The organism is Paenibacillus sp. Soil750, assembly GCF_001428045.1.
Lineage (GTDB): Bacteria > Bacillota > Bacilli > Paenibacillales > NBRC-103111 > Paenibacillus_E > Paenibacillus_E allorhizoplanae.
The window spans coordinates 518,561-576,231 of the sequence record NZ_LMSD01000001.1 but is presented as its reverse complement, the minus strand read 5'-3'; the positions used below and the strand labels follow the sequence as shown (position 1 = coordinate 576,231).

General features: G+C 47.3%; 44 protein-coding genes (2 of these 44 running past the window's edge). 10 read left to right on the top strand and 34 right to left on the bottom strand.

Translation table 11 applies throughout. The features are described 5' to 3' along the window. Positions 1 to 2,041, bottom strand: partial view of a molybdopterin oxidoreductase family protein gene (locus ASL11_RS02525; protein WP_235550346.1) — the 5' portion only. 17 nt of this gene lie to the left of the window's left edge; 2,041 of the gene's 2,058 nt are visible here — the first part of the coding sequence; it begins with the start codon at positions 2,039 to 2,041; its stop codon lies off the left edge, out of view. Between the two features lie 80 nt (positions 2,042 to 2,121). Beyond that, positions 2,122 to 3,372, bottom strand: a complete 1,251-nt coding sequence (locus ASL11_RS02520; protein WP_056609286.1) for a helix-turn-helix domain-containing protein — start codon at positions 3,370 to 3,372, stop codon at positions 2,122 to 2,124. Between the two features lie 145 nt (positions 3,373 to 3,517). Here ASL11_RS02520 and ASL11_RS02515 point away from each other — a divergent pair, with 145 nt between their 5' ends. The 5 genes from ASL11_RS02515 to ASL11_RS02495 are packed head-to-tail and all read left to right on the top strand — an operon-like array spanning position 3,518 to position 8,609. Beyond that, positions 3,518 to 4,558 carry an ABC transporter substrate-binding protein gene (locus ASL11_RS02515; protein ID WP_056609284.1) on the top strand — a complete coding sequence of 347 codons (1,041 nt, stop codon included), beginning with the start codon at positions 3,518 to 3,520 and terminating at the stop codon, positions 4,556 to 4,558. A 35-nt stretch (positions 4,559 to 4,593) separates the two neighbouring features. Beyond that, a complete protein-coding gene (locus ASL11_RS02510; RefSeq protein WP_056609282.1) occupies positions 4,594 to 5,472 on the top strand; it encodes an ABC transporter ATP-binding protein in 879 nt (292 codons plus the stop codon). Then, on the top strand, positions 5,465 to 6,301 hold the full coding sequence (locus ASL11_RS02505; RefSeq protein WP_056609281.1) for an ABC transporter permease: 837 nt from the start codon (positions 5,465 to 5,467) through the stop codon (positions 6,299 to 6,301). Before ASL11_RS02510 ends, ASL11_RS02505 begins: the two co-directional genes overlap by 8 nt. A 24-nt stretch (positions 6,302 to 6,325) precedes the next feature. Then, positions 6,326 to 7,669, top strand: coding sequence for an LLM class flavin-dependent oxidoreductase (locus ASL11_RS02500; protein ID WP_056609279.1), 1,344 nt, complete (start codon positions 6,326 to 6,328; stop codon positions 7,667 to 7,669). Between the two features lie 25 nt (positions 7,670 to 7,694). Continuing rightward, positions 7,695 to 8,609 (top strand): TauD/TfdA dioxygenase family protein, encoded by a 915-nt coding sequence (locus tag ASL11_RS02495; RefSeq protein WP_056609277.1) that lies wholly within the window; start codon positions 7,695 to 7,697, stop codon positions 8,607 to 8,609. Positions 8,610 to 8,663: 54 nt separating this feature from the next. Here ASL11_RS02495 and sdaAA read toward each other — a convergent pair whose 3' ends face one another. The 6 genes from sdaAA to ASL11_RS02465 all read right to left on the bottom strand — a co-directional run bounded on the left by sdaAA (position 8,664) and on the right by ASL11_RS02465 (position 13,874). Continuing rightward, positions 8,664 to 9,548 carry an L-serine ammonia-lyase, iron-sulfur-dependent, subunit alpha gene (sdaAA, locus tag ASL11_RS02490; RefSeq protein ID WP_056609275.1) on the bottom strand — a complete coding sequence of 295 codons (885 nt, stop codon included), beginning with the start codon at positions 9,546 to 9,548 and terminating at the stop codon, positions 8,664 to 8,666. Continuing rightward, entirely contained in the window at positions 9,545 to 10,225 is a 681-nt protein-coding gene (gene sdaAB / locus ASL11_RS02485; RefSeq protein ID WP_056609274.1) for an L-serine ammonia-lyase, iron-sulfur-dependent subunit beta, read from the bottom strand. Before sdaAB ends, sdaAA begins: the two co-directional genes overlap by 4 nt. A 352-nt stretch (positions 10,226 to 10,577) precedes the next feature. Then, on the bottom strand, positions 10,578 to 10,835 hold the full coding sequence (locus ASL11_RS36260) for a hypothetical protein (protein WP_157256782.1): 258 nt from the start codon (positions 10,833 to 10,835) through the stop codon (positions 10,578 to 10,580). A gap of 586 nt (positions 10,836 to 11,421) precedes the next feature. Beyond that, positions 11,422 to 12,060 (bottom strand): ThuA domain-containing protein, encoded by a 639-nt coding sequence (locus tag ASL11_RS02475; RefSeq protein ID WP_056609271.1) that lies wholly within the window; start codon positions 12,058 to 12,060, stop codon positions 11,422 to 11,424. Between the two features lie 37 nt (positions 12,061 to 12,097). Next, the gene (locus ASL11_RS02470; RefSeq protein WP_056609269.1) at positions 12,098 to 12,829 is read right to left on the bottom strand and encodes an SDR family NAD(P)-dependent oxidoreductase; all 732 of its coding nucleotides are present in this window, start codon (positions 12,827 to 12,829) and stop codon (positions 12,098 to 12,100) included. Positions 12,830 to 12,890: 61 nt separating this feature from the next. Further along, positions 12,891 to 13,874: an aldo/keto reductase gene (locus ASL11_RS02465; RefSeq protein WP_056609266.1), complete on the bottom strand. Its 984-nt coding sequence runs from the start codon at positions 13,872 to 13,874 to the stop codon at positions 12,891 to 12,893. A 308-nt stretch (positions 13,875 to 14,182) separates the two neighbouring features. Between ASL11_RS02465 and ASL11_RS02460 the strand changes: the two genes are divergently transcribed. Continuing rightward, entirely contained in the window at positions 14,183 to 15,040 is an 858-nt protein-coding gene (locus tag ASL11_RS02460; protein WP_056609264.1) for an AraC family transcriptional regulator, read from the top strand. A gap of 47 nt (positions 15,041 to 15,087) precedes the next feature. Here the strand turns inward: ASL11_RS02460 and ASL11_RS36940 are convergent, their stop codons facing one another. The 8 genes from ASL11_RS36940 to ASL11_RS02420 form a co-directional block, all read right to left on the bottom strand. Beyond that, a complete protein-coding gene (locus ASL11_RS36940) occupies positions 15,088 to 16,233 on the bottom strand; it encodes a discoidin domain-containing protein (RefSeq protein ID WP_056609262.1) in 1,146 nt (381 codons plus the stop codon). A gap of 136 nt (positions 16,234 to 16,369) precedes the next feature. Then, positions 16,370 to 18,775: a hypothetical protein gene (locus ASL11_RS02450; RefSeq protein ID WP_056609260.1), complete on the bottom strand. Its 2,406-nt coding sequence runs from the start codon at positions 18,773 to 18,775 to the stop codon at positions 16,370 to 16,372. A gap of 16 nt (positions 18,776 to 18,791) precedes the next feature. Continuing rightward, positions 18,792 to 20,894: a heparinase II/III domain-containing protein gene (locus ASL11_RS02445; RefSeq protein ID WP_056609258.1), complete on the bottom strand. Its 2,103-nt coding sequence runs from the start codon at positions 20,892 to 20,894 to the stop codon at positions 18,792 to 18,794. A gap of 14 nt (positions 20,895 to 20,908) precedes the next feature. Beyond that, positions 20,909 to 21,766 (bottom strand): carbohydrate ABC transporter permease, encoded by an 858-nt coding sequence (locus ASL11_RS02440; RefSeq protein ID WP_056609624.1) that lies wholly within the window; start codon positions 21,764 to 21,766, stop codon positions 20,909 to 20,911. Positions 21,767 to 21,817: 51 nt separating this feature from the next. Next, positions 21,818 to 22,714: a carbohydrate ABC transporter permease gene (locus ASL11_RS02435; RefSeq protein WP_056609257.1), complete on the bottom strand. Its 897-nt coding sequence runs from the start codon at positions 22,712 to 22,714 to the stop codon at positions 21,818 to 21,820. Between the two features lie 97 nt (positions 22,715 to 22,811). After that, positions 22,812 to 24,206 (bottom strand): ABC transporter substrate-binding protein, encoded by a 1,395-nt coding sequence (locus tag ASL11_RS02430; protein WP_056609255.1) that lies wholly within the window; start codon positions 24,204 to 24,206, stop codon positions 22,812 to 22,814. 138 nt (positions 24,207 to 24,344) lie between these two features. Beyond that, positions 24,345 to 25,967, bottom strand: a complete 1,623-nt coding sequence (locus ASL11_RS02425) for a response regulator (protein WP_056609253.1) — start codon at positions 25,965 to 25,967, stop codon at positions 24,345 to 24,347. Further along, positions 25,951 to 27,774: a cache domain-containing sensor histidine kinase gene (locus tag ASL11_RS02420; protein ID WP_056609252.1), complete on the bottom strand. Its 1,824-nt coding sequence runs from the start codon at positions 27,772 to 27,774 to the stop codon at positions 25,951 to 25,953. Before ASL11_RS02420 ends, ASL11_RS02425 begins: the two co-directional genes overlap by 17 nt. 228 nt (positions 27,775 to 28,002) lie before the next feature. Here ASL11_RS02420 and ASL11_RS02415 point away from each other — a divergent pair, with 228 nt between their 5' ends. Next, entirely contained in the window at positions 28,003 to 28,434 is a 432-nt protein-coding gene (locus ASL11_RS02415; protein ID WP_056609250.1) for a VOC family protein, read from the top strand. Positions 28,435 to 28,854: 420 nt separating this feature from the next. Here ASL11_RS02415 and ASL11_RS02410 read toward each other — a convergent pair whose 3' ends face one another. From ASL11_RS02410 to ASL11_RS02340, 15 genes are all read right to left on the bottom strand, one after another. Next, on the bottom strand, positions 28,855 to 29,373 hold the full coding sequence (locus ASL11_RS02410) for a DinB family protein (protein ID WP_056609248.1): 519 nt from the start codon (positions 29,371 to 29,373) through the stop codon (positions 28,855 to 28,857). 101 nt (positions 29,374 to 29,474) lie between these two features. Beyond that, the gene (locus ASL11_RS02405) at positions 29,475 to 31,070 is read right to left on the bottom strand and encodes an extracellular solute-binding protein (protein ID WP_056609246.1); all 1,596 of its coding nucleotides are present in this window, start codon (positions 31,068 to 31,070) and stop codon (positions 29,475 to 29,477) included. A gap of 91 nt (positions 31,071 to 31,161) precedes the next feature. Then, positions 31,162 to 32,034 (bottom strand): carbohydrate ABC transporter permease, encoded by an 873-nt coding sequence (locus tag ASL11_RS02400; protein WP_063795444.1) that lies wholly within the window; start codon positions 32,032 to 32,034, stop codon positions 31,162 to 31,164. Between the two features lie 15 nt (positions 32,035 to 32,049). Further along, the gene (locus ASL11_RS02395) at positions 32,050 to 32,982 is read right to left on the bottom strand and encodes an ABC transporter permease (RefSeq protein WP_056609244.1); all 933 of its coding nucleotides are present in this window, start codon (positions 32,980 to 32,982) and stop codon (positions 32,050 to 32,052) included. A gap of 40 nt (positions 32,983 to 33,022) precedes the next feature. After that, positions 33,023 to 34,717 (bottom strand): extracellular solute-binding protein, encoded by a 1,695-nt coding sequence (locus tag ASL11_RS02390; RefSeq protein WP_063795443.1) that lies wholly within the window; start codon positions 34,715 to 34,717, stop codon positions 33,023 to 33,025. Between the two features lie 159 nt (positions 34,718 to 34,876). Then, a complete protein-coding gene (locus ASL11_RS02385) occupies positions 34,877 to 36,445 on the bottom strand; it encodes a response regulator transcription factor (RefSeq protein ID WP_056609240.1) in 1,569 nt (522 codons plus the stop codon). Beyond that, positions 36,423 to 38,261 carry a cache domain-containing sensor histidine kinase gene (locus ASL11_RS02380; RefSeq protein ID WP_056609238.1) on the bottom strand — a complete coding sequence of 613 codons (1,839 nt, stop codon included), beginning with the start codon at positions 38,259 to 38,261 and terminating at the stop codon, positions 36,423 to 36,425. The genes ASL11_RS02385 and ASL11_RS02380 overlap by 23 nt, the downstream gene beginning before the upstream one ends. 177 nt (positions 38,262 to 38,438) lie before the next feature. Continuing rightward, positions 38,439 to 38,684, bottom strand: a complete 246-nt coding sequence (locus ASL11_RS02375) for a hypothetical protein (RefSeq protein ID WP_056609237.1) — start codon at positions 38,682 to 38,684, stop codon at positions 38,439 to 38,441. 119 nt (positions 38,685 to 38,803) lie between these two features. After that, positions 38,804 to 39,031, bottom strand: coding sequence for a spore germination protein (locus tag ASL11_RS02370; protein ID WP_056609235.1), 228 nt, complete (start codon positions 39,029 to 39,031; stop codon positions 38,804 to 38,806). Positions 39,032 to 39,137: 106 nt separating this feature from the next. Then, a complete protein-coding gene (locus ASL11_RS02365) occupies positions 39,138 to 41,132 on the bottom strand; it encodes a beta-galactosidase trimerization domain-containing protein (protein WP_056609233.1) in 1,995 nt (664 codons plus the stop codon). 58 nt (positions 41,133 to 41,190) lie between these two features. Continuing rightward, positions 41,191 to 43,041 (bottom strand): heparinase II/III family protein, encoded by a 1,851-nt coding sequence (locus tag ASL11_RS02360; RefSeq protein ID WP_056609231.1) that lies wholly within the window; start codon positions 43,039 to 43,041, stop codon positions 41,191 to 41,193. A 25-nt stretch (positions 43,042 to 43,066) separates the two neighbouring features. After that, positions 43,067 to 47,836, bottom strand: a complete 4,770-nt coding sequence (locus ASL11_RS02355; protein ID WP_063795442.1) for an OmpL47-type beta-barrel domain-containing protein — start codon at positions 47,834 to 47,836, stop codon at positions 43,067 to 43,069. A 63-nt stretch (positions 47,837 to 47,899) separates the two neighbouring features. Continuing rightward, complete coding sequence (locus ASL11_RS02350; protein ID WP_056609229.1) at positions 47,900 to 48,769, bottom strand: carbohydrate ABC transporter permease; 870 nt, start codon at positions 48,767 to 48,769, stop codon at positions 47,900 to 47,902. 13 nt (positions 48,770 to 48,782) lie between these two features. Beyond that, positions 48,783 to 49,682 carry an ABC transporter permease gene (locus ASL11_RS02345; RefSeq protein WP_056609227.1) on the bottom strand — a complete coding sequence of 300 codons (900 nt, stop codon included), beginning with the start codon at positions 49,680 to 49,682 and terminating at the stop codon, positions 48,783 to 48,785. Between the two features lie 93 nt (positions 49,683 to 49,775). Then, on the bottom strand, positions 49,776 to 51,335 hold the full coding sequence (locus ASL11_RS02340; protein WP_056609225.1) for an extracellular solute-binding protein: 1,560 nt from the start codon (positions 51,333 to 51,335) through the stop codon (positions 49,776 to 49,778). Between the two features lie 303 nt (positions 51,336 to 51,638). Here ASL11_RS02340 and ASL11_RS02335 point away from each other — a divergent pair, with 303 nt between their 5' ends. Beyond that, positions 51,639 to 53,972 (top strand): helix-turn-helix domain-containing protein, encoded by a 2,334-nt coding sequence (locus ASL11_RS02335; protein WP_056609222.1) that lies wholly within the window; start codon positions 51,639 to 51,641, stop codon positions 53,970 to 53,972. A gap of 312 nt (positions 53,973 to 54,284) precedes the next feature. Here the strand turns inward: ASL11_RS02335 and ASL11_RS02330 are convergent, their stop codons facing one another. Both ASL11_RS02330 and ASL11_RS02325 read right to left on the bottom strand, forming a co-directional pair. After that, on the bottom strand, positions 54,285 to 54,755 hold the full coding sequence (locus ASL11_RS02330; RefSeq protein WP_056609220.1) for an NUDIX hydrolase: 471 nt from the start codon (positions 54,753 to 54,755) through the stop codon (positions 54,285 to 54,287). Positions 54,756 to 55,066: 311 nt separating this feature from the next. After that, positions 55,067 to 55,408 carry a winged helix-turn-helix transcriptional regulator gene (locus ASL11_RS02325; RefSeq protein WP_056609218.1) on the bottom strand — a complete coding sequence of 114 codons (342 nt, stop codon included), beginning with the start codon at positions 55,406 to 55,408 and terminating at the stop codon, positions 55,067 to 55,069. Positions 55,409 to 55,674: 266 nt separating this feature from the next. Here ASL11_RS02325 and ASL11_RS02320 point away from each other — a divergent pair, with 266 nt between their 5' ends. Further along, a complete protein-coding gene (locus tag ASL11_RS02320; RefSeq protein WP_056609216.1) occupies positions 55,675 to 56,571 on the top strand; it encodes an alpha/beta fold hydrolase in 897 nt (298 codons plus the stop codon). 45 nt (positions 56,572 to 56,616) lie between these two features. After that, a complete protein-coding gene (locus ASL11_RS02315; RefSeq protein WP_056609213.1) occupies positions 56,617 to 57,126 on the top strand; it encodes a dihydrofolate reductase family protein in 510 nt (169 codons plus the stop codon). 339 nt (positions 57,127 to 57,465) lie between these two features. On the opposite strand, the gene ASL11_RS02310 is transcribed toward ASL11_RS02315, so the two are convergent. Beyond that, positions 57,466 to 57,671 carry the 3' portion of a Type 1 glutamine amidotransferase-like domain-containing protein gene (locus ASL11_RS02310; protein WP_056609211.1) on the bottom strand. Its footprint extends 478 nt past the window's final position, so the window shows 206 of its 684 coding nt (coding positions 479-684); its start codon lies beyond the right edge, outside the window; it ends in the stop codon at positions 57,466 to 57,468.

The window sequence follows — 57,671 nt, the reverse complement described above, 5'->3', positions numbered from 1 at the left end:
CGCCTACCCGTCCCGAGAAAAAGGTAGCCCCTCCGCCCATATCCGCCACGCGATCTGGCGTCAGGACATTCACGCGTGTCTTGCTGCCTGGCGTATCCGCCCAAAGCCCTTGACTGACAGCTACCCCGCGCCGCACATCGCGACCAGCCATAACGACAAGCTCGCACTCGCCGCGCTCGTTCCACACCCGTGCGAGATCACCGCTGGCCAAGCCCAAAGCCGATGCATCGTCTTCATGCATATGCAGCTTCGGCACTTTCTCCATGCGAACATGCTTTTCGTTATGAGCAAAGGTTGAATTCAAGAAGTTATGATTCGGCGCCGGAATGAACATAAATGGCAAATCACTGACCTCAGCAAGTGGGACATACGTTGGAAGCGCTGGAAACCCCTTACTCGCCATCTCGGCCGAATAGAGTTCGATTTTGCCGCTAGGCGTCCGAAGTTTCCCAGGAAATAATGGAGTAATCTCCGCCTTCATGAATCCTGTGTCCAGCAACGCATCATAGGTTATTTCAGCTAATGCTGGATTTCCAGGATGATTCAAAGCCTGACGAACCATCTCCTCATCGCTGGCCCGCAGCGCTTCATCCTCGTAGCCCATCATCGAAGCAAGCAGTCGGAACACATCCACATTCGCTTTGCTTTCACCATAAGGCGCAATTACAGGGAGCTGAAGATGCACATAGTGATGCCAATAGGAGCGATAAAAGTCTGTATTTTCAAAAGAGGACGTCGCTGGCAGCACAATATCCGCATATTTGGCTGTTTCCGTTAGGAACAGATCATGCACGACGGTGAATAAATCCTCTCGTTCCAGCCCCTCTTTCACTTTATTCGCATGTGGCGCGACCAACGCTGGGTTGGAATTATATACGTATAACGCATGGATTGGCGGATCTAGCTCGAGCAAAGCGCTGCCAAGCAAGTTCATATTGATTTGTCGAGCTTCCTTCTTACGCAAATCCGGTCGCTGCAAGGCCGGCAAATTATGCTCCAAATAGGCGCCATTCCCTTTGATTGCACCGCCGCCTTGATGCAGCCACTGTCCTGTTAGAGCTGGCAAGCAAGCGATAGTCCGCACGCACATGCCGCCGTTATCATGATGCTGAATCCCGTTCCCTATACGAATAAAGGAAGGGGATGTCTCACCGTATAAACGAGCAAGGCGATAAATGTCCTCTACCGGCACACCAGTTATCTCAGATACGCTAGCAGGATCGTATTGCTTAACATGCTCTCTTAGCTCCTCGTGCCCAACAGTGTATTGGTGTAAGAATGCCTCATCCGTCATCCCCTCAGCAAACAGAATATGCATCATGCCAAGTGCTAGAGCCGCGTCAGTTCCCGGCAAAATGGGAATAAACCAGTCCGCCCAGCGACCTGTTTGGTTCTTATGCGCATCAATTACGATGATTTGTGCGCCGTTTTTGCGGGCTTTCTCGGCCAGCATCACCTGATGCATATTCGTGCTGACCGCATTGATCCCCCACATGATGATCAACTTCGCATGCACCGTATCCTCGGGATCGGTTCCATAGCTGCCGCCCATCGTATATTTATAGCCCTCGGTGCCGGCAGATTCACAAATGGCATACAGCAGACGACTGGCTCCCATTCGATGAAAGAAGCGACGATCCATACCTTCCGTCCCAATCCGTCCCATATTGCCATAGAAACTATACGGCAAGATGGCTTCTGGGCCTTCCGAGGCAATCAATTCTTTCCAGCGACTCGTGATCGTGTCCAATGCCTCATCCCAGGAAATCCGCCTAAAAGAGGCCTCCTCCCCCTTGGGGCCGATTCGTTTCATGGGATACTGCAGCCTTTTATCATCATAAATACGTGCCGTCATGTTGCGAACTTTGTTGCATATGGCTCCCTGTGTCACGGGGTGATCAGGGTCTCCTTCTATTTTAACAATCTTCCCGTCTTCTTTATGAAGCAGTAAACCGCACTGATCTGGACAGTCCAGTGGGCAAACGGCTGGAAAGATACCTTGTTGTTCTTCCGTCATCGTGGTCGTCATTGTTGTGCGCATGATCTTCTTCGTAGCTCCCTTCCACATACATCATTTCTTTACTATATACCGAAATGGAATGGAAGTGAAACCGTGCACTTTTAGTACAATTGTTCATCTGACCAATCTCCCTCTAAGGGATGACCACTCAAATGAGGTAGCTTTAAAGCCTTAATCGCTTGCTGTAAATAGTCACCATTCCAACGAGTGTCCTGTAATTTGGATAATGTGGGCGTGTGAACTGCGCCATTCTCTTGATACAACTGTGCGAGCGAATTCATATCTTTTGTATAAAATGAAGCGTCCCATCTGACTTTGGTCATAATGGCAACGGCAATCTCCACGGGGATCCCTTTAATTCGGGAAATCAGCTCTGCCGCTGCATCGGGATCATTGCGAATAAAGGCGTGTACTCGGAGATGTGCTTTCAAATAAGCGATGGTATCTCCTTCATGATGATGAACCCACTTCTCGTCTGCGACGACACCCGTAAGGTAATCTTCCCCAATTCCTTCTTGAAAAAGCACGTTGCCGACTCCGTGATAGTTAACCAAAGAGATATAAGGCTCCCACATGGCACATCCTGCAATTTTCCTTTTTACAATCCCCGCCATACTCTCATCCATTTCTTTGTGAATGACCTGATCTCCGCCCCCTCCCAGTGATTGGAGCAGCTTCGATAACCGTCTACCTGCACTCGATTGTGCGGCCGACGTGAGTGACCAACCACAAATCTCCGAAATATCACTGGGCTCCAGCCCTTTGCGTAAAATGAGCGAAATCCCTTGTCCACCGGAGGTTTTACCATCAAAAGCAATTAGAACAGGTTTAAAAGCCGGGAACGTCTGACACAGCGAAGCACCTAGGACAATCGGATAGTCTCCCAACGACGCAATCTGAATGCTGCCGCCTACCATCCCTTGCAGAAGCACCGCACCGTTAGCACCATCGAACCATTTCACCTGAACCACACGACTTGGATTGGCTGCGGCAAGCTCTTCTTCCAACCAACCCAGCTCTTTCATGATGAGAGATGTCCACATATGAGCTGTTCCACTCTGATAACCAACCGTTAATGTTGGATTTTCTTGAGCAGATACGGTAGACGATGCTCCTGCTGTAAAGACAGGATTCTGAAGACTAACCGCATGGAGACGTACCCATTGCTCTAATTCTTTCTTATCAATTAAGATCTCTTTGCCAATTTTCACAAAAGGAAGTTGCTTTAATTTACGCCACCGATCAAAGGTCGAACGGCTAACACCGAGTAAATCAATCGCTTCCTGCAAGGGTATCAGATTGAATCGCTGCATGGACATCAAAGTCACCTCGATTGGGTTCATAATGGTCATTCATCGTCATTCCTGTTCATGTGTCGCCAATTTATTGACAGAAAATGGGTGTAATCGTATATTTCATTATATAAACCAATACACAGTAAGTCTATAGGAATTATAAGTTTAAGGATTGGAAATTATCGTAAGGGGGAATTGGATTATGACCATACCATTGAAAAGAAGTTATGTGACAGCCTTATCTTTCGTTCTTGCCTCATCCTTCGTCGTATCCGCTTGTGGCAACAAAGATCAAACCGTTTCAGCAAAAGGCCAGACGCCAGAAGTTTCAGAGCTTCGCTATCAAGGTAGCGTCGGTTCCGTTACATATCCCGAATTAGCTGAAGATTTGGGCTACCTCGCCCCCTTGAAGTTAAAGTTTATCGGCAATACCATTAGCGGTCCGCAAGATATTCAAGCAGTCGTAACCGGTGATACGGATTTTGGCGGAGCCTTCAATGGTGCCATTGTGAAGCTGATCGCTGCGAAGGCACCAATTAAGCCCGTTATTTCTTACTATGGTGTCGATGATAATACGTGGACTGGATATTACGTGCTAGATGGCAGTCCGATTAAAACAGCAAAGGATCTTATCGGCAAAAAAATTGCGGTAAATACGTTAGGTGCACATCATGAATTTGTCATTAAGGAGTATTTGCACAGAGCCGGACTTACAGCTGAGGAAATTAAGCAAGTCACCTTGGTTGTCGTTCCACCGGTGACATCAGAGCAAACACTGCGTGCTGCACAAATTGATGTAGCCGCACTTGGAGGCACCCTTCGTGATAAAGCGTTGGAACGCGGCGGCATTCAGCCTTTATTCAAAGATAAAGATTTATTTGGCAATTTTAGTGCTGGTAGCTATGTGCTGACTGACAAATTCATCAAGAACAATCCCAATGCCTCTCATAAATTTGTTGAAGCGACAGCCAAAGCCATTGAATGGGCTCGCACAACACCTCAGACCGAAGTCGTGGCTCGTTATGAAAAAATCATCAACGCACGCGATCGCAAAGAAGATACCTCTACCGTTAAGTTCTGGAAAAGTACGGGCATTGCAGGTAAAGGAGGGCTCATTTCTGACAAAGAATTCGACACCTGGATCCATTGGCTTGTCAACGAAGGTGTGATTAAAGAGGGACAGTTGAGTGTCAAAGGCCTATATACGAATGAATTTAACCCTTTTGTCAATGAGAAAAAGTAAACATCATCTGAAGAAAACGTGAAGGAGGCAAGTCAATGACAGCTAAAATTAGCATTCAGCATGTGCAGAAATCGTTTCGTATTCAGCGAAACTTGGGGCACCTGAAAGAAGATTCACAGCCCATCTCCGCCTTACAGGATATTAACTTGGACGTCAAACAGGGAGAATTCATGGTCATTGTTGGGCCGAGCGGCTGCGGTAAATCCACACTTCTGGACCTCCTTGCAGGGTTAACGAAGCCTAGCAGCGGACAAATTCTACTAGATGGGAAGCCCATCACAGGGCCTAATCTTGATCGAGGGATTGTGTTCCAGCAGTATGCCTTGTTCCCTTGGAAAACAACACTTGCCAATGTGGAATTTGGCTTGGAGGCTAAGGGCGTGCCTCGTAAGGAACGACGCAAAATTGCCTTAGAGTTTATTCAGTTAGTGGGCCTATCCGGTTTTGAAAATAGATATCCCCACGAAATTTCCGGCGGCATGAAGCAGCGTGTTGCTATCGCAAGAAGCTTAGCTTATGACCCTGAAGTGCTGCTGATGGATGAGCCTTTTGCAGCACTTGATGCACAAACACGAGAAACACTGCAAAGCGAATTATTGCGCATCTGGGAAGCCACGAAGAAAACGATTATTTTTATCACGCACGGTATCGAAGAAGCGGTTTATTTGGGGCAAAGAGTGGCTGTCATGACCTCGCGTCCTGGGCGAATCAAGACGGTGCTTGATATTCCTTTTGAATCGAGGAGAAGTGAAGAAGATTTGAGATCCAACCCAGATTTCGTCAAGCTGCGGCATGAAGTATGGGATTTACTCAAAGATGAAGTAAGCAGAGCGCAAGAACAAGAGAAAAGTAAGACCTTGGATAGCTTTGAGCCTAGTAAATCAGTGATAAAAGGAGGCGTTATCAATGGCTAGTGTAAATGCAGGTAAAGCCCTGATCTTGGGTAGAAAGGAAAGCTTTGATGCCATCGGTTGGATCGTAACAAAGCTGCGAAAAGCATTTAAAAACAGCATTGTGATTATCGCCTTGCTGCTCTTATGGGAATTTGCCCCGCGCCTCGGGCTCGTCGATGCCACATTCTTCCCTCCGATCTCCGAAATCGCTACGGCCTGGTGGCAACTTCTGCTCTCCGGTGATCTAGCTGAGCATACGACTGCAAGCTTATCGCGCTCTCTCGGCGGATTCTTGTTAGCCATATTGCTCAGTATTCCCCTCGGACTTGCGATAGGCTGGTGGAAGCCCGTCTCCGAATATCTCAATCCTCTGCTTGAGTTGCTTCGGAATACCGCAGCGCTGGCCATTCTACCCGTATTCATCCTCTTATTAGGGCTAGGTGAGACCTCTAAAGTTGCCATCGTGCTCTATGCGTGCGCTTTCCCGCTCCTACTGAACACCATTAGTGGTGTGAAAAATGTGGAACCCCTTTTAATTAAATCGGCTCGTTCCATGGGCTTGTCTTCTATTCAACTCTTTCGCAAGGTTATCATCCCTGCTGCAATTCCCACGATTTTCGTAGGCATTCGTCAGGCCGGTGCAAGCTCTATTCTCGTACTTGTCGCCGCTGAAATGGTCGGGGCCAAATCTGGTCTGGGTTATTTAATTCAATATACACAATTCAGCTTTCAGATTACGAACATGTACGCAGGGATTATTTCGATTTCCGTGATTGGTGTCATTATCAATTTTCTTTTAGTTACGCTTGAGAAAAGATTGACCGGCTGGAAGCAAACTTACAGCGAATAAACGAAAAAGGTGGCGTGAATGACCATGAGTCAATCCAAAAGACAACTGCATTTAAATGTTTTTCTCATGAACACTGGACATCACGAAGCTTCATGGAGGCATCAGAACACAGAGCCTGAGAACATAACCGATATTCGATATTTTCAACGGATCGCTCAAATTGCGGAAAAGGCGAAGTTCGACTCTCTCTTTCTCGCAGATGGGTTAGCCGTAGGTCAAAATATTAAGCATGGCGCGTTTGTCGGCCTCGAGCCTTTTACTCTACTATCGGCGTTGGCCGCTGTAACGGAGCATATTGGACTGATTGGTACCGTATCGACGACGTATAACGAACCGTTTCATGTTGCGCGTAAATTCGCTTCGCTGGATCATATCAGCAAAGGTCGCGCTGGTTGGAATATTGTTACGTCTGGCAGTTCCTTTGAAGCCAGTAATTTCAGCAAAGATACCCATTTAGAGCACAGCAAGCGCTATGAACGGGCAAAAGAATTCTTAGATGTCACAACTAGCTTATGGGACAGCTGGGAAGATGAAGCTCTCATCATCGATCGGGAGTCTGGCACTTTCGCGGATCGGAGTAAAGTCCGAGAGATCAATCATGTCGGCGACACATTCAAAGTCCGCGGTCCCTTGAATATTCCTAGATCTCCGCAGGGGTATCCTGTGCTCGTTCAAGCTGGTTCTTCCGAGGATGGCAAAGAATTCGCTGCCCAGTACGCCGAGGCGATATTTACCGCACAGCAAACTCTAGTCGAAGCCCAGCAATTTTACTCCGATGTCAAAGCTAGATTAGTGAAGTATGGCCGATCTCCTGAACAGTTGAAAATACTGCCTGGCATCTGCCCCATCATCGGTAGGACCGAATCTGAGGCCAAAGAGAAAGAGCAACAACTAAACGAATTAACTGTTCCTGAATATGGTCTCAATCAGCTGTCAAATATGCTTGGCGTCAATTTACACTCGTACCCTTTGGATGGTCCGTTACCGGAGCTTCCTAGCTTGTCCGACATCAACGGCAATAAAAGCCGCTTTCAGCTTGTCGTTGACCTCGCTGGGCGCGAGAATTTAACCATCCGCGCGCTGCTTCACCGCCTAGCTGGCGGTCGCGGGCATCGCACATTCGCTGGCACCCCTATCCAGATCGCCGATCAACTCGAAGAATGGTTCCTTTATGGGGGCAGTGATGGCTTTAATGTGATGCCGCCGTATTTACCTGCAGGAATCGAAGAATTCGCAGAGTTTGTCATTCCAGAACTGCAGCGCAGAGGCTTGTTCCGAACTGAGTATTCCGGCTCCACACTTCGGGGGCATTTGGGACTTGCAAGACCTGTTAACCAGTATGCGACTGTTGCCGTAGAAGGCGCATAAAACTATAATATTGGAGGCCAAGACGATGAGTACAAATGAGCAAATTAAGCAAACAGCTGGGGACATTGAGGTATTGCCGATTGCAGGAAGAATTGGCGCAGAAATTAAAGGAGTAAGCCTTCATGCTGAATTGGACACTCACTCGGTTTCAGCGATCCGAGAAGCCTTATTGCAGCATAAAGTGCTTTTCTTTCGTGGACAGCACCAGCTGGATGATGCTGGTCAAGAAGCATTCGCCCGCGTGTTAGGTGCTCCTGTCGCTCATCCCACGGTTCCTATTAAACAGGGTACCGACTATGTGTTAGAGCTAGACTCCAATCATGGGGGAAGAGCTGATTCCTGGCACACAGACGTAACCTTCGTGGATGCTTATCCACAAGCATCCGTCCTCCGTGCCGTCGTTGTGCCACTCTCTGGCGGAGATACCGTTTGGGCGAATACAGCTGCTGCGTATGAGCACCTACCAGCCGAACTTCGCAACCTGGTTGATCAACTCTGGGCACTACATAGTAATGATTACGACTATGCTGCGCATCGTCCCCAAGTATCAGACTCCGCGAAGCAGCATCATCGGGAAGTTTTTGCCTCAACCGTTTATGAAACGGAACATCCTCTCGTCCGTGTGCATCCAGAAACGGGTGAGCGCACCTTGGTGCTTGGGCATTTTGCCAAGAAAATACTCGGCCTTTCTTCTGCCGATTCTGCGCAATTAATTGCGCTTCTTCAATCCCATATCACCAAGCTGGAAAATACCGTTCGTTGGCGCTGGTCGGCTGGCGATGTCGTGATTTGGGATAATCGAGCAACTCAGCATTATGCGATTAATGATTATGGCGATCAACATCGCATTGTGCGCCGAGTTACTGTAGATGGGGATATCCCCGTTAGCATTGATGGTCGACAAAGCGTTACACGCAAAAAGCAGCCTAATGCATCTTAGTAAGTGAGAATAACCGCCCCCTCATGATTGAGGTGGCGGTTATTTGCATAGCTGCTATTGCTTCCTATTCAGGTTCAGTTCCTTCATAATTTTGCGTCCGGTCGGTGTCTGCGCTAAGCCACCTTTGGCTGTTTCCCGATGTTTCTCTGGCATGGCGGTGCCCACTTCGTACATGACTTGGACGACCTCGTCCGAAGGAATGACCGATCTGACACCGGCCAATGCCATATCGGCTGCCGCCATGGCGTTAACCGCGCCGAAGCCGTTGCGCACGATGCAAGGGATTTCCACCAGTCCGCCTACAGGATCACAGATTAGTCCGAGTGTATTCTTAAGTGCAAGCCCTACCGCATGCATCGCTTGTTCTGGCGTACCGCCGCGCAGTTCAACGAGTGCGCCAGCCGCCATCCCGATCGCAGAGCCAACTTCGGCCTGACATCCGCCTTCCGCACCCGAAACGAAAGAATTGTTGGCGATCACATACCCAATCGCTCCCGCACATAGCAGCCCCTTCACCAGATGATCATCCTCCCAGCCAAAACGCTGCTGTGAACTGATAAAAACACCTGGAATGATCCCGCACGAGCCCGCTGTTGGCGTCGCAATAATTCGTCCCATGGACGCGTTAACCTCCGAAACGGCTAGGGCATACGCCATCGCCTTGCAAGCCTCTTCGCCGAGCGATGCCTCCGTTGTCGTGAGATACGAGGCGACACGCTGCGCATCCTTCCCTGTTAACCCGCTTCGCGAAGTCGTGTCCTCGGTCAGGCCTTTGGCCACAGCCTCTTTCATGATTTGATAATACGCTCGCATTTTCTCGAACACATATTCTGGCGGTTTTCCTGATTCTTGACTTTGATCAGCCAGCATCACTTCTGCTATCGTCAAGCCTTCCGCTGCGCATACCTCAGCAAGTTGCTTTAATGTCCGGAATCTCATGCGTCGCCCCTTTCTGCAAGATCCACTTTTCTAACGTCGGTGATCATGTGCAACTGCAACATTTGTTCAATTAAAGTAGCTGGAATGGATGCATCCGTCTCAATGACCGTCATCGCTTCTCGGTTCCGCCCTTTTCGATCCAAATCCATAAATCCAATATTGATTAGATTGCTGCCTAACAGCGTCGTAATATCTGCAATCATCCCTGGCCGATCATGATGTGAAATGACCAATGTCGGATAATTCGCTGTGAATTTCACGTCAAATTGATCAACATTAATAATTTCTACATTGCCTCCACCGATCGAGGCCCCTCTCATGCTGACTTTCCGCGATTCTGAGGTAAGTACAATACCCACCGTGTTCGGATGATCAGCTTTATCTTTACTAATATGAAAAGCTACAGCGACGCCTAACGCTTCTGCTTCATCTGCCGCTTGAGGAATACGTGGATCATCTGTCTCAAAATCCAAAATCCCGCCAACCAGCGCGAGATCCGTGCCATGCCCTCGATACGTATCCGCGAAGGATCCGTATAACGTGATCTCTGCTTTGAGCGGCTGCTCGCCTAGCAGCTGCCTGGCGACGCGTCCCAAACGAATCGCACCCGCGGTATGCGAGGAGGAGGGACCGATCATCGAGGGGCCGATGATGGAAAATACATCTTTAAAACGCATCACACAGCGCTCCAATCCTAAGGTGTTACTTACTATCTTCTCCTATTGTATGAAAGGGGACATATAAAAGACAAGTCTTTAAATTGACTATATAAAGATATTTATGTATTTATTTCTGGCCTTAGTTAAGTAGCCTAATGTAGGGCATTGGATCGCCATTTTGCGGCATTTTTGGGGGGGGCGAGTCGGAGAGTGCTACGCTAACGGACACCATGGACGTTAATCCTTGATGAGTGGCTCTTTCGGGGAGTTAACGGACATCACAGACGTTATTGTAGCATAAAATGCTGTTTGATGGCTGGTTTCTGGCGAATAGAGGCTACTGTGTCCGTTAGAAATTTTAAAACCTCGATTACATACAAATAACGTCCCCTGTGTCCGTTATCTGGGGAGGGGGCGTGTGGACGGAAGGCGGGGGTCCGACTCCCACTATGAGTAGTGAGTAGTAAGGACATAATGTGTAATACGTCTCCTCTAGTCTTCTAGTCTTCTGGTCTTCTGGTCTTCTACTTTTCTTTTCTTCTCTTCTCTTCTCTTCTCTTCTCTTCTCTTCTCTTCTCTTCTCTTCTACTCTTCTAGTAATCTGGTCTTCTAGTCCACAATTCCTCAAGTCCTCTGCCCCTGTCAAAAATTCAAAAAAGCACTTTTCGAATGGTTTTCCCCACCGTTATTGGAAATTGATGCAAATAGGCATCAATTTGGAGTAATTTTAGGAGATTCTCATGAAATACGTTAAATTGGTTGCCTTTTTGCACGCATTTGTCAATTTCGACCATAATTCATTACGAAAGGTTGTATTTTTGCATTTTTGAGTAAGGGAAGATGGGAGAATTGGGTAGACGGGATGATGTGAGAGGAAGTTGAAAGCGTGTAACCCCTGCTCGCTTCCACGCAAGCAGGAGCTCTTCCGGAATGCCACCCGCTCACCTAACCTGACAACATTCGGGTTGGGGTTGGGGTTCGGGTTCGGGTTCGGGTTCGGGTTCGGGTTCGGGTTCGGGTTGGGGCTGGGTTGGGTTGGGTTGGGGTTGGTGGTGAGGTTGGGGGCGAGGTTGGGGGCAAGGTTGGGGGCGGGGTTCAGGTTCAGTGTGGTTGCGAGTGCGGAGTCGGGTGTGAACTGAATGAATAAAACAATCAAAAAACCAGCGCCTATACAGGCACTGGTTTCTGTCTACTAGATGGAGCTGAATGTCATCTTAGGTTAGCGGCACGCCTGCTGCCCAAAGGCCTGCGGAACGAATCCACCTCCCATAAGCCTCCGTTTGAAAAGATAGTGGATGATGGCCTGGCATCAGGTAAACGACTCTGCCCAACCCATATGTGCGTGTCCATGCTGCAGGCCATTCTTTGCCTTCGTGCGTGTACGTAAGAAGGAGCTCGATTGGCGCGAACGGGTCTAGTTCGAAGCGGTACGGTTCTTCGTCCATCTGGAACGGCTCGAGTCCGTTCGTCAACGGATGATTGCTCTCCGTCTTCGTGAAGGGGAGTGTCGTGTAAGCCGGGTGCCCCGTGAATCGAGCTCCAATTAACTGGCTAAGCTCTGGGCTGCCCTGGATCGAGATGCCGTTATGGATGACGAGCAGTCCACCTCCGCCAGCAACATATTGGAGGAGACCTGCTGTTTCCTCCGCCGCAGGTACTTTGTTCCAAATATCTAAGTAGGAAACGACTAACGGATAGGGCTGGAGGACGTCCACTAGGTGTGTGGTCCCTTCTGCCGCTGTCACTTGAAAAGACGCCCCAAGATTATCGATAATCAGCTCCTGCACCGCACGCAACGTATGGTACGGCGCATCGTCGTTATTGCCAAGAAGCAAGGTAGGTATACTTGCCATACGAATCCATCTCCTTTTTACTTCATGTCACCATATCTTACCACGGCCATTGTTCGCCTTGGTAGTCGGTCAGTGCCAGCGCCTGATCCGGCCAATCAGGTCCAAGCCGCTGCTCAAGGAGGCCGAGAATGTGCTGAGAGGATTGCTCTGGCGACAGCTTGGCAGTCTCATCAAACTCACCCTTCATGTAGGACTGTACATGCCCGGGATGCACAACCAGCACTTTGCCGCCTAGCGGAGAAATTTGGTTATGAACGAGCTGCGATTGCATGTTGAGCGCAGACTTGGACATGCAGTAAGCATACCAAGCTGTTCGCTTACTTGCCCCGACGCTGCCTGCTTCAGACGAGATATTCACAATGATCTTATCGGTGCTTTTTAAAATAAGTTCAATCAGTCCGTTCGTCATACGTAATGCTCCCAATGTGTTTACACGAAACACTTGCTCGATGTCTTCAAAATCCAACTCATCCTGAATCGTGGTGGAAATGTTCCCCAGAATGGCTCCATTATTAATGAGCAGATCCAGCTGCTCCGTTTCAGCAGCCACCGTACGCAGTGCTTCCGCTACGCTCTTCGCATCGCTGATGTCCAGATGAATAGGACGTACCCGCTTACCATAGGCTGCCTCCAACTCTTGCAATGCCTGACATTCCTCCGCATACTGCCCTGCCCATACATCATAACCTCGTGCCAATAGTCCTTTGACCAAGGCGAGGCCAAGCCCTCGGTCCGCTCCGGTAACCAAAGCCCATCGATTGTTCTTCATAGGAGCAGCTCCTTTCATTTATTTGTAATCGTAACCGACTTGACTCTCCGCAGAGGACGCCTTACCAAGCGTAAGCCTCGGGAGCTGCTCCGCCTGGCCCTGGGAAAATCCGATCCAGCTCCTTCAGTGTCGCTTCATCCAACTTAATTTCTACCGCTCGGAGCGTGTCTAGCAGCTGCTCCACCGTACGCGGCCCGATAATTGGCGCTGTCACGGTCGGGTTGGCGAGCAGCCAAGCTAACGCCACATGCGCGGGTTTTTCACCTAGATCGCCGCACAAACTTACAAAATCTTCCAGCTGATTACGATGCTTAGCTACGAGCGCCTCACTTTGTCTGCTTCTTCGCGTACCTTTGTCAGCTGAAAGCGCATTGCCGCCAAGCAGTCCACCCGCTAGCGGGCTCCACACGACGACACCTAGTCCCAAATCCTGAGCGGCTGGCAACACTTCCAACTCTGGGAGGCGGTTCAGCAAATGATATTTATGCTGCTCGCTCACAAGCCCCAGGAAATGGCGCTCTTTGGCTGCTGCCTGCGCCTTCATCAAGTGCCAGCCCGCAAAATTGCTGGAGCCGATATAATCGATTTTGCCCTGATTGACGAGTCCCTCAAAAGCACCCCAAATCTCCTCCCACGGCGTACGGCGGTCAATGTGATGCATTTGGTAAAGCTCCACATGATCTGTTTGCAGACGGCGAAGCGAATCTTCGAAATGGCGGCGGATTTTGTATAAGGATAAGCCACTCTCATCGTTGGGTCCGTATAGTGGCTTGTGAAGTTTTTCATATACTTTGGTCGCCAATACAACTCGTTCCCTGCGGTTACCGCCTTGCGCGAACCAGTTGCCGATAATCGTCTCCGTGGCGCCAGAGTTTGCTCCCCAACCGTAAATATCAGCGGTATCAAAGAACTGAATGCCCGCATCCAATGCAGCATCCATTATGCGGAACGCTTCGGCCTGCTCCGTATCGACACCAAAATTCATCGTACCCAAACAAAGCTTACTTACACGCAGCCCAGACCTGCCTAAATAATTGTATTCCATTTGCATGATCTCCTCTTATGGTCAATTTAAACTTTCAAGTTTTAGATAAATTGGCGCTGTTTAAAATCTCCTCCAGCTGTTGGAAGCCTTGCAATGTCTTCACCAAGCTTTCGTGTCCGCTGCTCCCTGCTGGCGGTAGTTCACCAATCTTGTATAGCAAAATGACCGCATCTGCGTTGGCTTTGTAATGAATTCATATGAATTGAGTTCATTCTAGTCCATATCGGAAGTCACTGCTATAATAAAATGGAAGCACTATATAGCATAAAGACATATTTTCTTTCAATATGTATAGGGAGCAGCTGCCGATGGCCAACCATAAAATTGCACAGTACTTGATTGAAGCCCAACAAGATATCCAATTCTACTACACGGGCACGGAACAATGCGTCGGGGGTCAGTCTTGGGGACCTGCGATTAAGCAAAGCTATAAAATCTTCTATATTCACAGTGGCAAGGGTATTTATCGTGTCGGCGATGAAACGTATCACTTATCTCAGGGACATGTTTTTCTGATATCTCCCTATGTCGTTTCTTTTTTTCAAGCGGACGAGAAGGAGCCATGGGACTTTTCCTGGGTCGCATTCGGCGGTGGCATCGTCCAAGATTATTTGCGGCAAGCTGGCTTTACACCAGACAATCCCGTCATTACATGCAATCGGGAGTTGGAAATCAGGCAGTGCTTCAACAAACTGTTTGATGCGAACCAGCAGGTTTACAGCAAACCGTTACAGTTGACTTCGGCGCTGTATGCCTTTCTAGCCTTGTTGCTGGAGTCCTCTCAACATGAGTCCTCATTCTCGCAGCAGAAAACCATGAAAGACTTGTACGTGGCGCAGGCGATCTCTTTTATGAAAAACAACTATGCCCGAACGATTACGATCGAGGAAATGGCGCAAACACTGGGGCTCAGCCGTAAATACATCACGAGCCTTTTCAAAGCAGCCATCGGGACACCGCCTCAGCACTACTTAGGCGAGATCCGGCTGAGCAAAGCATGTGAGCTGCTGACGAGTACGTCACTTTCGATAAAGGAGATCGCATACTCTGTGGGGTATACGGATCAGCTGCATCTTAGTCGGATGTTCAAGAAGTTGTATGGTATCTCACCCAGCCAGTATCGGGATGGCGTTACAACTGCCAACCAGCCATCAATGAAAAAATAACCACATCAGCCCAAAGGCTAACGTGGTCATCTCTACAAATATCAATATCAGTACACTTCAACCTCAGCAAAAGCCATCCGATACCGATTCGCATCGCTTGGGTTCGGTCGCAGATTCGTCCCTTCGATTTTCACATATCTTGCAGATACCGCAGAAAACGCAAAACTCTGAACAGCATTCCCCGGCTGCGCATAGCCCGTACGTGTAACCACCGTCGACCAATTCACATTATCTGTAGATGTCTTAATCGTGAAATCGATCGGAAAGTTCTGACCGATATTGCCTGCGTCATTTCGTGGATACAGATCGACCTTCGAAATGGTCTTACTAGCCCCCATATCGAGCGTCACTGACTCTGTATGATTCGTTGTTAAGCTGTTGTTACTGGTCCATCCCATAGAACCTGTTATGGTATTGCGCTGCCCATCATTGATTTTCACAGTGGAGAAATTCGTATTCTCAACTGAGCTGGTGGCCGAAACACTAGCTCCTATTGCTAAGTTGCCTACCGTTCCGTTCACTTCAAACTCCCAAAGGGAGTAGCCGTATGAGGAGCCTCGCAAGGTGCCATTCATTTTCACATAACGAGCCACAGTAGGCGTAAAGCTTATATCATCGACACCGCCATCTCCAGTCGTCGTGCTAAATACATTTGTCCAGTTGACTGCATCATTTGATACTTGAATTTGATAACTTTTGCCATATGCAGCTTCCCAGTAAAGCTTTACGGCATACACATACACCGGGGAGCCTAGGTCCACATAGATCCACTCTGCATCTGTATAGCTCGAACCCCATCTCGTACCAAAGTTTCCATCAAAAGAAAGACTCGGCGCAGCAGCAGAAGATGAGGCTGTAGCTGGTTTATTCAGCGCTAAATTTGGTCGTTGCACAGGTTCTGCAATTTGCGTTGGCAGGATAGTCACAGGTGTATGATAAGCTCGATTGAGGATGTTCATTTGTGCTAAATTTTGCGCAGGTGTCGCACTGCCCGGCATAACAATGTTATTAAATGTAATATTGCTGATGTTTTTCGTGCTGCTGTAGCCTTTCAATGTCCCTAAAGTCGTTCCTGCATCGCGGACTAGAATATTTTTGACATTCAACGTATTAATCGTACCGCCACCGAAGCCATCGGCATTTCGAATGATAAAGTAGGCCCATGTACGCGTGCTATCGTTGGTATTGGTCACTCGCTCAATATCGATATTATCAAAGGTTAATAGCGCTTACATTTCATATCTTATAAAACCTGCCCTCGTTCCCACAATGCGGCAACTTCCATATCAAGGGCAGGTTTCTTGCGAACTTAGTGGTATTCAGGCACACTCATTTCCAGTGCAGTAACTGAACGTCGCCTGACATGCCCCATTTGACGAAATGAGCGCAGCTCACTCGCGTTTGTTCAGGAGCATCGGGACGATCTGCAAAATTTTTAATCCCTTTGTACTGGTCAGGACTCGTTAAATAACGATCTCCGTCCAGATGGTGATGGGGTCCGTACATGTTGAAGGTACTTGGATATAACAGCACCTCAAGCTCATAAGATCCTCCTTGAAGGGATTGAGGAAGCGGTACGGACCAATGAGGCCCCCAACACCAACCAAGCTCTTGCCCACCCAATTTGACGAATGCAGCATCTGCCCATAGATCAGTCAACTGAATGGCACCGCGTTCCGAGGCATCCAGAAATACCATTTTCCTCATTGCTATCGGTGAACTTGCATACGGAAATCCGGATTCAATCAAGTTAGCACTGTCGATCACATCTGAGATCGGCGACAGCTCGAGAGGCCCCTCCAACATCCATTGATGCTCATCCTTCTCGATCAACGCTGCTTTGCTCTTAACGGCGAAATTACCGCGCAGGAACGCGATTGGGAAAGCTTCTCCCTCTGGCAAACGCGTTACCTCGAGCATCAGCTTCGATTTGCCGTCGATTTGAGCAACAGAGATGTCACCTTCGTACCCACTAGTCGTCGGTAACAGCTCCATAGGCTTGCCATTCACCCAAACCTCACTCACAGCATCGAGAAGTAAGAGCGTCATTCCACCGAAGGACTCGGATTCCTCTAGGTTTAATTCAACTAGCAGCTTACCAGACTCTTGCTGCTGCAGTTCCACAAGGATTTGGTTCCATTGCGGTGATTCCGCCACCCATGGTGTCTGTTTCAAATCTGAAGTCACAGCTGCAGAGACTGCGGCTGAAGCCTTTATCGGCAATATATCCCGCCAATCCTCCGGATGACATACGGTAATTCCCACAGAACGAAGACGTTCTTCGATTGCAGGATCCTTCCATCGGCAGCCGTCAGCAATCAGCACATGCGTATAGTCCCGCATCCCAATCCGAAGTGCACCATCCATAAAGAGACCAGACTCCTCAATGAACCGCTCCTCGCTTAACTCATAATGAAGTCCTTCCGCGTGGCATGCCTCAACGAGCGCCAGCATTTTGGCATTGAGAATCCCTGCCGTGCTTGAAGGAATGTTCGAGCCATCGTGCTCGTTCATTTGCATCGCATCGGTTGTATCGAAATGCGCCATGATACCGCGGGTTGGGGTCACGATCAGCACCTCCGGATTCGCTCGCAAATTCGGGAGCTGAGCCGCCTGCTCTTTGATCGAGGCAAGCAAAGCAGGGAATGCGTCCTTCCATGTCAGATGGCTCGGCATCGAAGGCGGCCAGTCCTGTACAGCTTGTGTTGTAAGTTTCAGCTGGTTCAAGTGGAGCACGAAATGTTCCACACCGTGACCTGCCAGCCACATGACATAATTGGTGAAGGATTCCGGCGACACACCCCAGCCGCTGCCTCCCATCGCTTCAACCAGCGCCCCATCTCTGCCTTGCTGCATCGCGATCGAGTGAGCAATACGGGGGTAAAAGTTATTGCCGGGGAAGCGTTCTAAAGCGTCTATGGCCGGCGTTTCTACGTATTTTAAAACCTGAAAACAAGACCCGCTATACGATAGCTGAAAAAATGGACTTTCCTCCGCTTTCAAATGTGCGGTGAATTTCTTACCGTGCTTTTCGCACCAATCAGCGATCGGTTTGTAGAAGCTCGCGATGATCGCATCCGTCAACATTTCCCAATATCGTGCACGGAACGTTTCATAGCCCTTGCCTGTTGTAAACAGTAGGGGAAGATTGGGAAGCAAGGCTTCATGGTGTTTACCTTCATACAGTTGTACAAATCCCTCATCCCAAGGTATCGCACCTGTTTTCACAGTTATACCATGTCCATCTAAGAAGGCGACTTCATCCGAGAAGAAACCTGTCACATAATCAAAGGCTTCTGGAAGCAAACCCTTGCGGTAGCCCTCATGAATAATCGCAATAAACGTTTGCGTAGCTGCTGCATCCAACGAAGAAACAGCCGCTTTCTCCCCGAAAACGAGCCGTCCTCCCTCCTCGTCGGAGATCCAGTTGACGTACTTGCATGAAGAGTCTGGCAGCCTTTTGATAACCTCACCACTTGCTGTTCCTGAAGGCCAACCGTTCTCATCATAGATCCAGAAGATCATCCCTGTAGATTTGGCGTACAGGATCAAGTTCGATAGGATATGGAGATATTCTTCGCTCATGTAAACAGGTTCATTGGGATAAAACCGAGGATGAAAAATGACTCCCTCAAGTCCCGCTAACCGAAGTTCGTCAAGCCCCTCTTTCAACTGTTCCAGATTCAACGCATCGTTAATCGACCATAAACTGAGGAATGACAATCGATTTCTCATCTTAACTCACCTTTCCCTAGCTTAACTTATTAAGCTCCGCCTTCTCACTGGCTAAACTCACAACATACGTATGCTGATCACCTTGCTTGTTCCACACTACTTGCAGCGTGTTCGAAGATAGCATGGTCACCTCAAGCTTACCTTGACGTGCTCCTTGCTGTTTCGCATCAACGTGGAGCGTCTGAACATAGATCACGCTCTGCTCTACAGATGCAACGGCTAGCAAAGACGTCCGCTGCCCGCTCGGCGGATTATCTGGTGTCAAAGCGCTGTATAGGTCCGCTTGCTGTGAGCACCATATGTGCTGCTCCAATGTTCCTTTGCGCATCTCATACGCGAATGCTGGCGCACCCTGCACGAGCCTCTTCTTATCTTTGAGCCATTGCTGCTCCAGTCGGCTCAGCTTATCATCCGTAGACGACCAAACAATCGCATCATCATCATTTACAAGCGCACCACTTATGTGATTGTTAAAATGAACCTCGCGTGTTGCTGGAACAATTACCTGTACAATGTCCAACAAATGGTTTTCGACGAGTACAATTAATCTTCGAATTCTAACGCCTTGGTAGGCGTCTACATCCCATGGATGAAGTTCAGCAGGCAAAATAATGCGATCCTTCATCACATAGTCCTCTGAGAGCCAATCCACTGCCGTTTCCTGCCATACGCCCCAAGGTTCTTCGTGCATTTGAATCAATCGCCCATCCCGTGGCGGCTGGTCTGCCCCGTCTATACTTACGGTATTATGCGAATACGTATGCTTAAACCACCCGTAATGAACTGGAATCCCGTATGCCGTGGTGCCTGGATCGACGAGTAACGGCATATCGCCGTGCATAATAGACAAGCCAAGTCGGTCCATATGATCATGCTCGCCACCGAACCGGCTGTGCTTCACGATCACATGCCAGCCGTTTTGATTAACTATTTTGGTCAACCCGCTCTCTGGCAAGGATCGTGTCCGCCGTACTTCCTCCCCAAGGGAGTCCGGAGCCTCCGAAGGCTGGCCTGCCAAATCTCCGCCGAACATCAACGCATAGACCGAATCTCTCTTGGATAAGTTCACGCCTTGCATACTCGGACCAGCTTCATCCATGCCATAGGCAGCCTGCAACAGCGAACGATATTTGGCTTCCCCATAAATATCGTAAGCAATTTCATAATACGGTGCATACGTGCCGATATGATGGCCAAGCCCTGCATCATTGAGCGTCGGCATCACGCCATTTGGCAAAACCAAGTGCAAAGGAAAGTCGAACATCGCTTTTAGCGCGTTCATTTGCCAAACGTCCCTCTCTGTTCCTTCGGCAATCAACGCGTAGTGCAGCAAGGATTGAAACGCATAGAAGTGATACTGTACATTCCCCTCATACCATTGGCCATCTTCGAATATCCCGCGCACGAGCTGATCGCGCAAGCCATATTCCCCTTCTAGGCCAGCATCTAGAATTTCTCTATCATTGAGTAAAAGTCCCAGCGCGGAAATCGCAGACGTAATCAGCACCGAATGATTATGAATCTGTTCTTCCTTGTGTGCAATAAGGAAACGTGCACACGGCTCGAGTAAACCACGACGTATATGTGTGATTTCATCTCGAGTCAGATGCTCCTTAATCATGTCAAAGCCAAGGGCTAAATCCGTGATCCAATGGGCTTCATCTAAGGTTTGGGCAAATAATTTCCCAGGCCCATTATACGGAATATTCCCATGGATGGCATACGTTTCATAGTGGTCGGCATACGCCATCAGATAGGATTTAACGAATTGTAATCGCTCAGCGTCCGGTTCAATCGCATATAACAGAGCGATGTGATAGACAGCGCGACCGATCTGACTATGTGCCAATGACGTCCAGCCCCCATCGAGCCGTGCATGTTGCCGCTCTTTCCCACAGGTAGGACAGCGATGAAGATGAGGCTTAAGCCACTCGAAAGTGAGCCTAGCCCCATCTTCATCACAATAATAATAATGCATCCATTCGCCTTGCTCATGGGAGCGAATGGCGAAGGTGATCTTCGCCGCTTCTTCCGCATCCCGTCGTAACAGCATCATTGCTGATTGAAATTCTGTGTTGACCGCGTTTCCACGCAGCCTCTCTAAACGCTTAAAGTCCATGGTCAGAAGTCCTCCTAGCCTTTCAATGAACCCGCCGTCATTTGCATGAATGAACGATTCGCAATCATATAAACCAGCAACAACGGAAGAATCGATAGGCACGCTCCCGCCAGCATATAGTGCGTTTGAACGGCAGCTGAGGAGCCATAACGCAGGTAGGATAGCCCGACTGTTAATGTTTGAAGCTTCGGATTCGTCATCGTAAATACGAGCGGCCGCAGGTACTCATTCCAAGCCCCGCAAAAGGTAAACAAGGCGCCAACCCCAAGTCCTGGTCGCATTAGAGGCAGAATAATTCGCCAGAAAATGCCTCCGTTGGAGCAGCCATCAATGCGCGCGGCCTCGTCCAACTCCCGGGAAATACCCTGCAGAAAGCTTAGTAGAATAAAGAAGATGTACGCGTGCCCGCTGATCAGAATGAGGACAACGCCCCATAAACTCGTGTTCAAGTGCAGCTTAACCATCAGCTCGAACTGCGGTCTAATCACGACTGCGCCGATGGAGATAAACATCGTAGACGCTTGAATCGCCACATAAATGGCTTTCCCTGGGAACTTGATGCGGTCAACCACATAAGCTGCCATGGAAGCTACGATCAGTACGCCGATCGTCGTTGCGCCACTCAGAAACAAGCTATTCCAAGTAAATCTCGCGAAGTTGGCCTGTACCCAGGCTTCCTTATAATTTTCAAAATGCCAGGAAGACGGGAATATCTTGCCCCCCTTGGTAATCTCCAAATTAGACATAAAGGAGCCTAAAAAAGTCACAACGACTGGGAACACGATGAGTAGTGCGGTTATCAGTAAAAACACCCAGAGCAGTGTTTTTCCACCCAATCTCCCCACTGAAAACGACTGCGTTTTTTTCTTCATATGAACAGCAGGTATCGCTTCTGTCACTTCCATGATTCTGAGGTCTCCTCCTTATTGTAGTTTGTTTAGGCGTTTCGACATCAGATGATAAACAAGCGTAATGATGCCGACAATGACAGCGGTCACGAAGCCAACAGCACTGCCGTAGCCAAATTGTTGATCCGTAACGGATCCTGATGGTGTTGGGAAAAAGAGCTTGTAGACATACAGATACATGACTTCTGTCTTACCAACCGGTCCACCTTCGGTGAGAACCATGATGCTCTCATATCCTTTGAGAGAATTGATGATCGCCAGCATAATGACGATTTGCAGTACCGGACCTAGCATCGGAATCGTTAGATACCAGAACTGCTGCCATTTATTCGCACCGTCTAAGGAGGAGCTTTCGTACACATCATTCGGGATATTTTGAAGACCAGCTAGAAATAACAGCATGTAGTTCCCTACCGCTCCCCATACCGCAATGATGATCGTGGTCAGCATCGCATGCTTGGGTCCGAGCCAATCGATTCTTTCAGAGATGATATGAAACTTTAATAAATACTGATTAAGAATACCGTTATACGAGTTAAAAATGATAAAAAATACGACAGCCATAACCGCTGAACTAATGATCGTAGGCATGAAATAGATGGCTCTTAACCAGTTGCGTCCACGCAGCTTGGAATTTAATATAACGGCAAGTACTAAGCATAACGGAAGGGTTATGATAAGCTTGCCACCTGCATAGACGAATGTATTTATGACAGAATGCCAGTACTCCGTATCCTGAAAGAGTCGTCTGAAATTATCAATCCCAATAAAATCCGGTGCCCCGAAGCCTTTGTAGTCATAAAACATATAACGAATCGCCCAAGCAATCGGATAGACGCCCAGCACCATGGTCAGTAGAAAGCTTGGAAATAAAAATAAGTATGAAAAACCGATCTGGCGTGTCCTGTTCATCCCATTCCCTCCTAAAGTACCCCAAAAAGTGAAGCTAAGAAGAACGCGAGAGTGGAGTTTCAGCTCCACTCTCGCTTTGAACCTCTTCAATTAGCTCTTATTTCATCATTAATTTCATTGGATCGAAGCTTGGGTTCGGCGTTACTTTAACGTCGCCCTTTGTCACTGCTTTATCTAATGCATCATTATAGCGTTTGTTCAAATCTTGGATAATTTGATCCAAGTTGCCGCCACTGATCATATATTTGAAGAAGGCGTCATTGAATTTCATACCTTCCACAGTAACGGTTGGTTGAAGCGGCCATGTGCCGTCATTTCCAATTGGCAAGAACCCATCAATCCCTTTGATCTCTGGTTTTTTCGCAACGGAAGATACTGCTGGTACCATGGATAAGCCAAAGCCTTTTTCATGATACGTTTTCAACACTTCATCCTGATACATGAAATTCATGAATTTCCATGCTTGATCGGCATTTTTCGTCGTGTTGCTGATCGCTAACCATTGTCCGCCCAAGAAGGATGTTGCCCCTTTGATCGTACCGTCAATCGTTGGAACAGGTGCTGCTGCCCATTCGATCTTCGCTGGGAACTGATTCGCGTACACGCCTGGCTCTGAGGAGAAGGAGATGTACATCCCGATTTTGCCTTCTGCGAATTGTGCACGCAGCGGATCAATATCCAAGGACTCCATACCTGGCAATGTGCTGCCGTCGTCTACCATTTGCTTGAACGATTGAATGACTTCTTTGTAGCTAGTAAAGTCGAACTTTGCTGTTTTGAAATCAAAACCAAGCCCGCCGTAGCCGCTTGCTTCTGCAATAACCCGTGCTGAACGGCCTAGTGCACTCTCTGGGCTCTTGAAGTTTTGAGCAAATCCGTAAGAACCATTCGCTTTACCTACAGCAGTAATTTTCTTTGCATCTTCAACCATTTCTTTCAACGTCTTCGGAGGTGCGGCAATGCCAGCTTTGGCAAAAAGCTCTTTATTGTAAACAAGGCGCAGTGTCGAGCCATAGTTCGGGAGGCTGTACATTTTGCCGCCGATGCGGTTGAAATCATCAATGACTGGGAATTCCTTCTTAATCGCATCCGTCAGGTAGGAATCGATTGGTTTGAGGTAACCTTTCGCTGCAAAAGGCTGGATCGTATTTTCCTTAACGCGGATAATATCAGGCGCCTGACCGGAAGCAAATGCTAGGTCAATGGCTTGGTTAAAGTCTTCCGTCTTTACAACCATTTCAACTTCAATATTCTCGCCATTCGTCTCGTTAAATTTCTGTACAACGCTCTTGATATAATCCATATCATGACGGTCACCCGTCCAGTAGGAGAGCTTCGTTTTGGCCTTGGCAGGAGCTGCACTACTCGGTGCAGTTGATGCTTTCGCGGACGCCGCTGGGCTTGCTGCTGTATCGGTTTTGGTGGAGCTACAAGCTGCTAAGCTGCCTGCGAGTGCGACTGTTAATGTGACCGTCCCTAATTTTTTAATCATGTGTAAGCCTCCCTTGAATCTGTTGTTTACATCTCTAATAGTAAAAGAATTCCCATGTCCTGATAATGAGGTCAACTCTTGAATGAGGGCAGATATTTCTATATGTTGCCCTTCCCTTCCCAAAAAACAGGCAAGCCCTCACAGCTTGGAGGACTTGCCCAGCGACATTTCTTTAAATTCCGTCGGTGTAAGACCGGTCTGTTTTTTAAACACCTCACTGAAATAACGCCGATGCTCATAGCCTAGCTGCTGTGCGATTTCCTGTACTTGAAAATCTTCGATTAGCATCGACTTCGCTCGATCCATTTTGGCATGGGTAACGAACTGTTGGAAGGTAGACCCGGTTACTTTTTTGAATAAATTCGAATAGTAGCCCCAGCTTAAGTTCACTTGCTTCGCACAGTGCTCCAACGTCAACTCCATATCTAAATTCGCTTTGATATACTCTGCTGAACGAAGAATGATCTTCTGAGACTCACTGGCCCGCTCCTGATGGATCATCCGACAACCGATCTCACACAGCTCAATGAACCACGAGCGATACTCCTGCATATCGGCTCCACTAGTTCGAATGACTTGATTTTTCGACTCAAATTCTGCCAGGCTAGGGCGTGGGAATTTCTCCATCAGCACTCGCAGCATGCGCAGAACAAGACCTTGCAGCAAGCGCTCTACGACACCCGGTTCCGGCAGTACAGACACTTTCCCCATCTCATTAAAAATCGTATTCGCCCACTCCACACAAGCATCCCGATTACCTGAGCGGAAAGCGAACAGAAACTCATTCTCGCTATCCTCTGTATAAATCCACTCTACAGGCTGAGCGGCTGCATCCGTATTGTAACTGAACGCACCATTGCCTCCCGTGTAAAAATGATACGATAAGGCACTAAGCGACTGCTGATAGCTCTTAGGCAGCTCTTGCACAGTCTCTACGCATTGTCCGATGCCGATGGAAATCGTAAATTTGGTATGCCTGGCAATGTTCGCACAGCATTGGTCTGCGACCGCTATAGGTGACTCTTGATCCGCGACATTGAGAATACAAATATAGCGATTGAACCCCTCTCGAAACACGACCGCTGCCCCGTAAAAGGCTATCGTTTCTTCAACGATATTTTGCAAAGAAAAACGGACTAGCTCGAGCTCCTTCACAGGAACTTCGCCATATTTGTCCGTAAATTGATCAATCTGAATCGTCATCACCGCAAAGGGTGCTTTCAATTCATTAATGTCTAGAAAGTCCGATAATCGCGCTAATTCGGCTTCATTTGTTTGATGGTAGACGAGTAAGGAGAGATATTCCTGCCGAAGCGCCGGCATGCTCTCTTTAATCTTCTGTTGGAGACCGATCAGCTGTGTGCGGTTACGATTCTCTTGCTCCCAGACTTCTTTGGCTTTGACGACTGCTTTCACAATTTGATCGATAGAAAATGGCTTCTTCACATAATCTAAGGCGCCATATTGAATCGCTTTTTGCGCATAATCGAAATCGGTATAGGCACTCAAAATGACAACTTTACTCGTCGGAAGAATCTCCATAATGTTGCGGGTCATTTCTAAACCATCCATTTTGGGCATCCGAATGTCCGTTAGAATAAGATCAGGTTTCGTTTCTCGAATAACGGCAAAACCTTCCTCCCCATCGGTTGCGCTGCCTACAATTTCGATGCCGTGCTCATGCCAAGGGATTTTCTTCGTAATCATATCAACAACACTTCGAATGTCATCTACCACACATAGCTTAATTAGTCGGTCCATGGAAATCCTCCTCCGTCTCATATCGTGGCAGCCACAGTTCAATGCGGGCACCGCCCCATTCATTCGTCGTAATCTCCATCCGTTGCTCTGTCCCGTAATACAACTCTAGTCGGGTATAGATATTTCGCAGGGCATAGCCATGCTTCGAGGTAGTTGGATGCATCATGCTTTGCAACAGCTTATCCGGTATCAGCCCTAGCCCATTGTCTTCCACCATGATATGGAGCCATTCGCCATCTGTTCGAGCTGTCAGTTGGATTTCACCGCCCGATTTCATATCCTTAAAACCGTGCAAAATACTATTTTCAATCAGCGGCTGAATAATGATTTTGGGAACGAGGCAGGCATTTAGCTCAGGCTCGACTTCCATCCGGCAGACGAATAAATTCTCATACGACCTTTGTTGAATAGCCAAATATTGACGAACATGATCTAGCTCATCTGCGAGTGGAATCAAATCACGTCCTCCACTAAGGCTCAATTGAAACATATTGGATAAGGCCAGAATCATTTCATTGACATCCTCATTTTCACCAAGTACCGATTTACAATAAATCGTATTGAGCGTGTTATAGAAAAAATGCGGGTCCATTTGCGCTGTCAAAGCTTTAATCTCCGCTTTCCGTTTATCACGTTCTCGATTGGTGACATCCGCGATGAGCTGCTTAATCTCGTCCAACATCCGGTTGAAACGGAACCCAACCTGGGAAACTTCATCCTTATACGCACTCTCAAAACGCACTTCCAGATCATTCTCCTCTACTCGTTTCATGAGTTTTTGGAGTCTATACAACGGCTTGAGCAGTAAGAGCGTCAAATTGTTCGTAATCAACAACGACACGAGCACAAATCCAATCGTAACAAGCATGGTGGCTTGCTTAATCCCATTCAATTTGGCCAACAATTTATCTTTGACTTGAACGCCAACAATCATCCAATCTTCCTTGATATCCAGCCGCGCATAATTAACAAGATAGTTATTCCGATCCTTATCCTCGAAAAAAAACGATCCTTTACTATCATTGGTAAGTTGCTTAACAAAATCAGGACGTTGAATAAACCCATTATCCTGAATACGCTCGGAATAATTAATATCTGCCCCTTGCGAATCCACGAAGTAGTAGTGCTTATTCGGGTCCGACAAATTGTCCATGAAGAGATCACGTAAATCGTCTTCCTTCACATTGATGACCACATACACATTAGTTGACTCATTTTGCATATACGAATCTTCACTTACACCTTCTGCGACAAGCGATAGGACCCGCTGTTTCCCCGTAAAAAACGGATCCACATGTCCCGTGCTCCAAAAGCCGCGCTTTAAAAGCTGGAATTGATTAAACATATCAGATTCAAAAAAGGAATTCGAAATATTTCGTGCACTGGAGGTGGGATAGAAATCCCCAATTGGCGTGGCAATCAATATACTATCGATCATGGAATCATTGAATTTCACCTGGTTGAAAACATACTGTAAAGCCGTTAATGACTTATAGTAGCTTGAGTTATCCTTGTTCTGAACATCTTTCATCAGCTGCTTGAAGGCGTCGCTGAACATTAATGCCCGCACCGCGGTACCGATATTTTTCAGTCTTTCATTCACAATTTGCGCGGATTGATTCACGGTATCTTGGCTCGATTGCATCGCATTGCGCTGAATTTCCTTCGAGGCGATCAGATAGGCAATGCTGCCTGTAGCCACAAGACCTACTGTAATGAAGATGACAAAAGTAAACCAGATGCGTTGTTTGAGTGAAAAGGAATGGAACAGGCGTGACAGCCACGACCAGATAGCAAGCTTATTCATAGGCGACGTTTGCACCTTCCTGTATGTGAGAGGATAGTCTTTATCTACTATATTATAGTATAGGTCACTTTCCGAAGGCATGGGGGAAATTCAAGATCGAGGGCAGCTATTTCGTTATATAGCTCAATAAATAGAACATATGTTCTTTATTTTTTCGGATAAATGTGGTAATAATAAGAGGTAGACTTTTTACCTTTCAATTACTTCAATCTAAGGAGCTGTTTATTGATGTCCGTTCGTTTAACTCCGTATTTAGTATTGCCTGGTACTGCTGGTGAAGCTATTGCCTTTTATGAGAAAGCGTTGGATGCGCAAGTCCTATTTAAGCAAAGCTTTGGTGAAATGCCTGCCAATCCTGATTACCCGCTTGCTGATGAACAGAAAGAGCTTATTGCCCATGCCATGCTGCAAGTCGGCGAAAGTCAATTGATGTTTTCGGACTCCGACTCAGGTAAACCCGTCCAAGAGGGAGATCACGTGACGATCTGTATTACAACGAAGGATGCCAGCAAATCCAAGCAATTTTTTGAAGCACTGAAAGAAGGCGGCACGGTGATTATGGACCTGCATGAAGCATTCTTCAGCCCAGCATACGGACAAGTGAAGGATAAGTTTGGCGTGACTTTCCATCTGTTCACCGAAGGCGCAGCAATAAATTAAACGTGAAAGAACGGCCTTGTTCGCATGATTGCGACAGGGCCGTTTTGTTTACCCAAACGACTCACCAATTGGTCACCTCACAGAATAAATGGAAATTATCCATCTATTTCAGCGCATTTTACGTAAATGTGCGGATTAGATGGACTACCTACAGTTAATATCCCCACTTTTCGCAAACTCATATGAAATTCCCAAAATTAGCTACATAAAATCCATCTAAACCAATTTTTCAGCTGATTTCGCTCAAATTAACATCAGAAAATCCATCTATTATGTGGATGCGCTGGGATGTGCCCGTAGGTGTGGCAAATTTTTGATGGTTGAGCAGTTCTGGAAGGTGCGGTAAAGTTTTAAAGCCTCCTGAATAGGTTACAACGCGAGAGCAAGTTACCGCGTAACAAATCCTTAGCTTCAACGCGTTTAAACAGTCTGCTCTGCACCCGCATACCAGAACAACGCGTATTCCGTCATCACTGAAGCATGCCCCATTTGGCGCAGCATGGCCGTGACATTTCCCCGATGATATGTGGCATGATTCACGACCTGTAGGACCATCTCAGACAAACTGGTTTCCCTTACGCCTGCATAGGGATTATCGACCGTGATCGTCTTTTCCAAATCAGGCTGCTCCTTCAGAAATGCCTTAAATCGCAGCGACAACTCGGTATACATGGCCTCTAGTTCCTCCAAGCTTTTGCGCTCTGTTGCTTCAGTTATCGGCCAAGAGGATTCCATAGCTGCCTTCATACTCCTACCACCAAGTATGTCTAACCAAACGCGATCTGTCAGGTAGATATGAGCAATCACTTTCGAGACTGTCGGAAATACACTCTGAATCTCCTGGCGGTACACCTCCTGTGGAAGTTCCTTCAACCTGTTTATCAGCGTTTGATTCGCCCATACATGATAGTCATACATGCGTTCAGCCGTTTGTGTCATTTAAAATTCACTCCTTTAATTGGTTTCATCCTTATTTCCAGTTATACCCTTATTATAAAAGAAGTACCCTGACAGCATTATGTCAGGGTACTTCATGCTTTTTATTTCCCTTGCTTATTCATGTAGTCCACATATTCTTTCTCTGCATCCGCTGTAGCTGGATACCATTCTTTCTCCAAGAAGTCCTTAAACTGTTGGAGCGTAAGTGTGCCCATCAAGTATTTTAATTCTTGATCGTCTTTTTTCTTCACGAGATCCGGAATGGCTGTATTCAGGTTCAAGATTTTAGGTGAGCGAACGGCAGGCACGTTGACTACAGTCACTTGCTTCATCGCCGCATCCAATTGCGCTTTATACGTATTCAATCTCTCTACCGTATCCGCACCCTCGATAATAGCAGGGTTGCCATCAATCGCGTTAGCAAGCGTCATATACGTGCTCGTTGTGGAAGCAAGTTTGGTTGCTTGGTCGGCTGTACGAGAAATATTTTTCGTGGCAGGATCATAGCTATCAAACGTTAACCCTTTCGTACCTAATTGGAACAATGTGTTCGCTTCTGTTGTATTGCCCCAATCTAGAAATTTCAACACGCCATCCACATTTTTGGACGATTTCGGAATCATCCAGCCGCCCCATACTGCCGGCGTAACGAGATCCATGGCTACACCCTTGCTATCTTTTAATACAGGTTGATACGAGTACTTTTTGTCAGATTCCTTATCCTTGGCTAAGTTAGCCATAACCGCGTATTGATGGGAATAAATGATGCCGACGCGATTCTGATTCAGTTTCTCTTGATCCACATAAATCTTGTTAATCAGGTACTCAGGATCGATGAGTTTTTGTTCATTTAGGCCTTTAAGATACGTCAAGAAAGGAATATAGCCGGACATTTTCTCTCTGATTTTATAAGCACCATCGGTATCTTTGACGCCATTGATGATCGGAAGATTAAAAGCAGAAGCCAAGAAGAAAGTGGAATTCCACACTGTGTTGCTGCCAAGGCTAGGATTGGACAAGCTCAAGCAGTAGGTATCGGCTTTACCATTGCCATCTGGGTCATTATTGGTAAAAGCTTTACACACATTCGTAAACTCATCCAGTGTTGTAGGCGCTTTTAAATTCAACTTATTCAGCCATTGCTGGTTGACCATGTACCCCCAGTGATTCACAACATTCGTTCTAGGAATAATGTACGTTTTCCCATCATTGATGGATTTAACAGCGTCCCACATTTCTTTCGTAATGTTTTTCGTCAAATTCGGATACTTCGCAATCTTGTCATCAAGCGGCGTCAGAAGACCATCCTTGGACCATTTCTCCAAATTCGCGTCAGCACCACCCCAGTTGTATACGAGATCTGGCAGATCACCGGATGCCATCATCACCTGAAGCTTCTCGACATAGTTGTTAATTGGAGGTGCCTCAACCGACAGCTTCACATTGGCCAACTTCTCAGCTTCTGCAATCACGGGATTGTTATCAATGACGACGTTCGCATTGACCCGGTTAAACATTTTGATGCTGACAGGCGCTGCTTTGGCTGGTGCTGTTGACGCTGTGCTTGTACCCGGTGCTGTCGTAGCAGCAGTTGTGCTAGCTGGAGTATCTGTGTTAGAACTACAAGCCATAACGATGGAAGACAATAATCCGATGCAAATTAGACTGCTTGCGATGCTTTTGACTGACCCTTTCAATACCAACAACTCCTTTATAATTGCTATTATTAAACTGCGGGATGGCAGATTTAATCGAAGGCATGGCACTACGAAATAACGAAATTCGAAATTACCCTTTAATCGAACCTACCAGTACACCCTTCATGAAATACTTTTGCAGGAAAGGATACACAAGCAGAATCGGGAGTGTCGCAAAAATGATGATCGCCATTTTGATCGTAAATACCGTAATACCGCTGTTGTTCATATCCATGGCATCTTTGGCAATGCCGCCGTCATCGACGACCATCTCCCGCAAAATCAACATCAAAGGCCATAGACTTCGCTTGGAGGTGTAAATAATCGCGGAGAAGAACGTGTTCCACTGCGTCACCGCATGGAAAATAACGAAGGTCGCAATAGCCGGCTTAGAAAGTGGCACAATAATTTTATATAAAACCTTGATTTCATTGGCCCCATCGATAAAAGCCGACTCCTCCAAGCTCGCCGGTATAGCGCTTACAAAGTTCTTCATTAAGATCAAATTGTAGGCGCCCAAGACGCCAGGTAAGATCATTGCCCATAAAGTGTTGTATATATGCAACGTTTTGATTAAGTAAAAGTTAGGAATCAAGCCACCATTGAAGAACATCGTGAAGGTAATGAGAATCATAATGATATTTCTGCCCTTTAAGTCCGTTTTGGATAGCGGATAAGCTGAGATCAGGAGCAGGAAAATATTGAGAGCTACACCTATAATCGTGATGAGCAGCGTATTCTTATACCCGGTCCACATGAGCGGCATCTGCAAAATCTGCTTATACGCCGCTAGCTCAATGTGATAAGGAATGAGCTTTAAGGGATTCGCCAAATACTCAGAGTACGGTGTAATCGAGAATGCAGCCACATAGAAAAATGGAAATAAGCAAACGATTGCGAACAGCGTCACAATGCCATAATTCAAACCATCAAAAACTTTATCACCAAACGATCGAATACCCACAACTGTAACCTCCTCTTACCAAATCCCATCTTCTTTCATCCACTTTGCGATCTGGTTGCTGGCTAGCAGGAATATCAACCCAATCACAGAGGTGAACAGCCCAACGGTTGTACCGAAAGAGAACCTTCCGCCAATCAAACCGACGCGGTACACATAGGTCTCAAACACTTCGGAAACACTGAGGTTCAACGGATTTTGCAATACAAAAATCTGTTCAAAGCCATTACCCATAATTTGACCCAACCTTAGAATCAGCAGGATAATAATCGTCGACTTGATTCCTGGCAGCGTGACGTATCGAATTCTTTGGAAGCGGTTCGCGCCATCGATACTAGCGGCCTCGTACAGTTCCGTATTGATACCTACCATCGCGGCTAAGTACAAAATGCTTTCCCAACCCGATTCTTTCCACATGCTGCTTAGGATCACCAAAGGTCGGAAATAATTCGTATCCGCTAGGAAGAACACTGGCTCAAAGCCAAACTGCTTCAAGAAAATATTTACGACGCCCCATGACGGGGATAAGAAGTTGACCAGAATGCCCCCAATGACCACCCAAGAAATAAAATGCGGCAGATAGATAATCGTCTGCGTAATACGTTGATAGGTACGGTTACGCATCTCATTGAGCAGCAATGCCAGTAGAATGGGGAACGGAAACCCAAATACAAGTCGTAGAAAGCTTAAGTACAACGAGTTCCAGAACACCGTGTAGAAATCACTGAGTCCGAACATGTACTTGAAATTCTCAAAACCAATCCATGGACTTCCGACAATCCCTTTGGAGAAATTAAAATCCTTAAACGCAATGATAATGCCGTACATCGGCACATAATTGAAAATGAGAAAGTACACAACAGCTGGAATCAATAGGATGTACAAATATTTCTTCTTATTGATGTAGCGCAAGGCAAGTTGCGTCTTACTCCTAGCCATCTCAGATGCCATACCGATTCGTCACCACCTAACTGAGTGTCAGATACGCCTCTCATTTGTTCTGAAGCGCACGTTGTTGCTTGAAAATATCATAAATATCTTTGCTCAAAATAATCGTATCCTTGTCCTTCTCATAAAAGGCTTTGTACCAAGCGTCCACTTGTGTGCCTCCCGCTTTCTCCCAAGCAGTGATGGCATCCATCTTCGCTTGCTCTGGCGAATAATTCGGTGTCAGAATGGCCTTCATCCAGATGTCCCCATCACCTACATCCACTTGCTTCATCGTATCTGTGAGAATCTGCTGAAGATCTTTCGGCAGCTGTGGCATTTGCTCAGAATGCGTGGGACCTGCCATTTGTAAATTAAAATCGATGAAGGAAGAATTGGCTTCGAACATCTTCGTAACTTCCTGCTGCAAAGAGTCTTTCGTGTCCATTTTCTCCACACCGAAATAGCATTTACCGGCAAGTGTGGGTGAGGCTAACATCCCGAAATCGCCAGACGCATAGTTGAATTCCTTCTGCCATTTATTCAAGTCTGTCATCTGCGGACATTGACCTGGCAGTGTCTTACTGTGCACACCTTCGAACCCATAGTACATTGTTTTCATAAACGTCTCGGAAGCTGCAAAATCAACATACTTCATCACCGCTTCCGGATCTTTCGCCTCGGCGTTGACGACACCCGTCATTTGGATCGGATTCACGAAAATCGGATTAAACCGTCCCACAGGAGTTTTTGGAAAGGGCATAATAGCCAGCTCGGCATCAGGCACATTCTTTTTCAAGCCCACATAAAAGTCGTTATAGAAGGTAATTGGGACATTGAACTGGTCCATATAAATGCCGATTTTCCCGTTTAAAAAATCCTGCTTCGCTTTAGATCCATTTTTATCGGTGTAAAAATCCTTGTCCACCAATCCCTCTGCGTACAGTCGCTTCTTGAAAGCCGTCACAGCTTGGATATTCTCCCAGCCATGAATGAGCTGATTGTCTTGCACAACGAACCCCGGATACGTAACGCCGAACATTTCGTTCAATGTTGCGACGGCGTTATAGGCAAGAGCAAGTCCATAGGTATCCTTTTTCCCGTTCCCATCAGGGTCCTGCTCCGTAAATGCTTTGGCAACCTGATACATCTCCTCGGTCGTTTGCGGAATGTTCAGATGCAGCTTCTCGAGCCAATCCTTGCGAATAAAAACACCGCGCTGAGGAATCGTTTCGTTAATGCGGCCAAATTGGTACAACTTGCCATCCGTGCCCTTCCCTGCTTTGCGCAATGCCGGAAATTTCGCCAAGAGTGCCTTGTATGTCGTGCTGTAGCTCTCAATCATATCGTCGATGGGACGAAGCTGTCCCTGATCGATCAACGGATTCTTGACATGCGGCGCATACTCCAGAATGAGATCTGGCGCGCCTCCACCTGCGAATAGCGTGTTCAGCTTCTGATCGGATTGCGTCCTTGGTAAAGGAATGAAGGTGACATCTACGGGACCTGCTTGGTTAATCCATTTTGTCATGAGATTATTTTCAACCGTTCCTTGGCCCGAAGGAATGTTGCCACGATCATAAATCGTGACGGTAACCTTGCCCCGTTTCGCTGACTTCTGCGTGTCTGATTCTTGTGCATTCTTCGTATGGGTAGAGCAGCCTGTCATAATGGATATGATTGCCACAGTGGTTATCAATATTGGAAGGCAAGCTCGTTGGATTGGATTACGCAGCGTACTTCCCCCTCTCGGTGTCATTGTGTTTATCATACCATTATGTAGTTAATTGTAAGAAAATTGGAACGGTGCGACATCTACGATTTATGGGAAAACGGATACGATTTTTAGATTGTGGAGGATTGGGAACACAAAAAAACGTCCCCATCATCTAACCCAGACGATGGGGACGCTATCAAGTTAATTCCGTGTACTGCTCATCGGATCAGGTCGAACCATCTTGCGGTAATCCTTCGGCGACAGGCCCGTAGTTTGCTTGAATAGTTTAGCAAAATAGTTCGGCAAATCGTACCCGACGACGCCCGACACCTCGGTGATTTTCATATCCGTGTTGGCCAGCAGGCCCTTCGCTTTCTCCATCCGCAGTTCAATTAAATAATCAACAAAGCTGCGCCCTGTTTCTTTTTTAAACAAATGACTGAAGTATGTTGCATTCAAATGCACCTGCGAGGCCACCAATTGAAGCGGCAGCTGCTCCGCATAATGCTCCTCCATGTATCGAGCTGCCTTCCACACGACATTCTCGCTATATTTCTCCTGCCACGCGATAAAACTACTCATGAAACGGTCCAATTCCATCCCCGTCCAATGGGACACCTCATCATTCGTGCCACAGGCGTGCAGCAACGCGATGCGCTCTGTCAATAACTGCGGGTCATACGCCAGCTCAAACTGCTTACGCGCTGTATCCTGTAAAGCAAAACTGAACGACAAAGCCTCAACTTTCCCATTTTCTACGGACAATCCATAGATGTCCTTCATCAATTGGGCTAGATATAGCTTCATCGACTCGATTTGTCCAGCTAAAATAAACGCAATTGTCTGTGTGCTAATCAGCTGCTGCTGCGCACGATTCGTCGATAACTGTTTATCGACCTGCACATCATTTTGGCCCTCTACCGCACCCATTGTGGTACCTAACTTCCTGCGCCCCGCCTCATATAGATCGGCAAGATCCTGTACACCAGATGCTGCCCCTGCACAATAGGAGGACATCTGTAAGCCAAGTAACCGTTCCACTGTTTCACAAGCCGCTTCACAAAGAAGCTTCTCCTCGAACGAATCCTGACAAAGCAAGGCAAACTGCCCATTTTCGATCAATAACAATTTTCCATCGCTGTGATATATATCAAGCAATTCGCCGATCATATTTAGCACCGCAAACTGCAGCAACGGCATATCCCGCTTCATATACAGTTTGTGTGACGGCATAAAGTCCGTGATCTGGAATAAGATCAATTTGTACTCAGCTAAGCTCACTTCTAACTCCGCTGCTAATTCTGCCCGATAGGGGAAGCGCAACAAGAGTCCTCTCAGCGTGTTCTCCAGTAATAGGGCGTGCTCAGTTTCCGCTTTACGAAGATTCGCTTGCTTCTCCAATACACGGACCTCCGCTTTATCTAATGCATCATATATATCCTGTTTACCGCACGGTTTGATGAGCAAATCCAAGGCACCGTACCGCAATGCGGCCTGGGCATATTGGAAATCTTGAAATCCCGTAATGACAATGAACTCAACATGTGGAAATTTAGCCTTACTTCGTTTGAGAAGCTCTAAGCCATCCATCAATGGCATCCGAATGTCCGTAATAACGAGGTCTGGCAGCCTCTCAGCTATGAGGATCTCTGCCTCCTGCCCGTTCTCTGCCTCACCGCAAACATGCCAGTTGGTTTCAGAGCCCGTAATCATTTTGGCAAGTCCTTTTCGAAATAAAGGCTCATCCTCAACTAATAAGATGTGGTTCATTGACCATTCCCCCTTCGAATGACTTCATCTGTTCACACGGTAAAATCAAACGCATTCGCGTGCCCTGCGGCAAGCGTTCGATTTCTAAGCGATAGGGATCGCCATAGACCAAGTAAATACGACGTACAACATTCCGAACACCAATACTCTCCCGTTCCCTCTGATGATCATACACCGACTGCTCTTCCGTCAGACGAACAAACGTCTCCTCATCGATGCCGCTCCCATTATCCTCGATTTCAATCTGTAAATCAGCGTCTTGGCGGAAAGCGCGAATCCATAACCGCTTGTTGTCCGGCTGATCACGAAACGCATGAACGAATACATTCTCAACTAATGGCTGAAGGATAAGCCTTTGCATGCCACAAGCCAATAACTCTTCCTCTGCTTCAATGGAAACATGCAGCCCTTCACCGTGCCGTGCCTCTTGGATCGTCATATAATTGCGAATTTGCGTAAGTTCTTCTTGCAAAGTACTTGGCGTAGATACCGATTCCAAAGAATACCGCAATAAATCAGATAAACTTGTTACTAAGGAAGCCGTCTCCACATCGTCGTACAGCAGCATGATTTTCCAATAAATTGAATTCAGTGCGTTGTATAAAAAGTGCGGATTCAACTGTGCCTGCAGCGCTTTAAGCTCCGCTTCCTGTTCACTCAGCTTGCTGACGTACACTTCTTTGATCAACGATTGAATGTTCTCGACCATCCGATTGAAACTTTCCGCTAGAAAAGCAAACTCATCATTCGACGTTTTGGGAATTTCAACCTCCAAATTACCTCTGCGCAATTGATGCATGGCAGACACTAGTCCATGTAAAGGCTTCAACATCCTGCCGCTGAAAATCGAGACACAGACTGCCATCAGCAGAACACTGACGAGACCAGAAATGACGGCGACCTGATAGACCATCCTGCCTTTTTCCTCAATATCCGCTAAGGAAATACCACTAACCAGCTTGAAAGAGCGGGCTTCGTACGTGCTTTTCACAAACAAATAATCCTCATTTTCATTCCGCTCGATAAATGACCGCTCCTGATTCTCCCATGCAGGAATAATCCCAACCCTGCCCTGCGGCACTCGACTATACAGCAATTTATTATATTGGTCGAAAATATACGCTCCCGTTGTCCTGCCAGCCATCAGCTTGTCTAGGGGGCTTGTCAGAAAAGACTCATCAATAATCATAACCAGCGTCCCGTAAGCTGCTTGCTGCTTCGTCGATTTGAGCAAGCGGGTTGCGACCAGATTGCTTTTCTCCCCGGAAGGATCGGAGGAATCAGGAATATTTAATCGCTGCCATACGATCTCTGCTGAGGTCTGGTTCACACCCGTTTTCACCTTATTGTAAAAGTCAGGAAATGTAATCTGCATCGATGGGTTCGTATGACTGAAGTAGTAATTATTCCCTTCCAAATCCACGATATATAACGCACGTATTTGCGGTGTTTCATTTTTCAAAGGCAACAAAATTTCCGACAATTCACGTTCCAAAATAAATCTGCGATACGCTTTTGTCTCACCCTCTGGCGGCTCTGCACGAATCCCTTGCACAATTTGCTCAACACGGGGGTGAAAAATAATAAAATCGGTAATCCGATACATATCTTGTATTTTATAACCAATTTGCTCCATCGTCTGCTCACTGGTCGTTAAATACTGCTTACTGATCTCACTCTCAAACAAATTTAAATAAATACGATACGAAATGTACCCCGTAATGAGGGAACACAGAATGATGATAATCGACAGTGTCAAAATTAATTTCACTTTAAAATGCTGATTAATGTACTGTAGCACTTGCCGATGCTTCATCTACAGATGGCCTCCTGAATTGTGCCAAATCATTCCACTGCTATACTACTTACTAGTGTAATACATCCCCTACGGGCTGACATCTATTTATTATCGAAAAACGGATATGATCTTTAGGTGTACGAAAAAAACGAAAAAAACGCCCATGCGTATCGCATCGACGGTCGGTCAGTCTTATTAGAATTGACGGTATACAACAGATTCATAATCAAGTCGTTTTTTATCAAGTTCACGTTGTTCACGGTGTACCTGAAGCCAGGAACTGATACATACGACAACAATGCCAGCAAGGAGTAGAACCCCCAGCGCCTTCCACCAAAAACTGCCTGTGACAGATGGATTGACCCCCATGATCAAAATAAGGACTGGAAGAAACCACATTAGGTTTCCAATATATATCCGAATCACTTTTCGTTTTAACAAGCTTCTCTATCCCCTAAAATGGATTCGCGTTCCGTATATCTTTCGCAGCACCCTATCACTTTAGGACCGTCAACTTTCGATTAGCAGTCGTCCAATTTATGGAAGTAAATAGAACCAAATTAAATCGTATTATTCGGCGTATCCACGATATCAGGATCGACCGTATTCGTGCTCCCATTAAGCACATTCTGAACACTTCCAAAGCTATCCCCTGGCGAAAACGAGTTGGCTCCCGCAAAGATTTTGGAGCTGCTGGTAAGGTTAATTGCCAAAGTATCGCCAATCTGGACATTGGAACCCTGAGCGACATTGAGGATTTTGATTCCACCGTTAATAATTGCAGGCATGCTCCGGCCACTCCCTTCCAACTCTTAACCATTGTATGTGTTCAGGTGCCTATTGGTCACTTGTTGGTTGGATGGATAACCGTATGAGTATGAAGAAGAACAGGTCCTAATGAACCTGTTCTTCTTTCGTGGAACATTCATACGCGATGACAACCATCTGATGGCAGTCCAGCTTAGGTACTGTATAGAAAACCGTCTGTTCTTCGTACGTAAAGGGGAGCTCTGTCATCTGCGGTGCCATATATACGTTCTTCACGTGATTGGAAGTTCGCACAGAAACCTGAACCTCATACATAGGAACAATATCTTCGATGACTTCGATGTTTTTCCCTCGACGGATTGGGGTTGCGTACAGCAAGTGATTAACCAGACGATTCTCTTCTTTTTGGTCCTGCAGTGTGACGACGCCTTGTGCCGGAAGATTGGTTTGCAGCGTCTTGTCAGGGAGCAAACGATCCAACGCATGCAGGACCGCTTCCTTCAATATGAGGCTTCCTTTGGTCGCATAATCTTCAAATATGTTCCATGCGATATATACACCTCTTTCGCTTTCCACCATACCCGGTCCTCCATAAACATAGCTGCTTGGCGTATGCTGGTGCGAACAGAACGTAAACAGATCCCGGTTAAAATAAGGGTTCTCACGGTGTGCAAGCTCGGTTCCGCCTGCGAGTTCGATTTTTTGTCCTTGTGAATAGAAAATGTAGGAGGCTTCTCTACAGCTTCCAAGATTGAACAGTGGGCGGAAATAGTCGGGGCGGTAGGGATTTATCCCTACATGCCGTACCCCGAGGTCGATTGTAAATCGGGTGCCCTCCGGATTAAGGCAGGACCAGCCCGTCGCGAGAATTTTGCCACCCTGGAGTAAGAAATGCTCCAATTTGCTCTGAAGCTCATCCTCCATCGCTACATAATCCGGTAATATGAGCACCTTATAAGCTGTAAAATCATTCTCCTGATCAATGACATCGAACAGGAATTTGCCCTCAAGCAGCATGCGCACAGCCCCTGCGTCGGAATCTGACGTGATCACATTAGCCTTCGGATGCAAGCCGGTTGCTTCCAACGTTAGCAGCGCCACATCGGCAACATTCGTCGTCTTCACGCACCATGCCTCTTTGGCCTCGATCTCGCGATACGCCGCGCCAATCAGTGCATAGGTCGCTGCATCCATATAACCGTCAGGGTGCAGCTGATCGCCTATCGAACAACGGGCACCATTGGCGATACTGAGCGCAGTTTCGTAACGGAGTGCGTTCGGGTGCTTATAGCCGCCGAATTCCCCCCAAGACGTATGGAATTTCCCCGTCATACCTAGAAAATCAACGCCAAGCGTTTGCGCGTACCTAGCCGATAGCGGGAAGTGGTCATAACCCCAACCACCCGTCGGCAGCGATTCCAGCTCTAAATGTGTGTTCATATCTATCAAATCGCGTCGACCTCGCGCAATGTGTCCGCCATTGTGGAAGATTGGCAGCCCTGGTTTGATCGATTGAACCGTTTCCTTCACCCTCGTCGTATAATTCGCGTAAGTTTTCTCCCATAACCTTTGCATAGCCTTCTCATCACGTGGATCCTTGCCTTCCTGGCGAACATTCTCTACACAGCTATGACAGTAGCACTTGCGTATGCCAATTATGTCTAAAAATAGGCCGTCCAAATCATATCGGGACACGACTTCCCGGATCTGATCGATCAAGATTTCCAAATAGGGAGAGTTTAAGCAAAACTGGTGATAGCCCGGCAGCATAAAGCCTTTGACCCAATTCGTTTGGTCGTTCGCATCACGGATAAGCCATTCCGGGTGTCGTCTTGCCAGTTTTTCATCCAAGCCAGCCGATAGGTATACAGGTGTTTTCACATGAATGTCATGTGCAGCCTCAATCATGGCGGCAAGTAAATCGAAACTCAGCCCAGGATGAGTTTCATTCGCCTCTGACGGATGGTAAGCCCAGCCGTGATGACATTTGGCGAAAATCGTAACGGAATCCACATGGCCAAGCTTAAGCATTTCCTGAAACTGTCCCTTATCAAAACGTTCTCCGATCGGCGCTATGGCTTCGGAGGTGTGAAAATCAAGATGCACCTGACGAAATCGCATGTGTTCTCTTCCTTTCTATTTCATACTTACACGATGTGCAACGCTTAATTGAACGGGTTCAGTGTATACAACAACATGACAGGACTAACCTGCATGTATACGTCTGGGCTAACTGCCCAGCGTGAAGATATAAGCGATATACCGTCAATGGATGAGTATCACGACTTGGTATCTCTACGGTTTCCACATGCGCCGACAGCTCTAGCGGTTCAAATCGTAAAACGACGTTTCCCTTCTCTCCCAGCCAGGTTACCTCGCCACCGCTGATATCAGGTTTATGGAAACTGATGAAATGCTCCGTTATGCTCCGTTCTGACTCTACAGTCCCCTCATTAAACACGAAATGATCCGTTAACGTTAACCTTGCGCTGGCCTCTTCTTGGCAAACCTTCCACTCGAAGGACCGGTGGAACAGATGGATCCGTGCCTCGGGTCTATAGGCATGCGTCAAATCCAGTTCAAACCTGACGGAGCCATGATCCATTTCGTTTCTCGTGACGATTGCCCTGTATGCTTCACCAGCTGCCTGTTGTTCTCCATTGATAATAGGAACCGAGTGACCCCCTGAAGATGCGTGCAGGTGGTCATAGCGTTCTTTCCCGAAGTATTCGCGGGTGTACACCCCCATTCCGAGATCTGCCAACAGCGTATCGCCCGCGATATGGATGATAAAATGCCCGAGGTCATTATGGTTGTGAGGCTCGTTGTTATGACCTCCTTTGGCCGAGAAGGCAAGCAAACCCTTCGAGGTTTCGCGCTTATCCACCAGCCAATCTGTACTGGCAAAGTAAAAGGTCCCATCCGCTCCTGGAGCATGCAGCCATTGCGTCTCTGTCCACATCATGTTGCGGAAAGTGAACGGCCAGCGATAGCAATGATCTTCATGAAACGAAGGCACACACGTCATTTTCGGTGGAGCGATGCCGAGTCTGCGGCACAAACGACTGATCAGTCCAGTAGCCGGTCTGAAGGTTGGCCTGCAATCCGAATAATTGATGCAGGAAGAATCGCTGAGTGAAACGGCTGCCGGGAATTCGGCAATCCTTTTGATCTTGTCCTGATTTAACAAATCTATCGTCCCGTTAGTAAACTCATAAAGCATCTCAACCCAATAAACAAAATAACCAAAACCGTACCGCCAGTATCCGAGCCCCTCCGGACAGCAGCCGTCATTTCCATATCCCGCAAGGAAGCTTTCCATGGCGCTCACTACCCTGTCCTGCATACCTGCGAGCCGCTCCTGATCATCGATCAGCAACAGCGCCGCCATACCGACAGCACCGCTGCATACGGCCGACCAATTGTTCGTCTTTGAAGTCCAAATGAAATGATGAGCACTTTCAAACACGGGCTGGAACACACGATGCTCAATTTCTTGCTTCACCCGGATCGTTACCCAGTCATTCAAGCGGTTCCCGACGAGATACAACACCTCTGCCAAAGCATGCGCCGTTTCAGCGGCGAACAAGTCCACATAGCGGTTCGGAGGAACACGCGCCGTCAACACTTTCTCTATTGTATCTGGTAGATGCGCTGGTACAGCCCAGGCATATTCATTACAAATTTCCCAGATTAGATTTTCCAACGTCATTTTATACGTATCGCTATTATCAAGTGCCATCGTCAAGGCAAGAGCAAGCAAGCGCCCTCTTCGCTCAAAATACGGCTTTTCGAATTCCTTACGAGTTCCTGATGAATGAAATGCCTGGAAATCCGCAAAAGACAGGAGAGGAACAGGCTCACGCCTGGCCCTCTCCGCTTCCTCATACATTTCCTCTATCAATCCTGCTAAGTGCGGAGCTTCCAGCAATTCCTTTCTTTTCGCCGGTGTCCAAGCCCCGCCTATCAGCGTTGTTGGCCTTTCTTGCACGGCTAATATCGCTTCTCTTAACTGATGGAACGAAATCATGTTGTTCTCCTTCTTGGCTTAACGTCTACTGCAAGACACTCGCAACCCTGAGGAGTATCTGCGCAGCAACGGATGTGATATGCTTGCCACTTTGTGCTTCTACTTCGTGAAGAAATGCATTCAACTTGCTATGCTGCAGCTTTTCTACCAGACTGTTCTCGATTCCCTTATTATCAATCCATGACATGGCTGTAAACTTAGTAATTAGCGACTGCAGCGATTGGATGTCAGCATAGGTTTGGAACGTGACAGTAACACTCCGTTCGTTCCCTACTGTATCAACCCCCTTCACGAGAAGCGCATGCATCCCAAGAGGGAGCGTATACAGTGGAATCTGATTCCCCTCATAGACTTGCTGATCGTCAAGCCATAACTTCGTCTTGGACTGATCTACACCGGACAAGGAGTCGGTAAGCGTAAGTTGAGGTATAAGCACTTCACTGGCACTCAACGCCTGATTCGCGCTTGGCGTAGAAACGGCGATAACCGGAGCCGACATATCTAGCTGAACACTTACCGTTTGAACGGCCTCCTCGTTCCCTGCTTGATCGGTAGAACGATAAGAAATAGCGTGGATGCCATCCGTGTTGATTACAATCGGAGTCAGATAGGGCTGCCAAGTCGCTCCTCCATTTTCACTATACACAGTACTCGTCACGCCAGAAGTCGCGTCAGACGCTGACAATGTCAGGGTAACCGGATGGACGTACCATCCATTCGGTCCGTCCGGCTGCGCCGGTGACAGCACAGACGTTGTTATTGGCGCTGTCTGGTCAAGATGAAGCGTGATCGCCTTCGCAGTCTCCATATTTGCTGCCAGATCGGTTGAACGGTATCGGAACTCAATCGCTCCGTTATCCTGGTCAAGCGTAAGTGGCGATGTATACACGCTCCAATTCGCTCCACCGTCCAGACTGTAGTTCGTTTGTGACAAAGTGGACGATCCTTCGCCTCGACCCAACTGAATCGTAATCGGATGCACGAACCAGTTATTGGCTCCATCTGGCTGAGTAGGAGCGATAGTTGCTTCCGTGATCGGTTTGCGAAGCTGCGTGACCACGATGTCGTCAAACTGCAGATTATCGAAACCGCCTGCATAGAACCCAATCGTTCCGGTCAAATTGTGCGCTGGATCGGAAGCTTTTAACTTGAGCACCCCATTGACGAATAGAGAGATATTCGCGCCGTTCACGATTAGCTCAAGGGTATACTCCGTATTCGGAGCCAAATCCTCATAGTTCAAGTTGGACTGTTTCACAGTCGCCCATGAACCGTTATAAAGAATCCATTGCGACGCTCCGTCCACCGTCTTACGGTACCCGATTCGGTCTCCGCTGCCGGAAACCAAGCGATCAAATATATAAAACGTCGCTGCACTCGGGATCGTGGCCGGTGTCTTCAGTTTGAACGTCAAATCGTAGTTCGTGAACGAACGCGGAGATGTGGCAGACGCCCCTTTCAAAAGCCGATACTTATGGTCGCCATTCACGGTTATAATGCTACGATTCGGATCTACTGGCCAGCCGCCTCCGCCGGATTCAAAATCCGTCTTCAGCAGAACATCCGACACGATGATGTGACTTGTCGCTGACGCTTCAGGCGTCTCGACCGACGTTACGGTAATGTCCGTCTCACCAGATCCGACGGCGGTAACCAAGCCGTTTCCATCGACAACGGCTACCTCTGGATTGCTCGATGTCCATATAACATCGTGATTAACGCTATCTGAAGGATCAAAGCTCACTTGTAGATTCAGCTGTTCATCCGCTCCGATATTCGCGCTGGTTCGATTCAGCAGCAACCCAGCAACCTTCGTGTTTGGCACCGACAGCTTGATGTCGTCGAACAATAGATAATCAAAGCCGCCTGCATAAAAGCCGACCGTACCGGATGGATTATACGTCGCATCCGTCGCCTTCAGCTTCAGCACGCCACCCACATAGAGGCTGATGTCAGCACCTTTTACAAGCAACTTGACGCTATACTCGGTATCCGGTGCCAAATCTGAGTATGGCAGGTTCACTTCCTTAACGGTCCCCCAGGCCTTATTATAGAGAAGCCATTTGGACGTACCGTCTTCAAGCTTGCGGTAACCGATGCGGCCCCCGCCGTTCGAACCTAGCCTGTCGAAGAAATAAATCGTGCCTAGGCTTGGCATGGTTGGTGGCGTCTTCATCTTGAATGTCAGTTCGTAATTGGTATATTCGTTCGGCGAAACTGCCGTTGCGCCTTTCAGCACTTTATACATATGATTGCCAGCCATTTCTATGACGGACCGATTCGGATCCACCGGCCAGCTATTTCGCCCCGTCTCAAAATCGGTATATTCATAAATACCGTCTCCGATCTCGACGTTAATCATGACTTCATCTTGAAGCAGCGGGTTTTCTGCTGAAGTGACTGTGATGACTGCTTGGCCGATAGCCGCCCCCTTCATCGTTCCTTTGCTGTCCACTTTGACAACACTCGGATCGCTGGACGTAAATAACAGCTTTGGATTCGTGGCGTCCCAAGGTAACACGGCCGTGTGCAGCTCATATGCTTTACCAATTCCAATCGTCACGTTTGCATCATAGGCACGAACACCTTGTACTGGAATGGTATCTGGCGCCAGATACGGTCCCGCTTTGCCAATAATCCCTATGTCGTCAAAAGGAATCGGATGGAAGCCAGGTATTTGTTGGAAAACTGCGGCATCGCTTTTTAGATTGAGATCGCCAGCCGCCAGATTCACAAAGCCAGGATCGCTGTTCGTCACCCAGTTATTCGCATACTGCAGCAGATTAAACTTATCGTAAGCCCCTTGCGCATTAGTTATGCTGCTGCGGGCCCTGGTAGGGTTATATATCACATTGTTCTGTAAGGTATTCGTTGTCGGATAATAGCGATTTTCCGTAAAGAAGTCCGCGAGCTCCGGATATTTGACCAAATACGGCGTCCCTACAAAATTATTATTTTGGGCAAACAACGTCTGCCATTTCGGCATGTAGTTCTTCGGGATCTGCTTATCTGGTGCGTCACCTAGATAGATGTCGGCATAATCATAAGGTACTTCACTATCGATAAACAGATTATTCCGAGTCTTGATGTGCGCCCCACCGTTATTTTTAATTGCGGAATTGCCCATTTTGTAGAAAATATTATCTTCAATCGTCAGCCCCATTGTGAAATTGTCTGGATAAACGCCTTCTACCCCAGCTTTGGATTCACCAATATTATGAAAATAATTCCCTCGAATGACGGTCCCTCGCTGTTGCGGTGTCTCGCCTGCGTTCATATAAATGGCTCCGAGGTCGGAGAACATTTTACATACATCATAAATGTTGTTGGAATCCACTAAGTGGTCGTTGCCAAAGATTAGAATACCGGGATGCGGCGCATCGTGAATTTCATTGTGTGACACACGGTTGCCGACACCGGTCAGAATGACGCTAGGATTGTACGCCTTGTGATAATAAGCAAAATCATGGATATGAGAATTTTCCACATAGTTGTTACCCGGCTCCAGCGTGACACGGCTGCCTCCGTTCAAAGTGACCGCTGTCCCGCCGATATGATGGATGTGACTGTTTGTTATTCCGTGATTCACCCCCGTCGCTGTCGCGAAATCATTGTATAACCACCGGCTTGGCGTATTAATCTGCACACCGCCGTTTGTAAAGTTGCGGATTTCACAATGGGATAGCAGCACATGATCACCACCCATAATCACCACAGCCGAATCGCGCCCATTCTCCAAAGTCAGATCCTCGAATGTAACATAAGATGCCCCTACCGAATTAATCATCGGTGTTTTCAGCATCGTAACGGTTATCTCGGGATGCTCCTCTTCAAACGATGCTGTCGGCATGAAGTACAAGACCCCCTGCGTACGGTCAATGTAGTATTCGCCGGGCATATCGATCTCCTCGAGCAAATTTTGCGCGAAATGGAAATCCGGATACCAGTTCTTGAACAGGCCGCTCATTTCACCGTAGCGCAATGTAATCTGCTTATTTAATGTATCAATCGAAGCGATTTTGTTATACGACCATTCCCAGCTGTAACCGAAAATACCATCCAGCCAAATGTCGTCGGCATTCGTCCAGTATTGCGGCCTGTCGTACGTGTAACTGAACGTCCCTCCTCGATCCTGCAGATCAGAATCCTTGCGTGTCGGCCCTGCATCAATAATGTCACCCATTTGCACCGTGCCGCTATTCGGCCAGCGCGCAAGTGTCATACCTTCACCTGCCACGTACAGCTCCATCGGTGGAACCTGACTGACATCGTTGGCCTTATAGTAACCGTGTCGGCTCATCACGCCGTAATCCGAAATGCCGTGACTACTCAGATCAACCTGCAGTACTTTGGTACGGGCATCGGCACTAATGATCCGCTGCAGAATCGCCGGGTTGGTAACTTGCGTAAACCAAATCTTGTCGAGCGATTGACCACCGGACAGACTTACCTTCTCGTTCGGATAGGCTTTGTACGTGATCGGACTGTCAGCCGTACCGGAGTCCTGCTGCTCGATCTGGAAGCTGGATGTTCGATTATACGTGCCGCCCCGCAAATAAACGGTCACACCGCCATCCGGCAAGCCGGAAGTGCTCTTCAACTGACGAACTGCATCTCGAGCCTTTTCTAGTGTTTGAAAAGGCTCATCGATTCCGCCCCCATTGGAATCGCTTCCATCTGTGGCCACATAGAAGGCCGTTTCCGGTAATCCGGATTCGGCCTGAACGGCAGGTAAAACGAACAGATTCAACATCATGGCAGTGATCGCGAGAATAATTGCTTTTTTTCTAAGCATATCTCTACATCCCTTCACAAAATAAATTTTACTTGTCACTGGAGAGACGTATTCAGGACTGCGCTATCCTTTCACCGAACCAATCATTGTACCTTTCTCGAAATAACGAAGCAGGAAAGGATACATCACCAACACTGGAAGGGCGGATACGATGACCGCTGCCATCTTCAAACTCTCTGGCGCAGGCGGAATTTCATTCACAGCCGTCGTAAACGGATCGAGCCTGTTCTCAATCAGAATTTGCCGGACAATCTGCTGCAACACGAATTTGGATTGATCGGTCACATACAGCAAATTGTCCATAAAGGCATTAATGTGATACACAAGCGACCAGAGGCCAATCGTAACCAAAACAGGGACTGACAGTGGCAAAATAATGCGAGTAAGAATACGCAGATCACGTGCTCCGTCAATCCGTGCCGCCTCAATCAGCGCATCCGGAATCGAGCGGAAGAATGAAATCATGACTAGCACTTGAAACGCGTTCGCCGCATGCGGCAGCACGTAAACCCACCGCGTATTCAGCAAATGCAGCTCCTTTATAAGGAGATAGTTCGGCACGATCCCACCATCGAAGATCATTGTGAAAAGCAGAAGCAATACCAGTACCCGCTTCCATGGCATTTCATTGCGAGACAGCGGATAGGCTGCACAAACGGTTACGATTAGGGTAAGCGCTGTGCCGACAACCATCCGAAACAACGTATTGCTGTACCCTTTCCAGATGAACGGATAGGTCAGTAATTCCTTGTATGGTGTCAAGGTCAGATCCCTCGGAAACCAGTGAAAGCCATTGCGGAGCGCCTCTCCCCTCCCGCTTAGCGATACTGAAAGCACGTGAATAAAGGGGTAGACGACAATAATGGCGAGCACGCCAAGTATGATATAAATGATGCTGACGCTTAAGCGATCCTGCCAGTTTCTATTTCTCATGTTGCGAATCCTCCTACCATAAGCCGCTCTCTCCCTTGCTTAATCTGCGCACCGTGAAGTTAGCCCCCAGAATTAGCAGCAATCCTACCAGCGACTTGAACAAGCCAATCGCAGCCGTATAACTGTATTGAAATTGCTGTAGTCCTACGCGATAGACGTAAGTATCAATCACATCGCCAGTATCAAAAGTGACAGGATTAAGCAAGTTGATAATTTGTTCAAAGTTCGCGCTCAAGAAGCCGCCTAGGCTGAGAATAAACATTATCGCTATCGTTGGCATAATCGACGGAATATTAATATGAAACAAACGCTGCCAGCGATTCGCGCCATCCATGGTTGCCGACTCATGCAGTTCCGGATTAATACCCGACAGTGCAGCAAAGTAAATAATGGAGCCCCAGCCGATATCCTTCAAAATGGCCGAACCCACCACAATGGAGCGAAAATATTCCTTATGGCCCATGTAAAATACCGGTTTGCCACCGAACCAACCGACGATCTCAGCCACGACGCCCGTTGTCGGCGACAGGAAATAGATGACGAGACCGGACATGATGACCCACGAAACGAAATGCGGCAAATACATCGTCATCTGCACGAAGCGCTGAAAAAAGCGGGATCTGATCTCATTAAGCAGAAGCGCCAGCACGATCGGTGCGGGAAAGGCGAACAGCAGCAAGTACAGATTCAGCAGCAGCGTATTACTCAGCAACCGATAGAAATCGGCTGAATGAAACAGCGCCTCGAAATGCTTAAAGCCTACCCAAGGACTGCCCCATATCCCATCGATAACGCGAAAATCCTTGAATGCGATGAGTACCCCGTAGATCGGGCCATATTTGAATACGAGAAAAAAGGCAAAAGCAAACAGATAGAGCGCAAATAGCTCCCTATTCTTCAAAATCATCTTCATGTCTTTGCACTTCCTCAGGGCCAGTTGCGTCTCCTCCCCCGGCAGCGGCAAACGGCTTGCTTACCGGGGATGCGGATTCGCTTCTCAAGCTGATTATTTTTTAAATTGCTTCTGGTACATGTCGTTGGCTTCCTTGGTCAGCTCGTCTCCACCCTTAGCTTTCCACTCCGCCACATACTTATCGAAATCACTAAGCGGCAATTCTCCACTAATAATTTGAGCAAAATATTTCTGCGTCAGTGCCGTCAAGTCTTTTTTATACTTTCCATCTGACGGAAGCGCAGCGAACAACAGTGCATCCGTCTGGTTCGGCGCAGAAGAGTACGTACGAACGGCTTCGTTCATCTGCGGATTGGAATATTTATCTCGATAGGCCCGAGTCGTGATATTACCAAGCGAGAACAATCGAATGCCAACAGCATCACGTTGTTCCTGCTTTTCAAAGCCCGTTAAGACTTTCGTTGCGCCAGAAGTCGCTCCGCTTGCTACAAAATCCCATTGGGTACCTTTGACACCCAAGCTCGTCATGTTGATCGTTTCTTCGTCATTGCTTTCTGCACGCAATATTTCAAAAATTTTGTTTAGTTTAGCTGGGTCATTCTTCACCTTGTTGCCAAGCACAATGTAATTACTTTTTACTCCCCAATCCCAGCTGCCGCTGCCGCCAGGTCCTTTCGGATTTTTACCCAGTTGGAGCTTTGCACTCGGATTGATGTCTTTCATCGCAATAATTGTCGCACCATCGGCGAGCGCTGCTTTTCCGACTTGCTCCTCAATCACACCAATCCGACTGTTATACAGTTTCTTGCGGTACGAATCTTGTGTATCCGTAATATATTCAGGATCGATCACGCCGTCTGCATACCATTTGCGCAATTTCTCAAGAGCAGCCTTTGCTTCTGGCATAATGGAACCGTTCATAATCTGTCCTTGTTTTTCATGCCACATGGTTGGTTGTACACCAAAAGCGCCAAATATGGAGTAAAAGCCCGTTGACCAAGTCGACGTCGCCGTACCGGTCAAGCCGTAGGTATCGTTCTTACCGTTGCCATCTGGGTCTTTCTTCGCGAAAGCATAAGCCGCCTGCTCGAATTCATCCAGTGTCTCTGGAAGCTTCGTGATACCGACTTTGTCTAGCCAGTCTTTGCGCCATAACATGGTAAGGTCATAAGGTTTCAAATCGATAAACATCGGGACTGCCCATAGCTTGTTGCTAAACGTTACCGTCTGGAACAGCGCCTTCGACTGTTCAACATCTTTATAGTATTCAGGCATTTTCTCTTTCACCATATTGGTATCCAGGTCCATCAGAACACCTTGCGCTTGGTAGGCAGAGACATTGGATGGATCACCCAGCATGAACACATCCGGTACGTCACCGGAAGCGATACTGGCATCGGTCACTTTGACCGGTTTGATTTTGATATTGAATTTCTGTTCAAGCCATTTCTGCACAGGCGTATCGGCAACGACCGCCGGCGCTTGGAATTGAATGCCCCACGTAATTTCAATTGGCTTTGCAGCAGCAGTACTACTCGGTTGACTCGATTCGGAAGTTGTTTTCTTTTCTGCGGAACATCCGCTAAGTACGCTTGCGGCCATGCTAGCTGCTAAGACGGTGAGTGCGACTGGTTTCATTTTATAGATAGGCAATATAATCTCCCCCTGCTTCACATCATGAATTCCGTTCCTTAACTCGCTCTACCCCGGCCGGGAATTGGGAACGGTTACATCCTTTACGATATCCGTTGGCACACAACTACACAATCATCTCATTCGATTTTTGTTATGTTTTTCCTTTCCGTGGCTGTTTGTATAGCATTATGTTATCCGATTTTTCGTATGTTTTTCGCCTCTCGCCTTCCCCTTATTTCATTCTGTGCTATAATTTGCTTGGTGCTGAGTATGACATCCACCTGATATTGAAAACGCTAACACTACGAAAGGAGGGTCTGGATGCCTAGTCTTCAAGTGATTCGCAACCGATCTCTCTTCGTCAAACTACTGTTATCCATGACGGCGATCGTCATCGTCACTGTCATCCTCATTTCTTCGGTTACCTATACAATTTCTGCCGATACGAGCATTCAGAATTCGATTGAATATAATCAATCCATCATGGAGCAGCAGCGGGAACTGATTCATAAAGAACTGAATGCGATACAGAATATCGCCTCCAGCATGGTCATGACCCAATCTTACCTGTATCACAAAATAAACGATAAACTAAGTGTGTCTTCCCTCATTGACTTGACACGATTTCTGGAGGAGCAGCAGAAACTGAGTCCTTATATCGACTCCATTTATCTCGTATACAATAAACTCGATCTCATTCTGACCTCACGTTCCGATATGAAAATGTCCCCTTTATCTTCCTTCACCGACCGTTCTTGGCTGACGGCAATGAATGAAGACACCGCGAACCGGACCTTGTGGCTTACCAATCGTCCTGGCAATACGATAAAAGGGACACTTGCCACCAGCTTAATGCAGAAAATGCCGCTCATTGGTCCAGTTGATGGGGCCATTGTGATCAATTTGAAGCTCGACCTGCTCTTTAAAGAATATTTGAGCCATTACCATAATAAGAAGGGGCTGACGCTTGTCCTCGGATCACAAGGCGAGCCTCTCTATAGTGAAACGGAAGAAGCGGCAGCCCTAATCGGGAAGTTTGATCAAAGCGTGCTGTCCGCTCCGGGAAGCGGCTCATACGTCGACGATCGACGGTGGATCGTGACCTACACCACGTCTAATGTGACAGGCTGGAAGTTTGTCAATTTGACTAAGCGATCCGTCCTGCTTGAGGGCTTGAGCCGGATTAAACTGATCGTCGCTGCCGTTTCCGTTCTTTACGTCACCGTTGCCATTTTGCTGCTGTTTTATATCTCACAAAGACTATACCGGCCGCTCAAAAGCGTTCTCACCTATATTAGTGGGGGAGAACGAGCAAGCTCAGAAACCTCCCTGCCGGCCGCCGACGAAGCGAGCTTCATTCAGCAGGCATTCGAACGGCTTCGTCATAGCCGGGAAACAATCCTTAGCGAGAAGGAAAGAGTAGAAACTTTGCTTGGCGACAACCGTTCAGCGATTAAGGAGAAATATTTGAGTGATCTCATCAAGGGGCGGGCGATTTCTAAGCAGAACAGTGGGCAGGAGAAGGATGCAGCGGAGCTTTTGGGACTTAAACTGGATTTCGAACGATTTGCCCTCCTGACAATCGAGTTGGAGGAACAATCCCTACTGAATGATTCAACTGGCAATCTCCATTTTCATCTATTTCAATATGGCTTAATTGAAGAGCTTGGACCCGAAATCAACGGTGAAATCTTCGCTAGGGATGATGAACGCACCATCATCATCATTGTTGCTGTGCCTGCCAACCAGGATGATTTCCCAATTGAGCTTGCGAGAAAACTACAACGAAATATGGAGAGCCGCTACAACATCCTTGCAACGATCGGCCTGAGCCGCATCCATACGGGTGTGTTTTCGGCCCAAACCGCCTACGAAGAATCGGTCGAAGCGCTCAGCCTGAAAATGTATGTCGGCAAAGGCGAAATCGTGCCCTATACGATCGTTAGCTCTTGGAAGCAGGATGAAGAGACCTATTTTTACCCATACGAGCTAGAGACAAAGCTGCTTCAAGCGCTGCTTCAGCTGAACGAAGAGGAATGTGCGGAGACGATTAGTCGTATCACGAAAGAGGTGACCGCCCGCAGACTGGGGAAAGCCAACGTGCAGCAGCTCTTTTTTCAATTAAGCGGAGAGATTGTAAAGACGCTGGTACAAACCGGCGGAGATATGACCGCCGTACTCGGCGATCGTCCGTTCGTGCTGTCCGATATCCAGACGCTTCGTGATATGGAAGCACGCTTGATGGAGATGTGCACCCAAATCATTGCGCATAATCGGGAGAAGCGGTTGAAGCTCAATGATATGACCTTGCAGCTTGCTACCGAATTTATGGAGAAGAACTATAATAACAACATTACAATCGAGACGGTTGCCGGTCACGTGCAGCGAAGCACGTCCTTTTTGAGCCGTATCTTCAAGGAAGCTACAGGTACAACGATCAACGACCATTTGATTCATTTGCGGATCAAACGAGCTTGTGAGCTGCTGCGACAGCCAAAATATTCGCTCGAGGACATATGCCGTGAAATCGGCTATGCCAACGTCAGCTACTTCAGCAAGCTGTTCAAATCCCGCATGGGGAGTACGCCTGGACAATATCGGCTACTGCAAACGGTAGATCAGAACCCGGTGGGAGGCTTGGAACACTCGGAGTAGTAATGCTAAGAAGAAGCTGTCTTCAAAGACAACTGTCATGAGAAGATATAGTGTTAGACTGGCCCCCTTGATGTTACGGGATTTGTGTATTGAAATGTTGTCAGTTTATAAAATCAAGAATTATTCTGGACATAAAAATTAAACAGCGACAGACTAGGACTTGAAAATAAAGTCTTAGACTGCCGCTGTGCTATTGAACTAACGTTCCCAGTTAGTTCAACAAAAGCCATTCTACCTAGTCTTTTATTGACCTTTCCGCTCGACGCCTGATAAATCAAAAAGAAATTCCTCTCATCCTAGTGTAGAACGAACCTATCTATAAGTGCCTATTTTATTGAGTAGCCAGTCCTTCAAAGCATCTTCATGTTGTTTGTTAAAAAGGGGTGGTAAATCCTCAATAGAGAAATATCTTACTTCTAATGTTTCTGTCCCGTCAGCAGTTAGCTCGCCACTAACTGATTTACACTGAAAAAAGAAAGAAATAGTCTGAGCTTTTCCGCCGTTAGGATAAGTTTCGAAATATTTTGTATATATACCGATTAGATGTTCAACGTTCACTGTTAGACCAGTTTCTTCAAAAATTTCGCGTATTGCTGTTTCCTCAGCTGATTCCCCAAGTTCCATTGCACCGCCTGGGAATCCCCATGCATTTCTATCTCCTCGTTTTTGCAATAACACTTCATTCTTTTCGTTGTAAATAATACCTCCGGAAAAATTAAGAAATATTAAATCCTTTCCAACCTTTTCTCGAATAAAACGAATATAATTTTTATTTTCAGCCATATTTCCCCTCCATGCTAGCTCCTTTTTTAAGAAGACTAACATATGTAATATTGAATAGTAATGGAATTTTGTTGGCTTAATAAGGAAATTTGTAACATTAAACAAATCTGCCCGATAGTTAAGCTTATCGAAAGAAACGAAAACAAGCGATGGATCGATTCCATCGCCGCGCTCTTCCAGAAACGCAACTTCTTCAAGTGTTAACTTAATTGAAAGAGCCTACCGCATTTTCGAGATGAACGGAGACTATCGTGTCAATCATTTGTTCCGCTCCCAACCGTCTGCGCTCCCGTGCTTCGTTACATTCACACCTATGCCATCTCTTCCGTCCCTCGCTCGGTACTTAAGCCATTTTCCTGAACCCATGTCCACATAGCCGCAAAAATAGGCTGCAGATTCCACCCTCGCTCAGTCAGCTCATATTCGATGTGCAAGGGCACACCGGGGTACTGCGTGCGCGTTATAATCCCCTTCTCCTCCAGCACCCGCAGTCGATCCGTTAACGTCTTCGGGCTAATCGGGTGTAGCTTTCGCCGCAGCTCTCCAAATCGTTTGGTTCCGACAAACAACTCTAGCAGAAGAGGCAGGGTCCACTTACCATCCAAGATTTCCAGCAAAGGATCAATGGCTTCGATACAAGAACGATCCAACATTGACGATTCCTCCGTAGTTCATTTTTTGAAACTACTGCACTTTATTGTAAGTACTTTTCAAATATACCACAGTGCTGTAGTCTTATTGAAGAGCCGAAACACAAAATTCTACTTCATATCGATACCAATCCCTGTGTGGTGCGCGCAACCGGGGCGCTCAATCGATATTAACAGGACTTTGAATCACTTTAATAATCAGAATATTCAGACTGATAGTCCATACTATTTAAACGCTGCTTGAAACAATTGGCAGATTGGAGGAAAAAATGCAAAGACCGTTTGATGTAGATGCATCGGAGTATCCGTTCAGGGACCACTGGATGTCTTATCGCGATGGCATGATTCATTACGTTGATGAGGGTCACGGGCCTGTCATTCTTCTCCTACACGGAAACCCCACCTGGTCGTATCTTTACCGGAACGTCATCAAAGAATTGAGCGGCGAATGCCGTCTGATTGCATTAGATTTCCCGGGACTCGGAATGTCACGAGCTCCTTCCGATTATGGCTATACGCCGAAAGAGCATTCTGAGGCTGTCACTGAATTCATCCGGCGACTGGATCTCAAGGACTTCGTACTAGTCGTCCAAGATTGGGGAGGCCCGATCGGATTCAACTACGCTGTAAGGCACCATGAGAACCTGCGCGGAGTTGTCGTGATGAATACCTGGGCATGGCCGGCCACGCTCCCTGCGATGAAGCTATTCTCGTTTGCCATAGGCGGATGGCCCTTCGGATATTGGCTGCAGACAAGGCGAAACTTCTTCGCCAAGAAGATTGTCCCACATGGGATCTATCATTCCGAGAAAATCACGGATGACTTGAGAAAAGCCTACACCGATCCATTCCCAACCCCAAAATCCCGTAAACCGACATGGGTATTCCCAAGGCAGATCCGAAAAGCGCGTCCGTGGCTCGAGGAAATAGAGGCGAAACTTCCGGTTCTATCCAATTTACCAGCACAGATTCTGTGGGGGATGAAGGATAGCGCGGGCTTTCCACCCGAAGAGATGGCAAAATGGCAAGGTTATTTGAAATTGAACGAAACCGAGTCGTTAGACGATGCCTCCCACTACGTGCAGGAAGATCGGCCGGACCGAGTGGTCGCATCCATCCGCAGAGTCCTTGAACGGACATCGCGACAATCAAGTAAGCTATGCTGAACTATAATCACCGTTTATTATCATCGACTATTAGGAGGCTATCCAATGAAAACAATTCTATGGGCAACACTAACAGGCAATGGCAACTACGCACAATCGAGTCCGAATAATCCCCCAAAAAAGGAAGCTCTCGGCGATTTTGCGGCACATGCTCAAGTAGCTGGTAATTTCATTGTCGGAAGACGCACATTTGAAGGGATGCAGGCGAGCGGAGGCGGGGGAGCTTTTACCGGCATGGATATCGTTGTCGTATCAGCAAACGTGAAAGAAATTCCCGGTGTAACGGTTGTCGGCTCCCCGCTCGAAGCCCTGAGCTACCTGCAGGATAAAGGCTATCAAACCGCCCTCATCTCGGGAGGCGCGGACCTTCACAATGCTTTTCTGGGTCAAGGGCTTGTTGACGAGCTCATATTCAATGTCGCGCCGGTATTGGAAGGGAAGGGACTCAATCTATTGATTGATACGGAGAAGTACCAATACAAGGAAGTGGAATTGTTGAACTTCAAATCACTCGGCAGCGGCGTCGTTCAATTGCACTATGCGATTGGTCATTAAAACGGCTGCAAGATAGATCACACCAAACGTATGAGTGGGGAAATTGAGCAATGATCAAATCTTTACGGTTCAACGAGGCCGTCGATCGTTTCCGTGGCAGCCTCGTTGTGTATTTAATATGAACTAACAATGCCAGTTACTCAATAGAAAACGGCAGCCGGTCAAATACCAGCTGCCGTCATGTCGTAATTGAACTATCGTTATTCGTTAGTTTAATAAATGATGTTTATGGCTGAACGTATCCAACAATCATCCCCCTTAATGTATTCCTTTGGGATTTGCACCAATTATATTGGAACTATATGCAATTCTCCACCATTGACTCTACAACGGAGTATATCAGGGTGAAAAATGCTTCCAATTCCCTTCGGAAACAACTTCGACTGCCCCGTCGATTACTTTAATGGCGGTCTGATCATCAATCGCATACGTCGGCCCTTGCATCCCAGCGGCCCATCTCTCTGCAGCAGCCATAGTGTTACTAGGCAGCATCTCGTGGTCCAGATGCGGAAATATTGCGAAATCAACCAGACTCAGTGTTTCAT

Coding starts and splice junctions, on each gene's coding strand:
- ASL11_RS02460 (WP_056609264.1), top strand. CDS start 14,183: ATGGCCAACCATAAAATTGCACAGTACTTGATTGAAGCCCAACAAGAT.
- ASL11_RS02380 (WP_056609238.1), bottom strand. CDS start 38,261: ATGAAGCATCGGCAAGTGCTACAGTACATTAATCAGCATTTTAAAGTG.
- ASL11_RS02495 (WP_056609277.1), top strand. CDS start 7,695: ATGAGTACAAATGAGCAAATTAAGCAAACAGCTGGGGACATTGAGGTA.
- ASL11_RS02365 (WP_056609233.1), bottom strand. CDS start 41,132: ATGCGATTTCGTCAGGTGCATCTTGATTTTCACACCTCCGAAGCCATA.
- sdaAB (WP_056609274.1), bottom strand. CDS start 10,225: ATGCGTTTTAAAGATGTATTTTCCATCATCGGCCCCTCGATGATCGGT.
- ASL11_RS02470 (WP_056609269.1), bottom strand. CDS start 12,829: ATGAAGAACAATCGATGGGCTTTGGTTACCGGAGCGGACCGAGGGCTT.
- ASL11_RS02520 (WP_056609286.1), bottom strand. CDS start 3,372: ATGACCATTATGAACCCAATCGAGGTGACTTTGATGTCCATGCAGCGA.
- ASL11_RS02505 (WP_056609281.1), top strand. CDS start 5,465: ATGGCTAGTGTAAATGCAGGTAAAGCCCTGATCTTGGGTAGAAAGGAA.
- ASL11_RS02325 (WP_056609218.1), bottom strand. CDS start 55,408: ATGTTGGATCGTTCTTGTATCGAAGCCATTGATCCTTTGCTGGAAATC.
- sdaAA (WP_056609275.1), bottom strand. CDS start 9,548: ATGAGATTCCGGACATTAAAGCAACTTGCTGAGGTATGCGCAGCGGAA.
- ASL11_RS02385 (WP_056609240.1), bottom strand. CDS start 36,445: ATGAACCACATCTTATTAGTTGAGGATGAGCCTTTATTTCGAAAAGGA.
- ASL11_RS02370 (WP_056609235.1), bottom strand. CDS start 39,031: ATGCCTGCAATTATTAACGGTGGAATCAAAATCCTCAATGTCGCTCAG.
- ASL11_RS02320 (WP_056609216.1), top strand. CDS start 55,675: ATGCAAAGACCGTTTGATGTAGATGCATCGGAGTATCCGTTCAGGGAC.
- ASL11_RS02315 (WP_056609213.1), top strand. CDS start 56,617: ATGAAAACAATTCTATGGGCAACACTAACAGGCAATGGCAACTACGCA.
- ASL11_RS02510 (WP_056609282.1), top strand. CDS start 4,594: ATGACAGCTAAAATTAGCATTCAGCATGTGCAGAAATCGTTTCGTATT.
- ASL11_RS02425 (WP_056609253.1), bottom strand. CDS start 25,967: ATGGACCGACTAATTAAGCTATGTGTGGTAGATGACATTCGAAGTGTT.
- ASL11_RS02350 (WP_056609229.1), bottom strand. CDS start 48,769: ATGAGAAATAGAAACTGGCAGGATCGCTTAAGCGTCAGCATCATTTAT.
- ASL11_RS02390 (WP_063795443.1), bottom strand. CDS start 34,717: ATGACACCGAGAGGGGGAAGTACGCTGCGTAATCCAATCCAACGAGCT.
- ASL11_RS02415 (WP_056609250.1), top strand. CDS start 28,003: ATGTCCGTTCGTTTAACTCCGTATTTAGTATTGCCTGGTACTGCTGGT.
- ASL11_RS02435 (WP_056609257.1), bottom strand. CDS start 22,714: ATGAACAGGACACGCCAGATCGGTTTTTCATACTTATTTTTATTTCCA.
- ASL11_RS02430 (WP_056609255.1), bottom strand. CDS start 24,206: ATGATTAAAAAATTAGGGACGGTCACATTAACAGTCGCACTCGCAGGC.
- ASL11_RS02330 (WP_056609220.1), bottom strand. CDS start 54,755: ATGGCTGAAAATAAAAATTATATTCGTTTTATTCGAGAAAAGGTTGGA.
- ASL11_RS02515 (WP_056609284.1), top strand. CDS start 3,518: ATGACCATACCATTGAAAAGAAGTTATGTGACAGCCTTATCTTTCGTT.
- ASL11_RS02450 (WP_056609260.1), bottom strand. CDS start 18,775: ATGAGAAATCGATTGTCATTCCTCAGTTTATGGTCGATTAACGATGCG.
- ASL11_RS02445 (WP_056609258.1), bottom strand. CDS start 20,894: ATGGACTTTAAGCGTTTAGAGAGGCTGCGTGGAAACGCGGTCAACACA.
- ASL11_RS02395 (WP_056609244.1), bottom strand. CDS start 32,982: ATGGCATCTGAGATGGCTAGGAGTAAGACGCAACTTGCCTTGCGCTAC.
- ASL11_RS02360 (WP_056609231.1), bottom strand. CDS start 43,041: ATGATTTCGTTCCATCAGTTAAGAGAAGCGATATTAGCCGTGCAAGAA.
- ASL11_RS02500 (WP_056609279.1), top strand. CDS start 6,326: ATGAGTCAATCCAAAAGACAACTGCATTTAAATGTTTTTCTCATGAAC.
- ASL11_RS02355 (WP_063795442.1), bottom strand. CDS start 47,836: ATGCTTAGAAAAAAAGCAATTATTCTCGCGATCACTGCCATGATGTTG.
- ASL11_RS02440 (WP_056609624.1), bottom strand. CDS start 21,766: ATGAAGAAAAAAACGCAGTCGTTTTCAGTGGGGAGATTGGGTGGAAAA.
- ASL11_RS02465 (WP_056609266.1), bottom strand. CDS start 13,874: ATGGAATACAATTATTTAGGCAGGTCTGGGCTGCGTGTAAGTAAGCTT.
- ASL11_RS02410 (WP_056609248.1), bottom strand. CDS start 29,373: ATGACACAAACGGCTGAACGCATGTATGACTATCATGTATGGGCGAAT.
- ASL11_RS02475 (WP_056609271.1), bottom strand. CDS start 12,060: ATGGCAAGTATACCTACCTTGCTTCTTGGCAATAACGACGATGCGCCG.
- ASL11_RS02345 (WP_056609227.1), bottom strand. CDS start 49,682: ATGAAGATGATTTTGAAGAATAGGGAGCTATTTGCGCTCTATCTGTTT.
- ASL11_RS02335 (WP_056609222.1), top strand. CDS start 51,639: ATGCCTAGTCTTCAAGTGATTCGCAACCGATCTCTCTTCGTCAAACTA.
- ASL11_RS02420 (WP_056609252.1), bottom strand. CDS start 27,774: ATGAATAAGCTTGCTATCTGGTCGTGGCTGTCACGCCTGTTCCATTCC.